The 57,671-nt window shown below is 40.1% G+C and carries 51 protein-coding genes and 4 tRNA genes (1 of these 55 running past the window's edge); 28 read left to right on the forward strand and 27 right to left on the reverse strand.

The window, feature by feature from the left end; all coding sequences use genetic code 11:
- Positions 1-123: 123 nt before the first annotated feature.
- Together ACM9H2_RS00005 and ACM9H2_RS00010 are read right to left on the reverse strand one after the other, a co-directional pair.
- Positions 124-197 (reverse strand) — tRNA-Phe (locus ACM9H2_RS00005).
- A gap of 257 nt (positions 198-454) precedes the next feature.
- Positions 455-1,714 (reverse strand): ATP-binding protein, encoded by a 1,260-nt coding sequence (locus tag ACM9H2_RS00010; RefSeq protein WP_415486919.1) that lies wholly within the window; start codon positions 1,712-1,714, stop codon positions 455-457.
- A gap of 99 nt (positions 1,715-1,813) precedes the next feature.
- On the opposite strand from ACM9H2_RS00010, the gene ACM9H2_RS00015 reads away from it, so the two are divergent.
- Together ACM9H2_RS00015 and ACM9H2_RS00020 are read left to right on the forward strand one after the other, a co-directional pair.
- A complete protein-coding gene (locus tag ACM9H2_RS00015) occupies positions 1,814-2,962 on the forward strand; it encodes a thiolase family protein (protein WP_415486921.1) in 1,149 nt (382 codons plus the stop codon).
- Positions 2,963-2,965: 3 nt separating this feature from the next.
- Complete coding sequence (locus tag ACM9H2_RS00020) at positions 2,966-4,633, forward strand: inositol monophosphatase family protein (protein WP_415486923.1); 1,668 nt, start codon at positions 2,966-2,968, stop codon at positions 4,631-4,633.
- Here ACM9H2_RS00020 and ACM9H2_RS00025 read toward each other — a convergent pair.
- Both ACM9H2_RS00025 and ACM9H2_RS00030 read right to left on the reverse strand, forming a co-directional pair.
- Positions 4,630-6,489 (reverse strand): cation:proton antiporter, encoded by a 1,860-nt coding sequence (locus ACM9H2_RS00025; RefSeq protein ID WP_415486925.1) that lies wholly within the window; start codon positions 6,487-6,489, stop codon positions 4,630-4,632. The two genes, ACM9H2_RS00020 and ACM9H2_RS00025, sit on opposite strands and share 4 nt — an antisense overlap.
- A gap of 43 nt (positions 6,490-6,532) precedes the next feature.
- Complete coding sequence (locus ACM9H2_RS00030; protein WP_415486927.1) at positions 6,533-8,440, reverse strand: AMP-dependent synthetase/ligase; 1,908 nt, start codon at positions 8,438-8,440, stop codon at positions 6,533-6,535.
- Positions 8,441-8,536: 96 nt separating this feature from the next.
- Here ACM9H2_RS00030 and ACM9H2_RS00035 point away from each other — a divergent pair, with 96 nt between their 5' ends.
- Positions 8,537-9,760 carry an MFS transporter gene (locus ACM9H2_RS00035; protein ID WP_415486929.1) on the forward strand — a complete coding sequence of 408 codons (1,224 nt, stop codon included), beginning with the start codon at positions 8,537-8,539 and terminating at the stop codon, positions 9,758-9,760.
- Between the two features lie 13 nt (positions 9,761-9,773).
- Here ACM9H2_RS00035 and ACM9H2_RS00040 read toward each other — a convergent pair whose 3' ends face one another.
- Positions 9,774-10,445, reverse strand: coding sequence for an MBL fold metallo-hydrolase (locus ACM9H2_RS00040; protein ID WP_415486931.1), 672 nt, complete (start codon positions 10,443-10,445; stop codon positions 9,774-9,776).
- Positions 10,446-10,543: 98 nt separating this feature from the next.
- On the opposite strand from ACM9H2_RS00040, the gene ACM9H2_RS00045 reads away from it, so the two are divergent.
- Positions 10,544-10,912: a cupin domain-containing protein gene (locus ACM9H2_RS00045; RefSeq protein WP_415486933.1), complete on the forward strand. Its 369-nt coding sequence runs from the start codon at positions 10,544-10,546 to the stop codon at positions 10,910-10,912.
- 53 nt (positions 10,913-10,965) lie between these two features.
- Positions 10,966-11,892, forward strand: a complete 927-nt coding sequence (locus ACM9H2_RS00050; protein WP_415486935.1) for a PLP-dependent cysteine synthase family protein — start codon at positions 10,966-10,968, stop codon at positions 11,890-11,892.
- Between the two features lie 20 nt (positions 11,893-11,912).
- Here the strand turns inward: ACM9H2_RS00050 and ACM9H2_RS00055 are convergent, their stop codons facing one another.
- From ACM9H2_RS00055 to ACM9H2_RS00065, 3 genes are read right to left on the reverse strand one after another with little or no spacing between them, the layout of a single operon-like run.
- Positions 11,913-12,323, reverse strand: coding sequence for a Zn-ribbon containing protein (locus ACM9H2_RS00055; RefSeq protein WP_415486937.1), 411 nt, complete (start codon positions 12,321-12,323; stop codon positions 11,913-11,915).
- Positions 12,323-12,703, reverse strand: a complete 381-nt coding sequence (locus ACM9H2_RS00060) for a DUF2073 domain-containing protein (RefSeq protein ID WP_415486939.1) — start codon at positions 12,701-12,703, stop codon at positions 12,323-12,325. The genes ACM9H2_RS00055 and ACM9H2_RS00060 overlap by 1 nt, the downstream gene beginning before the upstream one ends.
- Positions 12,704-12,708: 5 nt before the next feature.
- Positions 12,709-13,350, reverse strand: a complete 642-nt coding sequence (locus ACM9H2_RS00065; RefSeq protein WP_415487271.1) for an Era-like GTP-binding protein — start codon at positions 13,348-13,350, stop codon at positions 12,709-12,711.
- Between the two features lie 561 nt (positions 13,351-13,911).
- On the opposite strand from ACM9H2_RS00065, the gene ACM9H2_RS00070 reads away from it, so the two are divergent.
- Positions 13,912-15,345: a Cdc6/Cdc18 family protein gene (locus ACM9H2_RS00070; RefSeq protein ID WP_415486941.1), complete on the forward strand. Its 1,434-nt coding sequence runs from the start codon at positions 13,912-13,914 to the stop codon at positions 15,343-15,345.
- A 2-nt stretch (positions 15,346-15,347) separates the two neighbouring features.
- Here ACM9H2_RS00070 and ACM9H2_RS00075 read toward each other — a convergent pair whose 3' ends face one another.
- Entirely contained in the window at positions 15,348-15,932 is a 585-nt protein-coding gene (locus tag ACM9H2_RS00075) for a S26 family signal peptidase (protein ID WP_415486943.1), read from the reverse strand.
- Positions 15,933-16,034: 102 nt separating this feature from the next.
- On the opposite strand from ACM9H2_RS00075, the gene ACM9H2_RS00080 reads away from it, so the two are divergent.
- Positions 16,035-17,435, forward strand: coding sequence for a DNA-directed DNA polymerase II small subunit (locus tag ACM9H2_RS00080; protein WP_415486945.1), 1,401 nt, complete (start codon positions 16,035-16,037; stop codon positions 17,433-17,435).
- A gap of 79 nt (positions 17,436-17,514) precedes the next feature.
- Positions 17,515-18,705: an aspartate kinase gene (locus tag ACM9H2_RS00085; protein ID WP_415486947.1), complete on the forward strand. Its 1,191-nt coding sequence runs from the start codon at positions 17,515-17,517 to the stop codon at positions 18,703-18,705.
- A 1-nt stretch (position 18,706) separates the two neighbouring features.
- On the opposite strand, the gene ACM9H2_RS00090 is transcribed toward ACM9H2_RS00085, so the two are convergent.
- Positions 18,707-19,273 (reverse strand): IMP cyclohydrolase, encoded by a 567-nt coding sequence (locus ACM9H2_RS00090; RefSeq protein WP_415486949.1) that lies wholly within the window; start codon positions 19,271-19,273, stop codon positions 18,707-18,709.
- Positions 19,274-19,373: 100 nt separating this feature from the next.
- Here ACM9H2_RS00090 and ACM9H2_RS00095 point away from each other — a divergent pair.
- Positions 19,374-19,446, forward strand: a tRNA-Gln gene (locus ACM9H2_RS00095).
- A gap of 60 nt (positions 19,447-19,506) precedes the next feature.
- Positions 19,507-20,910: a dihydroorotase gene (locus ACM9H2_RS00100; protein WP_415486951.1), complete on the forward strand. Its 1,404-nt coding sequence runs from the start codon at positions 19,507-19,509 to the stop codon at positions 20,908-20,910.
- Between the two features lie 6 nt (positions 20,911-20,916).
- Here the strand turns inward: ACM9H2_RS00100 and ACM9H2_RS00105 are convergent, their stop codons facing one another.
- A complete protein-coding gene (locus tag ACM9H2_RS00105) occupies positions 20,917-21,828 on the reverse strand; it encodes an alpha/beta hydrolase (protein WP_415486953.1) in 912 nt (303 codons plus the stop codon).
- A 105-nt stretch (positions 21,829-21,933) separates the two neighbouring features.
- Between ACM9H2_RS00105 and ACM9H2_RS00110 the strand changes: the two genes are divergently transcribed.
- The gene (locus ACM9H2_RS00110) at positions 21,934-22,215 is read left to right on the forward strand and encodes a hypothetical protein (protein ID WP_415486955.1); all 282 of its coding nucleotides are present in this window, start codon (positions 21,934-21,936) and stop codon (positions 22,213-22,215) included.
- A gap of 8 nt (positions 22,216-22,223) precedes the next feature.
- Here the strand turns inward: ACM9H2_RS00110 and ACM9H2_RS00115 are convergent, their stop codons facing one another.
- Both ACM9H2_RS00115 and ACM9H2_RS00120 read right to left on the reverse strand, forming a co-directional pair.
- Positions 22,224-23,210 carry an LLM class flavin-dependent oxidoreductase gene (locus ACM9H2_RS00115; RefSeq protein WP_415486957.1) on the reverse strand — a complete coding sequence of 329 codons (987 nt, stop codon included), beginning with the start codon at positions 23,208-23,210 and terminating at the stop codon, positions 22,224-22,226.
- 55 nt (positions 23,211-23,265) lie between these two features.
- Entirely contained in the window at positions 23,266-24,582 is a 1,317-nt protein-coding gene (locus ACM9H2_RS00120; protein WP_415486959.1) for a hemolysin family protein, read from the reverse strand.
- Positions 24,583-24,695: 113 nt separating this feature from the next.
- Here ACM9H2_RS00120 and ACM9H2_RS00125 point away from each other — a divergent pair, with 113 nt between their 5' ends.
- Complete coding sequence (locus ACM9H2_RS00125) at positions 24,696-25,289, forward strand: L-threonylcarbamoyladenylate synthase (protein ID WP_415486961.1); 594 nt, start codon at positions 24,696-24,698, stop codon at positions 25,287-25,289.
- Positions 25,290-25,348: 59 nt separating this feature from the next.
- Positions 25,349-27,424: a heterodisulfide reductase-related iron-sulfur binding cluster gene (locus tag ACM9H2_RS00130; RefSeq protein WP_415486963.1), complete on the forward strand. Its 2,076-nt coding sequence runs from the start codon at positions 25,349-25,351 to the stop codon at positions 27,422-27,424.
- Here ACM9H2_RS00130 and ACM9H2_RS00135 read toward each other — a convergent pair.
- A complete protein-coding gene (locus ACM9H2_RS00135) occupies positions 27,411-27,941 on the reverse strand; it encodes a DedA family protein (protein WP_415486965.1) in 531 nt (176 codons plus the stop codon). The genes ACM9H2_RS00130 and ACM9H2_RS00135 overlap by 14 nt on opposite strands.
- A gap of 83 nt (positions 27,942-28,024) precedes the next feature.
- Here ACM9H2_RS00135 and ACM9H2_RS00140 point away from each other — a divergent pair, with 83 nt between their 5' ends.
- Genes ACM9H2_RS00140 through ACM9H2_RS00155 form a run of 4 tightly spaced genes read left to right on the forward strand, consistent with a single transcriptional unit; the run spans position 28,025 to position 32,244 of the window.
- On the forward strand, positions 28,025-28,936 hold the full coding sequence (locus ACM9H2_RS00140; protein ID WP_415486967.1) for a hypothetical protein: 912 nt from the start codon (positions 28,025-28,027) through the stop codon (positions 28,934-28,936).
- Positions 28,933-30,384, forward strand: a complete 1,452-nt coding sequence (locus tag ACM9H2_RS00145; RefSeq protein ID WP_415486969.1) for a DHHA1 domain-containing protein — start codon at positions 28,933-28,935, stop codon at positions 30,382-30,384. Before ACM9H2_RS00140 ends, ACM9H2_RS00145 begins: the two co-directional genes overlap by 4 nt.
- A 5-nt stretch (positions 30,385-30,389) precedes the next feature.
- The gene (locus tag ACM9H2_RS00150) at positions 30,390-30,710 is read left to right on the forward strand and encodes a DUF5783 family protein (RefSeq protein WP_415486971.1); all 321 of its coding nucleotides are present in this window, start codon (positions 30,390-30,392) and stop codon (positions 30,708-30,710) included.
- Positions 30,711-30,744: 34 nt separating this feature from the next.
- Complete coding sequence (locus ACM9H2_RS00155; protein WP_415486973.1) at positions 30,745-32,244, forward strand: sulfatase; 1,500 nt, start codon at positions 30,745-30,747, stop codon at positions 32,242-32,244.
- A 4-nt stretch (positions 32,245-32,248) separates the two neighbouring features.
- On the opposite strand, the gene ACM9H2_RS00160 is transcribed toward ACM9H2_RS00155, so the two are convergent.
- Positions 32,249-35,740 (reverse strand): DNA polymerase II large subunit, encoded by a 3,492-nt coding sequence (locus tag ACM9H2_RS00160; RefSeq protein WP_415486975.1) that lies wholly within the window; start codon positions 35,738-35,740, stop codon positions 32,249-32,251.
- An 88-nt stretch (positions 35,741-35,828) separates the two neighbouring features.
- On the opposite strand from ACM9H2_RS00160, the gene ACM9H2_RS00165 reads away from it, so the two are divergent.
- Positions 35,829-36,032, forward strand: coding sequence for a hypothetical protein (locus tag ACM9H2_RS00165; protein ID WP_415486977.1), 204 nt, complete (start codon positions 35,829-35,831; stop codon positions 36,030-36,032).
- Positions 36,033-36,051: 19 nt separating this feature from the next.
- On the opposite strand, the gene ACM9H2_RS00170 is transcribed toward ACM9H2_RS00165, so the two are convergent.
- The 3 genes from ACM9H2_RS00170 to hisA all read right to left on the reverse strand — a co-directional run bounded on the left by ACM9H2_RS00170 (position 36,052) and on the right by hisA (position 38,122).
- A complete protein-coding gene (locus ACM9H2_RS00170; protein WP_415486979.1) occupies positions 36,052-36,555 on the reverse strand; it encodes an amino acid-binding protein in 504 nt (167 codons plus the stop codon).
- Positions 36,556-36,595: 40 nt separating this feature from the next.
- Positions 36,596-37,288: an imidazoleglycerol-phosphate dehydratase HisB gene (hisB, locus tag ACM9H2_RS00175; RefSeq protein ID WP_415486981.1), complete on the reverse strand. Its 693-nt coding sequence runs from the start codon at positions 37,286-37,288 to the stop codon at positions 36,596-36,598.
- A 105-nt stretch (positions 37,289-37,393) separates the two neighbouring features.
- Positions 37,394-38,122 (reverse strand): 1-(5-phosphoribosyl)-5-[(5-phosphoribosylamino)methylideneamino]imidazole-4-carboxamide isomerase, encoded by a 729-nt coding sequence (gene hisA, locus ACM9H2_RS00180; RefSeq protein WP_415486983.1) that lies wholly within the window; start codon positions 38,120-38,122, stop codon positions 37,394-37,396.
- Between the two features lie 99 nt (positions 38,123-38,221).
- Here hisA and fer point away from each other — a divergent pair, with 99 nt between their 5' ends.
- The 3 genes from fer (at position 38,222) to prs (ending at position 40,448) form a co-directional block, all read left to right on the forward strand.
- Entirely contained in the window at positions 38,222-38,611 is a 390-nt protein-coding gene (gene fer / locus ACM9H2_RS00185; protein WP_415486985.1) for a ferredoxin Fer, read from the forward strand.
- Between the two features lie 82 nt (positions 38,612-38,693).
- Positions 38,694-39,065, forward strand: coding sequence for a phosphoribosyl-AMP cyclohydrolase (gene hisI / locus ACM9H2_RS00190; RefSeq protein WP_415486987.1), 372 nt, complete (start codon positions 38,694-38,696; stop codon positions 39,063-39,065).
- Positions 39,066-39,602: 537 nt separating this feature from the next.
- On the forward strand, positions 39,603-40,448 hold the full coding sequence (gene prs, locus ACM9H2_RS00195) for a ribose-phosphate diphosphokinase (RefSeq protein ID WP_415486989.1): 846 nt from the start codon (positions 39,603-39,605) through the stop codon (positions 40,446-40,448).
- On the opposite strand, the gene ileS is transcribed toward prs, so the two are convergent.
- Positions 40,435-43,605, reverse strand: coding sequence for an isoleucine--tRNA ligase (ileS, locus tag ACM9H2_RS00200; RefSeq protein WP_415486991.1), 3,171 nt, complete (start codon positions 43,603-43,605; stop codon positions 40,435-40,437). The genes prs and ileS overlap by 14 nt on opposite strands.
- Before the next feature lie 139 nt (positions 43,606-43,744).
- Between ileS and ACM9H2_RS00205 the strand changes: the two genes are divergently transcribed.
- Positions 43,745-44,164, forward strand: coding sequence for an HIT family protein (locus ACM9H2_RS00205; protein WP_415486993.1), 420 nt, complete (start codon positions 43,745-43,747; stop codon positions 44,162-44,164).
- A gap of 3 nt (positions 44,165-44,167) precedes the next feature.
- On the opposite strand, the gene ACM9H2_RS00210 is transcribed toward ACM9H2_RS00205, so the two are convergent.
- From ACM9H2_RS00210 to ACM9H2_RS00225, 4 genes are all read right to left on the reverse strand, one after another.
- Positions 44,168-46,279, reverse strand: coding sequence for a minichromosome maintenance protein MCM (locus ACM9H2_RS00210; protein WP_415486995.1), 2,112 nt, complete (start codon positions 46,277-46,279; stop codon positions 44,168-44,170).
- A gap of 120 nt (positions 46,280-46,399) precedes the next feature.
- A tRNA-Pro gene (locus ACM9H2_RS00215) sits at positions 46,400-46,472 on the reverse strand.
- 40 nt (positions 46,473-46,512) lie between these two features.
- Positions 46,513-47,235: a ribose-5-phosphate isomerase RpiA gene (gene rpiA, locus ACM9H2_RS00220; RefSeq protein ID WP_415486997.1), complete on the reverse strand. Its 723-nt coding sequence runs from the start codon at positions 47,233-47,235 to the stop codon at positions 46,513-46,515.
- A 3-nt stretch (positions 47,236-47,238) separates the two neighbouring features.
- Positions 47,239-48,384 carry an ORC1-type DNA replication protein gene (locus ACM9H2_RS00225; protein ID WP_415486999.1) on the reverse strand — a complete coding sequence of 382 codons (1,146 nt, stop codon included), beginning with the start codon at positions 48,382-48,384 and terminating at the stop codon, positions 47,239-47,241.
- Between the two features lie 160 nt (positions 48,385-48,544).
- Here ACM9H2_RS00225 and larE point away from each other — a divergent pair, with 160 nt between their 5' ends.
- On the forward strand, positions 48,545-49,369 hold the full coding sequence (gene larE, locus ACM9H2_RS00230; protein ID WP_415487001.1) for an ATP-dependent sacrificial sulfur transferase LarE: 825 nt from the start codon (positions 48,545-48,547) through the stop codon (positions 49,367-49,369).
- A gap of 57 nt (positions 49,370-49,426) precedes the next feature.
- Positions 49,427-49,501: transfer RNA gene (locus ACM9H2_RS00235), tRNA-Met, on the forward strand.
- Between the two features lie 12 nt (positions 49,502-49,513).
- Here the strand turns inward: ACM9H2_RS00235 and ACM9H2_RS00240 are convergent.
- Complete coding sequence (locus ACM9H2_RS00240; protein WP_415487003.1) at positions 49,514-50,452, reverse strand: twin-arginine translocase subunit TatC; 939 nt, start codon at positions 50,450-50,452, stop codon at positions 49,514-49,516.
- 116 nt (positions 50,453-50,568) lie between these two features.
- On the opposite strand from ACM9H2_RS00240, the gene tatC reads away from it, so the two are divergent.
- Both tatC and ACM9H2_RS00250 read left to right on the forward strand, forming a co-directional pair.
- Positions 50,569-52,746: a twin-arginine translocase subunit TatC gene (gene tatC / locus ACM9H2_RS00245; RefSeq protein ID WP_415487005.1), complete on the forward strand. Its 2,178-nt coding sequence runs from the start codon at positions 50,569-50,571 to the stop codon at positions 52,744-52,746.
- Positions 52,747-52,794: 48 nt separating this feature from the next.
- The gene (locus tag ACM9H2_RS00250) at positions 52,795-53,508 is read left to right on the forward strand and encodes a queuosine precursor transporter (RefSeq protein ID WP_415487007.1); all 714 of its coding nucleotides are present in this window, start codon (positions 52,795-52,797) and stop codon (positions 53,506-53,508) included.
- Here ACM9H2_RS00250 and ACM9H2_RS00255 read toward each other — a convergent pair.
- Positions 53,505-54,323, reverse strand: coding sequence for a 23S rRNA (uridine(2552)-2'-O)-methyltransferase (locus ACM9H2_RS00255; RefSeq protein ID WP_415487009.1), 819 nt, complete (start codon positions 54,321-54,323; stop codon positions 53,505-53,507). The genes ACM9H2_RS00250 and ACM9H2_RS00255 overlap by 4 nt on opposite strands.
- A gap of 149 nt (positions 54,324-54,472) precedes the next feature.
- Here ACM9H2_RS00255 and ACM9H2_RS00260 point away from each other — a divergent pair, with 149 nt between their 5' ends.
- Positions 54,473-55,216 (forward strand): DNA polymerase sliding clamp, encoded by a 744-nt coding sequence (locus ACM9H2_RS00260; RefSeq protein WP_415487011.1) that lies wholly within the window; start codon positions 54,473-54,475, stop codon positions 55,214-55,216.
- 8 nt (positions 55,217-55,224) lie between these two features.
- Here the strand turns inward: ACM9H2_RS00260 and ACM9H2_RS00265 are convergent, their stop codons facing one another.
- Both ACM9H2_RS00265 and ACM9H2_RS00270 read right to left on the reverse strand, forming a co-directional pair.
- Positions 55,225-56,532, reverse strand: coding sequence for an MFS transporter (locus ACM9H2_RS00265; RefSeq protein WP_415487013.1), 1,308 nt, complete (start codon positions 56,530-56,532; stop codon positions 55,225-55,227).
- Positions 56,529-57,071 carry a hypothetical protein gene (locus ACM9H2_RS00270; RefSeq protein ID WP_415487015.1) on the reverse strand — a complete coding sequence of 181 codons (543 nt, stop codon included), beginning with the start codon at positions 57,069-57,071 and terminating at the stop codon, positions 56,529-56,531. The genes ACM9H2_RS00265 and ACM9H2_RS00270 overlap by 4 nt, the downstream gene beginning before the upstream one ends.
- Positions 57,072-57,240: 169 nt before the next feature.
- On the opposite strand from ACM9H2_RS00270, the gene ACM9H2_RS00275 reads away from it, so the two are divergent.
- Positions 57,241-57,671, forward strand: partial view of a DNA primase regulatory subunit PriL gene (locus tag ACM9H2_RS00275; protein WP_415487017.1) — the beginning only. The gene runs 580 nt beyond the window's last position; the window shows 431 of its 1,011 coding nt (coding positions 1-431); the start codon lies at positions 57,241-57,243; its stop codon lies beyond the right edge, outside the window.

The raw sequence follows: 57,671 nt of genomic DNA on the forward strand, positions 1-57,671 counted from the left end.
CATTCAAGAGCCAGCAGCATTCCTGCCACTCTTTGAAGAACTCTTCTGAGTTCCGAGCGAAACCCGCTCATTTTTTTCTTTCCAAATAAGAGAGTAACAACTATTTTTATTGTTGATTAAAAATGCCGGTTCGCAGATTTGAACTACGGACGGCTCGATCTTCAGTCGAGTGCTCTCCCAGGCTGAGCTAAACCGGCTTAGTGTTGAATGGGTAGAGAGTAAGAAAAAGGATTTCGAACTTTAAAAAGAACCAAGTGAAGAGGGATTATTAAAAGAGTGGCATAATATGAAGGAGGATCATGACAAAACTCCACCAAACCACTCATGTGGACATGGCCCAATCTGTCCGGGGAGAGGAAGATTGCGTAGCCGTATCCAAATGAACTCAGATTGTCTGTAAATATATAGCTAGCTGTTATCGAAAGATTGTTGAGAAATAGAGATATTATAAGAGCTACTCAAGGGGCATGCTTTTAAGGATATCACGTTTTTCGATTGCAGTGACTGCTGCAACTAGGTCTTCTTGGTTTAGAACAGTTCTATCTTCACTCAAGGCTTCTAGTACGGCTTCTCGTAGGACGAGTCGGATATCACTACCAGAAAGTCCCTCTGTCAAATCTGCAAGAGTAGATGGCTCGAAATTTTCGATTGCCATGTATTTTGTTGTGACTTCAAATATTTTCTCTCGCATGTTGATGTCTGGGAGGGGGAAATGGACTATATCGTCGAACCGCCTCCAGGCCGCGGTGTCAAGTTGGTCAGGGTGATTTGTAGCCCCGATAAGAAGGACTTCGTCTCGAACGAGGCTTACTTCGTCTATACTTTTGAGTAATGTATTTACAGCACGTTTCAATGCCGCGTGTTCATCAGATCTTCGGGTTTTTGCGACCGAGTCGAACTCATCGACAAATAGAATGCAAGGAGACAGGCGTTTTGCGACTTCAAATGTTCGATCGATGTTTTTCGAAGTTTCACCTAAGTATTGGCTTGTCATCATGGAGAGTTTTACTTCTACAAAAGGTAAACTAAGAGAATGTGCTAAGGCACGGGCAACAGAAGTTTTTCCAGTCCCAGGAGGGCCTATGAATAATAATTTTCCAACCTCTCTGAGTCCAATTTCGGCCAAATAGTCACGATTTTTTATAGCTAAGCGTATTTTTTCAAGTTCGTCGGTTTGGTTGGTTGTCAATACCAGATCGGGAAGTTTCGTTTCTATTTCTTCTGGTGCCTTTATATCGACTAATTCTAGCATTTCTTGATCATCTTCAGTGAAATATTCAGATAGAAGGCTGTCTATCCAGAAACGGTCTGCTTGGATTGGCCTGTTTGAAGTATTAGAGTCCTCATAGGAAATACCTAGAGAATCATTTTCTTGAAAAATATATGCCAGTGTGGGGTTGGTGAGGATGAGATCGGGTGTGGTATTTTTTAAGAACCATTTTTCTGCGAGATCGAGTTGGGTTAAACACATTTCACCACTAAAATTATCTTTTTCGGTGAACATCAAATCACTAATAGAATCCCACGGAGACTCGACTCCTGTTGCTTTTTTTGCCATATTTTCAGTTACAGAGAGAGGGCGTTTTATTTCACCTTTTTTATCAAATGCTTTCCTGATTTGAGGAGGCAGGTCGTCAGGGGTCAGATTTGATAGTTCAGTGTAGTGTTTCGCTGTTAGTAATAGCTCAACGATGGCGATGGTACTGTCATTCATTCTCCAGGAAGTAGTATTCAAGGGCGCATAAGTACATCGAGATTGATGTAGTAAAAAGGAGAGATGTTTATGTTCAGAGGATCTGTTTAAACTATTGTAATGAGTACCAAAATCAAGCCAGTTATTGTTGCAGCTATGAGGACTCCGCAGGGGAAGAGAAATGGTATGTTTTCAAGTACAAGAGGGGAAAACCTGTCTATCGAGATCATAAATGAGGTTCTCCAAAAAACCGAGGTTGAACCGAAAGAAGTTGATGACCTTGTATGGGGATGTGCATTGCAACGGGGAGAGCAAGATAACAATATAGCTAGAATTATTGGGTTAATGTCTTCATTAGGGGAAAGTGTGCCTGCGACTACAATCAACAGATGGTGTGCGTCTTCTTTGCAAGCTATAATGACAGGTAGTGATACAATTAGTGCGGGACAAAGAGAATGTGTGATTGCAGGTGGGGTGGAACATATGACCCGAGTTCCAATGGATGAAGCTTCTTCATTTGCTAAAATACATCCAGAATTTATGCAAAAATACAATATATTTGAATTGCAGATGGGTATGACTGCAGAAGCTGTCGCGGGAGAATTTAACATTTCGAGAATGGATCAAGATTTGTATTCACTTAGAAGTCATGAAAAGGCAAATTCCGCGACGAAAAGTGGTAAATTTAAAGAAGAAATTGTTCCGATAGAAGTGGAAGGAGAAATAAAAGATGAAGATGAGGGAATTCGAGAAAATACATCTATAGAAAAACTTGAGAAATTGCAGCCAGTATTCAGAGGGGATGGGACGGTTACAGCAGGCAATTCATCTCAAATTTCAGATGGGGCGGCGGTAGTTATGATAACGAGTGATAGTTTTGCAAAAGAGCGGGGATTGGAAGTATTAGCAGCAATAAATAGTCATACTGTTGTGGGAGTAGATCCACGTCTGATGGGGGTGGGTCCCATCCCAGCCACACAAAAGTTATTGTCTCGTGTTGACAAGCAAATTGGAGATATCGATCTAGTTGAATTGAATGAGGCATTTGCATCCCAGTGTTTACACTGCCAACGTGAATTAAAAATACCAGAGGAAAAATTCAATGTGAATGGGGGGGCCATAGCAATTGGGCATCCATTGGGAGCGACTGGTGCTAGATTGCCAGTATCGCTGATTCACGAAATGAATAGAAGAGATGTAAAGAGGGGTTTGGCGACTATGTGTGTGGGGTTGGGACAAGGGGCTGCCATGATATTTGATAGAGATTAGATAATGGAAGGGAATAGACTCATTGCGGTGAAGAAAATAATTGTTGTTTCTAGACAGGGATGTGAGAATCAAGTTGAAAATATAAAACAATGGGCTTCTAAAGAGGGTATTGAGTTTTTGGCAGTTCAAACTGGAGAAAATATTGATGAGAATGGTGGCGAGTGGGAAGGGAGAACTATCGGGATTACTATTGGGGGAGATGGAACATTTCTAGAGGGGGTGAGAATATTTTCACCTAAAAAAATTCCATTTATTGGGGTGGGTTCGGGGACGTTGTCATTTCTAGCTTGCGTGGAGCCGGAAGAAATTTTTGATGCATTAGAAGAAATTTTCCAAGGAAAGTCAAATATTGATGAACTTCAAAGGGTTTCGGTCAGGGTTGATTCTTTTGAAGCAGAGGGTCTTAATGAAGTTGTCATAGGTCACGTCTGGCCAAAAAAACCAACTGAAAGGAAAATCAGCTCAATTGATGTGTTTGTAGGAGAAGAACATATAGGAAAATATGATGGCACAGGCATTGCGGTGACAACTCCCACGGGGTCTACAGGGCTTTCTCTGTCGGCAGGGGGGCCAATACATTATCCTATGTTAAATGAAACGATTCAGTTGACACCGCTGCACACACATAATATAGGAGTTCGCCCGTTAGTTTTTGGGGCAGGGACAGAGCTCAAAATAATACCAGATACTGAAGTTTATGTGTTGGTTGACGGAGGGAGGGTTACAAATTTACTTAAGACCAAAAAAGTGATCACCATTACTGGTTCAAAAATGCCAGCATATCTGATTAAGACATCTCAAAGTAGAGGATTTTTTGATAGGTTGGGAACGAATTTGGGATGGGGAATTAGAAGGGGAGGGGGGGAAATGGACCAAATAAATGGATATAGAGAAAAAACATTTGAAGAGGTTGCTTTAGAACTAGCTAGAAACGCTGCGGTGGGTGCAGGGGACGTTCTTAGAGAATTGCATCGGAAAGAAGAGATAGAGATATTTGAAAAGGCAAAAGAGGAGAAGGTGACAGAGGCAGATTATCTTTCTGAAAATATAATCACATCTTTAATTCGGAGTGAATTTCCAGATCATGATATCATATCGGAGGAAACTGTTTGGGAAGATAATAATTCAAAGTATAGGTGGGTAATAGATCCATTGGATGGGACGGGGAACTTCATACACAAAAATCCCAATTATTCTGTTTCTATCGCTTTGTTGGAAGAAAATGATCCGTTGATTGGGGTCATTTACATTCCAGAAATTGATCAGTTGTATTCTGCCGTGAGAGGGGAGAATGCAATGGTTAATGGAAATGTTATTAAAACGACGAACAGAGAGGAAATTCGAGAAAGTATGTTGATTACAGGTCACGATCCAAAAGGGGAATTGTTATCGAGTTTATACCCAGTGGTAAAGGGGGTGAGGAGATATGGTTCTGCTGCGATCAATCTGGCGTACTTGGCGTGCGGGAGTGCAGATATCGTGTGGGAATGGGATACAAATCCATGGGATGTTGCGGCAGGTATCTTGATGGTTAAGTGTGCAGGAGGGAGGGTTACTAAGAAAAATGGGGAAGAATATATATTAGATTTTAAAATTGACAACGTCAACGAACTGTTGGCTTCTAATGGTCAGCTTCATTCGAATGTTTTAGTGGAAATTAATAAAGACTAGTCGTGGGGGTGGAAAAGTTTTATTGCTGTTTTTACATCTTCTTTTCGTCCGAGAAGTGTGATGTGATCTCCACGTTCTAGGGTAAAGTCCCCATGGGGAATGATATCTTCACTGTCACGTCTGATGAGCGCTATGAGACAGCTAGAAGGTAGAGTAGAAGCAATGGAACTAACTGTTTTTCCGGTGAAGTGGGAAGATGTTAATATTATTTCTTGTACATCACCTGTGCGGCTTAGTTCAGTCATCCATGCGTTTAATGCGGGTCGCTCGATTATATTGTCTATTGCAAGTGCAGTGGCATGGGAAGATGAAACTGCTATTACACCCATATCTTCAAATTGGGGTACGTTATCAGGATTATTAACTCTAGAAAAGATTGTATCAATGCCAAATTCATTTTTGGCCAATTGAGATATCAGAAGGTTTGCTCCATCATCTCCTGTGGCCGCAATGAGTATTTTTGCATTGTTTGCTTTGGCTTTTTCTAGGGTCTTTATACGAGTCCCATCTCCAAGTACTGCGGAAAAGCCACCAGAAGATAGTGATTCGATCTGAGCTTCGTCTTGTTCTATAATCAAAATACTCTCTCCGCGGTCGGATAGGCGGGAAGAAAGGGAACGGCCTACTCTCCCACCTCCAATAATTATTACACGCATAGGTATCACATCTAAATATTCTGCTATATATCTAGAAAAGCCGGCTTCTAATGAAACTGTTGTGAAAATGACTAGAAACACGGTTCCAACGACTACACTTGCTTCACGAATGAGACCCAGGGATTGGAGATGTATAGCGAATAACATAGATATTGATGCGGGAATGATTCCACGGGGGGCCACCGCCATCATAAATATTTTTTCAGCCAGAGTGAATCGATTTCCAGTTATTGAAACATAAACAGATAGAGATCGGACAAAGACCATGATGAAGACCACAACCAATACTCCAGAAATGCCTAGGGAAAATAGAATTTGTAGATCGAGTAACGCTGCCAAGATTATAAAAATAAAAGAAAGAACTAACAAAGTTATATCGCCTTTAAACTCAGAAATTTCACGTTCGTAGGGGATTGAAGAATTTCCGATCATAATCCCCGCAGTGGCTGCTGCGACTATCCCAGATTCAGGAGTGATGTAATTTGAAATTGCAAACGAAGCGATTGCGACCATTAAAACCAATAATCGGGTTAGCTGAGGGGCATTTGAAGGAGGAATGAGAGATAATTTGAGGAAATTCAGTAAAGCAAATGCGGTTAAAATACCAACCAAGAGTCCGACCCCAAATTTAAGAACGAAAATTGGGAGAAGGTCGAAAATGGAACTTGTATTCATCAATATTGCTTCAAAAAAGACAATAGCCAAAATTGCAGCAGTAACATCGTTTATTATCCCTTCTGTTTCTAGGATTGTAGCAACCCGTTGTCGTACAGGTACCACTTTTAAAATTGGCATGATTACAGTTGGGCCAGTGGCGATCAACAGAGAACCAACAAGTAAAGAAACCATCCAGTTTACATTGAGTAAATAATGCACGAGTGCAGCAGTTCCAATTAATGAAACAGCCGCTCCGATCGTTAGAAGTCTTGCCGTCTCGGTGGGAATTTTAAGGAGTTTTTTTATTCGGATGTGGAATGCACCTTCAAAGATAATTATTGCCACAGATATCCCTACGATATCATTTAAAGCATTCCCAAAGGATAGTGGATTGAGGAGGCCAATTCCATAGGGTCCGAGTAGGACGCCGAAAGTTAATAGAAAAACTACACTAGGTATTGAAAATCTAGCCGCGATGAGTTGGGCTACCACTCCTGCAATGATTATAACTGAGAATATGGTAATTAGGTTTGACTCGATCATATTAAATTGGGAAGGTGAAAGTGTGGAAAATTGAAGTCACTATTCAAGAATACATACTTTTAATCTCTTTGGTATATTTATCCAGGATATTTCTCCGTTTCTTTTTGAGGGAGGGAGTTAGTAGATCATTTTCTTCTGTGAATTCCTCAGGAATGATACGGAATTGTTTGATTTGTTCGTGGGGTTCGAAATTTAAATTAAGCTCATCTATAATTTTGGAAAAATGATCGATTGTTTTTTGATGTGTGCATAAATCATTGATATTAAGAGAGGGTTCGTCTGCCCAAGATTCCAAAGCTGCGGCGTTTGGGACCAACAGTGCGCTAATGAATTTCTTTTCATCCCCAATGACGATGCTTTGTTCGACAAATTCATTTTGAGTGAGTGCATCTTCCAGTGGAGTTGGTGCGATGTTTTTCCCAGTTGAAAGGACCAATATTTCCTTGATACGTTCTAAAAATGTCACATACCCGTCGGGTTCTAGTAAAACCATATCTCCCGTTTTGAACCAATCGCCTTCGAAGGATTCTTTTGTTTCTTTGGGTTTATTCCAATATCCAGAAAAAACACTAGGGCCACGAACGAGAAGTTCCCCAACTTCACCTAAAGTTGAAAATTCAGAATCTTTTCCAGAGGTAGGGTCTATTTTAATTTCGAGATTTGATAAAGGAGGACCGACAGATCCTATACGTGGAGCGTCGGGGTGATTAACAGTGATTACAGGAGAAGTTTCAGATAGACCATATCCTTCCAAAACTAAAATACCGGCCCCATGGTATAGTGCGCATAAATCTTTAGAGAGTTTTCCCCCACCGCTTATTAAAAATTGGATATTCCCCCCAAGTGCGCTTTTAACTTTAGAATAGACAAGTCGATTGGCTATGGCATGTTTAATTGATAAAGCAGGGTTTAGATTGGTTGAATGTGCTTTTTGTTTGGCTATTTTAACCGCCCAATTGAAGATTCGTAATTTTGCAGAAGATGCGGATGCTTGGTCCCTCATTGCAACATACATTTTTTCATATACACGGGGGACACTGGATCCTGCGGTTGGGCGGACTTGAAGAAAATCCTCTTTGAGTGTGTCAGGACTTTCGGCATAGGCTATTGTTGCGCCACTTTGGAGCATTAGGAAATGCCCCGCCATTCGTTCCAAGATATGTGACAAAGGTAGGAAAGAGAGAATTCGAGTAGAACTATCAAGAGTGGGGGATCCGGGGTTGCTGCTACGAGGGCCAAACCGTAACTGAGAATAATCAACATTGGATTTTATATTCGAATGAGTCAACATGACTCCTTTTGGGACCCCCGTCGTGCCGGAAGTGTATACCAATGTTGCGAGGTCAGAGGGGGATTGTGCGTCGATCCAAGATTTATATTTAGAATCTTTGAAAGATTTCTTTCCAAGGGAATAGACATCCCCAAGGGTGAGAACTTTTTTGGGGTGTTTTGAAGAAAGAGCGTCGATACTGATGATGAATTTAAGAGATTTTGCGCTTTTTGTTTTTAATACTTTTTTTACTAAATCTTCATTTTCTGCTATGATCCCTATGGATTTTGAATCAGTGAGCAGATAGTCGATCATGGAGGGAGAGGAATTTGGATAAATAGTAACAGGGACCCCTCCTGCAGATAAAATGGATAGGTCTGATTGTGCCCACTCCATCCTAGTATTGGAAAATATTGCGACTTTACTTCCTTTTCTAAGGCCCAAATCACGTAACCCGGTCGCGATGTACTGGACAGTTGAATTTAAAGTGGAGTAGCTTAATGTGGCAAATTCATTGACTTTTGCAGGGGGGAAAGCGATTTTTGATAAACTTCGGTTATAAATACCACCTTTATACATTTGAGCAGGTAGGTCTTTATGTAATTTTGCGCTCTCCGCGAACATTTTTGATAGTGTCAAATCCCCAAGTAGAGTTCCTTGTCCGATGTCTTTCCAACTCATGAAGAAATGTTATGGTTCACGTAGCATGAGTCTTACCCTAGATTTAAAGGTAGGCGGTTTAAATTACACATAGGTTTAACGGTTAATAGCATAATAATGGGAATTTATACAAAAATGGGGAGGGTATTCGGAGGATATCGGGGGAAAATGTTGGTTATTGTTGCGATGGGGTGGGCGATAACACAGACGGGTAGATTCTTACTACCCCCTTTGTTGCCAATCATAATGGAAGAGGTAGAAATATCGGTGTTAATTGCAGGGGTGGTTTTAACAATTATGCAAGTGGTATATGCAATCGCACAGTACCCAAGTGGGAAGTTGTCGGATTGGAGTGGCAGACCAATTATTATAATTCCAGGAATGATTCTGATAGGGTTGAGTTTTTTCATTATTGCAGGGATAACAACTACATTTATGTTGGTGTTTGCAGTGGCATTGTTAGGACTAGGAAGGGCCATGTATAATGTTCCTTCAAGGGCTTTGATTTCAGATTTATATACAGGGAGGAGGGGAAGGGCCATGGGTATATTTACAGCGGGGAGTGATTTGGGAGGCATCTTTGCAGGGATACTTTCAATTATTTTGGCGATGGTATATTTGGTATTGGTAGAAGGCATACCCAATTGGAGAATTGTTATGGGTATTTGTGGGATTGCTAGTTTTGTGTTGGTAGGAACTTTCGTGGGGATAAATCGAGAAAAGTATAAATGGGATTGGAGAATTGCAAAAAAGGTGAAATCGTCGGTGAAAGATGATGTGAGGTATATAGTAGGTGAGAGAGATCAAAGGGAAACTATCTTGGCTTTTGCTTTGTTTATTTTCGTTGCCACTGCGATGGTGAATTTTCTTCCATTATATTTGATAGAAGGGAAAGATTTTGAGATAGAGATTGCGGGATCTATTTTTGGTTGGTTTTTTTTATTAGGGATGGTGGTTAAACCGATAATAGGGGCGTTATCAGACCGTGCCCCCAGGTATTTAATTTCAATAGGAGGGTTATTTGTAAGTGCAGGGGGGGTCGGTTTGTTAATCATTGTGGACTCAGTGGTAGGAGTAATGATTGCCATTGCCATTTTTGCAATAGGATATAAAGGACAATTTCCAGTTATTGATGCTATTTTGATGGATTCGGCGCCGGAAAGCTCGACGGGGAGTCACATAGGTGCGGCGAGGAGTATATTCTTCACATTAGGGGGGTTGGGCGCGGCGTACATGGGATTTGCAATACAAAATTATAGTTATACAGTGGGAATGGCAGGGTTGGGAGTGGGTTTATTACTTGCAGCTTTGTTATTAATTCGAAACTATCAGAATTCGTAGATATGAGAAGGAATTATTTGGGGAAAATGGGAGTTCCAATCTGATAAGAGGACGTGGGTTTTCCAGGGAAGTTGACGTATCGGTCTAATTTATCATAAGCATCCTCCAATACATTTGAACCATGGAAAAGGAGTGCTGAATTGAAATTATATTGTAGTATTTTCTCCAAAGTTTCTTCTGCTTGGTTTAAATTTACAGTATGGACAGCGGGTGGGAGGTGGAATTGGCCAGCTGGAAGCCCCCGTTGATCGGCTCCAGAGATTGCATCTCCGGGTATGAGGATTTTGGCTTTTTCATCTATTAAACCATAATTATCATTTTTATGACCGGGGAGATATATCGTCTGGAACCTACCAATCTGTTCCCCTTCTTGGTACCGGTAGTCGGGGGTGTGTTCGGAGGGGAAATCGGACTCCACAGGGACCCAAGTTTCTACATCATAAGTGTCGACTAACGCGTCGAAAGCGCCTACGTGGTCTCCATCCCCATGGGTGATGATTAACCTACCAGGTGTTAGGCCAGATTCTTCAATTCCTTTGAGCAATGCCTCGATAGTATCTCTTCGGGCACAATCAACTAAAGTTGGGACATCGTCATCGAATAGATATGCACGGTATCGGTTGTTTCCTTCAGCGACTAGACAGGTTATGTCATAAACACCTGGAAAAATTTCTTCAACAGACATACTATAGATATTAATGTCGAAGATAATGATAGTTATCCTTTAAATTAAATTTTTAAAAAATGTGTTTGTTTTAAGTTGATCGGGGGAATATTGCAAATATGGAAAAATATAAAATAGCGTCTATTGAGGAGATGGAGAAGGTAAAATCGAAATTTACTGAGGTTTTTAATTCAGGTTTGACAGAGGTATTGGAATTAAAAACTATGAGGGGGAAATTTTGGTTTGTCCCACCAGGAGAAGAGATAGTTTTCCACAAACATGGCGTCCAAGAAGAAATATATTATCAGATAAAAGGACCAGGTAAGATATTATTTGGAGAGAATAGAGAAGAGGTAGTTGAAGTGCCAGAGGGATCCATAGTTAGTGTCCCTCCAGAAACGTGGAGGCAAGTGATAAACGACACAGAAGAAGAACATATTTGGCTTATAATAGGTTCGCCCCCAATAGATAAAGATGGAATTCATTGATCAAATTTAGTGAGTGTGTAAAATTCTCTAAATTTTTTCTTTTATAATTAATTATGAATCAAAAAAATCTGTTAAATGTTATTGGGAATACCCCAATAATCAAACTGAATAAAATAGTTCCAGTAGATGCTGCGGAGGTTTGGGTTAAACTAGAGGGGTTGAATCCAACAGGATCTTATAAAGATCGACTTGCCATGTCAATTTTACAAAATGCACTCGAACGGGGGGATGTCCAAACAGGGCAGAGGGTAGTGGAATATACCGGAGGGAGTACAGGAACTTCATTAGCATTTGTTTCTGCAATTCTTGGTTTGGAATTTACCGCAGTATTTTCTAATGCTTTTGCAAAAGCAAAACAACAATCAATGGAAGCTTTTGGAGCGGAGGTAGTTGTGATAAACAGTCCAGGGGGTAAAATTACACCAGAATTAATTCAAAAAATGAAAAACAAAGCGTATGAGTTGGCCGAACAGCCAAATACTTTTTATGCGGATCAATTTAATTCTCCAGATATTAAAAACGGATATGAATCACTGGGAGTGGAAATAGCCAGTCAACTAGAAAATAAAGCAGATGTATTGTGTGCTGCCGTGGGGACAGGTGGTGCATTGATGGGAACATATTCGGGCATGGTTAGTTCGGGTATGGATCCGAAGTTAATTGCTTTAGAACCATTACAATCTCCTTTGTTAACCACAGGAGAGGGGGGGGCGCATAGGGTAGAGGGTATTGGGCTTGGATTTGAACCTCCATTTTTAGATAAAGAAAAAGTAGATGAGATGCGGGCAATAGATGAAGAAGACGCATTTGAGATGTGTAGATTATTAGCTAAAGAAGAAGGTATCCTGGGAGGAGGTTCTACTGGGTTAAATGTTTGTGCAGCAATTGAAATAGCTAAAGAAATTGGACCGGGTAAAAGGGTTGTAACTTTAAATTGTGATAATGGATTGAAATATCTGGGTGGGTATATTTATTCGTGAGGGGTATGGGAATAAAATAATTAGATATACCCAGGGACTTGGATCACATAATGCCCATCTTCTTGAATTGCAATAATACATTCATCTCGGTTGTATAGCTCCATTAAATTGAGTTCGTACTGGCCCGGTTCAAGAATTTTAATACTTTCAAATTGAGTACTCAACTCAACTTGGAGTTTTTCTATATATTCAGGGGAGGGGGGAGAAGGAGTAGGAGGTTCGTAATGATAATTTAAATTTAAATTTTGAGGAGAAGAAGGGGGAGAGTGGTCTGGGGGAGCTTCAATGATTGATGATTTATGGAAAAGTTCGGGGTCGGCCCCAATGGGAATGAATTGAAATTTCTTCCCCCCACAAACAGTGCAGCCAGCTAGCATTTTTTTGGAGCCATCAGAAAATAATTCCCCACAACTAGTACATTGGTGTGGCATTAGCTTTGAGATATGAAAGTTGTTATCAACTTTTCATCTTTATGAAGTGTTTCGATTCGGTTTGCAGGCCCGATGACAGTTAATTTGGAAGGTGTTCTTCTTCCCATTAACTTATTGATAAATGCAGACCCACTAGGGGTGGTGGGGAGGTGTGTTTCAATCTCAATTCCGGTGAATCCATCAGGATTAATTTCAGACATAGTTACCTCAATAAGTTTGGATTCTTCATCAGGTGAGAGGCCGGTTTCTAGTATAACAATTTTATCACTCCGAACACCATCTAAAATCATTCTAATTTTTTCCATCGTGGTTAGTTCATCCATTTTTTGGCTGCTAATTAGATCAATTTGTATTCCAGTTTTTTGTTTTAATTTTTGCATAGTTATCACCCGAAATAATCTGCTATTTTATCATACACTTCATCCATATTTTCCCCTTCTAATGCAGATAGTGGTACGGTTTTGTGTTGGGGAAAGGATTGTTCAATTAAAGTTGGATCTGACTTCTTCAGATCAATCTTATTAGCAAAAATTAGAACGGGTAGTTTCCTACTTTCTATAATGCCAATCAACATTGTGTTGACTTGAGTGAATGGATCTTGTGTGGAATCTAACACATAAATTACCCCATCAATATCTTCACGCAACCAATGCATAGCTTCTGCAACTCCTTCGGTGGCTTCGCGGGAACGGCGTATCGCGTCTTTCTTAGACATTCCAAAATCAAGAAATTCACGATAATCAATTTTGGTGGTCACACCGGGAGTGTCTACGATATCGATAGTGACAATTTTACCATTCCGTTCGATTTCTATATTCTCTTTTCTTCGAGCCCTACGGGTCTCGTGGGGAATTTTACTTTCTGCCCCAACAATATCACCAGTCCAGTCTCGTACTATACGATTTGCGAGTGTTGTTTTTCCTGCGTTTGGTGGACCATATATCCCAATACGTTTTGGTTTGGACCCAGAAAAAAGTTTATCCGTCGCTCGCGAAATGCTATCTCTAAGTTGTTTTAGTAAACCCATCATTTACATTGCCTCACAGATGAAACCAAATTATACTATATTTGGCATCTTCTCATCTATAACATAAATGCTATGTCTAATCACTTAAACTTATGTCAGACATATGTCAGCCACATACGTTGTGCACAACGGTACCCCTTCATTTCCGGTGGAATCAATTTTTTTGAAGTTTTTGTTGAGAATGGGAATAAATATATTTTATTTCATCTTTTTTTCGTTTGATTTTAAATGTTATTTTCATGTTTTTTTCGGTGAAATTTTTATCTTTTATAGAGATGAATCGTAATAAATATTTTCTTTTTAAAAATATAGATATAAAAAATAATTTAATAAATAATTCCAGTGGAAACGAAAGGGGGTGGGGGACCATTTCTACTGGAATTTTCAAAAACCATCTGTTATAAACAAACAACAAACCAAACGATATCTGTTGATTTTATATAATTTATATATTTTGTATATACATTTTTATTTTTTAATAAATATTTTTAAAAGAAACCTTTATTTCTATTGGAAATATATGAAGATATTACTGGAAATTTATAAAAACGAGGCAAAATCATGGACGACACTCCCAAAAACAATACCCAATATATTTCTAATCAAAATTCAAACCCCTCTATTACTGGTGGTTTGTTTGAAAATTTACTCAGTGTTGAACCAATTTTTAATAACAAAGAATTGTTAAGGCATTCTTTTACACCCGATACTCTACCCCACCGCGATTCCCAAATTCAAACTTTAGCTAGCATCCTTGTAGCAGCACTCCGTGGAGATACTCCTTCAAATATCCTTATTTATGGGAAAACAGGAACTGGGAAAACAGCAAGTGTTAATTTTGTCACCCGTGAGTTGGAACAAACTTCTACTCATTATGATATCCCTTGTGACGTTAAATTCATCAACTGTGAAGTTGTTGATACAAAATACCGAATTTTGGCAGAACTAGCTAATACTTTTATTGATAAAAATATAGAATATATACTTAAACAAATCTCCAAACTCGAGGTGTCTTTAACTAATTCTCCAAACACATTCCCCACCAACGACCAACAACTACAATTGGAGGAAATCTCCAAACTTAAAGACGATCTTAAGTCCTTCACAAAAGTACCCATGACCGGATGGCCAACCGACACTGTATATTCCACCTTAGTCAAAGCGGTCGATTACCGAGAGCGCGTCGTTGTTATCATCCTCGATGAAATAGATAAACTTGTAGAAAAAAGTGGGGACGATATCCTTTATAATCTTTCCCGAATGAACTCCGATTTAGATCGATCTCGTGTGTCGATCAAAGGAATTTCCAACGATCTCACTTTTACAGACTACCTAGACCCCCGTGTTAAATCCTCATTAGGCGAGGAGGAGATAATCTTCCCTCCTTATGATGCACATCAATTAAATGATATACTCCAAAATCGTGCAACAATCGCATTTAAAGAAGGTGTTTTGGCCCCTGGTGTAATCCGTATGTGCTCCGGATTCGCCGCACGAGAACATGGAGATGCACGACGCGCACTGGATTTACTACGTACTGCTGGTGAGCTTGCAGAGCGCTCGGGTGGTAGTGAAGTAACCACCGATTATGTAGAAGCGGCACAGGAAAAAATAGAACTCGACCGGGTTATCGAAGTCATTCGAACTTTACCAGATCAATCTAAATTTGTACTTTTTACAATTCTAGTTTTAACCACAAAGGATGTTTCTCATATCACCACGGGGGAAGTATATAATTTATATCGCCAACTTTGTAAAAACCAAGAATTAGATGTCCTAACCCATCGGAGGGTCACCGATCTAATTTCAGAATTGGATATGTTAGGGATTGTAAATGCAATAGTTGTGAGCAAAGGTAGGTATGGGCGAACCAAACAAATCACTCTATCCGTTCCCCAAGCCCATGTTGAAAAAGAATTACTATCCAACCAACGCAACCAACGTCTATTCGCCGGTTTGGAGGATATCTCTATTATTTTCCAAAGTCAATTTTAAATTTAAATAAAATTCCCCACCACCCCGTTAAAAATTAATTTTATATACCCTATCCATGGTATTCGAATTTCAGCAGTCCCCTTTATCCACGAAGATTTAACAGGCCCACTAATCCCTTGAGCTTGGTCATACCTTTCATTACCATCTCCTTTTGTAATATAACCATCATGGGGTGCAGGGCAATTAAACATCGCCCCACAATTTTTCCCCACCACCCAATTTGGGTTCCCCCGTTCATACCAATCTTCCCCCTCTTCTACCCAAAATTCAGCCCTATGTATAACCGCGAGACCCGGGTCTCCATTCGCATTAAAAATAATAACATCTCCCTTGTCTCCAAATTTATAATATTCTCCCACCTCTTTTTTTGTTACAATATCTCCTGTTCGTTCACTCCCCATAACAAAAACTAAATCCCCCTGATGTAGGTTTGGCTCCATACTCTCACTCTCTATAGCCACCAATGGTGGCCAACCCCCACTAATCCCAAATAAAATCCCCCCTATTAAAAAAATGAAAAATAAATCTTTTAAAATCAATCTACCAACCCCTCCTTGTTTAAACAAATCTATTATGTTTCTAATCATATACTCAATTCAATTTTCTACTCTATTATACTTCTAACTACCTCTACATCAACCTTTCCGGGCCGCTACGTTTTTATCTTCCCCCCCGTTCTTTCCCTCCACGTGCCACCAAACGAACTCTCTAAAATTGCCCAAAAATTGGTAAAACATGGGTACAACGCCGAACCTGAGGTGGTGCAATTTATCAATACAACCCCCGACCCAACTTCTACAATTAAATTCTTAATTTCTCACATCCCCAAAGGGATTTTCACCCTCGAAATGTCTCATATATCTGATATTTATGGAAATTCTTCCCCCCCTTCCCCCTCTATCTCTATCTCAAATGATATGACTGGAAATAGCACCGGCTCTGGGACATATGACGATTTCGTCTCCATTTTTCAAGACAGACTATCTAAACTTTCGTCCATCCTCTCCAATAGAATAAATCCATACCCTCTCGATTCTATCAAAAAAAATTCTGGTGAAGTCCGTGTTGTAGGGATGGTTTCCGACATCCAAAAAACAAATTCCAATCATGTCATCCTCGAGCTCGAAGATATCACTGGAACATTTTCAATATTAGTACATAATACTAGTGAAATTTTCCATCTAACTGATGAGATACTTTTAGATGAAGTTATAGGTGTCAAGGGAAAGCTCTCCTCTGATTCTGAAATTTTATTTGCAGAGATGATTTATTTCCCCGATGTCCCTTCAAATTTCCGACCCCCTCATGCTAATAGACCCGTCCAGGCGGCATTGTTGAGTGATATACATGTTGGGTCTAAACATTTCACATCTGAAATCTGGTCCGATTTTACAAATTGGCTCAAAACGCCCGAAGCAGAACTCATCGAATATCTCTTAATAGCGGGAGATTTGGTTGAAGGTGTTGGGGTCTACCCCGGGCAAGACATAGACCTTGCGATTATTAATATATACGAACAATACGAGGCCTTTATTGAATGTTTAAAGGATATCCCTGGTGATATCTCTATTATTATGATTCCTGGAAATCACGACGCGGTTAGATTGGCAGAGCCACAACCAGCGTTCGATTCCGAAATTAGAAATTTACTTTCTTCTTCCAATACACACCTCACCTCCAATCCCTCCACTGTGGTGGTAGACGGTGTTCCTATCCTGATGTACCATGGGGTGTCTTTAGATGAAATAATCGCAGAAACACCTTCCGCCCAGGTTAGCTACGAAGCTCCTCAAAATGCTATGATCCAACTACTTAAAAAACGCCACTTAGCCCCTCAATTTGGATCAAGAACTAGAATTTCACCCGAGCAGAAAGATTATCTGGTCATTGATCAAATCCCTTCCATTTTCCATTCAGGCCATGTCCATAAATTTGGGTATGGGAAATACCACAATGTGTTGGCCATTAATTCCGGCTGCTGGCAATCCCAAACCGATTTCCAAAAACGAGCTAACATCACCCCCGATGTTGGGTATGCTCCCATTTTGGATTTGGATACTTTGAATTTAACCATTCGAAAATTTTCTTAATTTATCTTCATTATTCTTTCCCAATCTTTGGGAAACACCGAATGATTCAAGTCCCCTCAACTTCCCTGATGGTTATATAGTGCGCGTAGTTGTAAAATTTGGAGGAACTAGTGTAGCCACCGGGGACCGCATCGAACGAGCAGCAACTTCTATAGAAAAACTAGTCAAAGACGGACACGAAGCAGTCGTAGTTGTAAGTGCAATGGGCTCTACCACGGATGATTTATTTGATCAAATCACGTTTGAAGCAGACCCCCAAGACCAAGCAGAAATAGTCAGTATGGGGGAAAGAACCTCTGTGAGGATGTTAAAAGCTGCACTAACATCTAAAGGTCTCAATTCCATCTTTTTAGAGCCCCAACACCCCCAGTGGCCGATCATCCTCGATGAAAATGGAACCGTTTCTGTAACTGAAACTACATCCCGATCTGCCAAATTAGGAAACATACTCCACGACACGGTACCTGTAGTCACTGGATTCTTAGCTGAGGACACTTCTGGAAATGTAACAACTCTCGGGCGTGGAGGCAGCGACACGACCGCTGTCATGCTCGGCAATTATCTGCACGCAGATGAAGTTGTAATCGTCACCGACGTTTCTGGTGTGATGACAGGAGACCCAAACGCCGTTGAAGGCGCTATGAATGTTGGAAAAATAAGTGTAGACGAACTACGCAGTCTATCTTTCCGTGGAGCCGAAGTCATAGCACCTTCTGCACTTTCTTATAAAACTGAGGAATTTGGACTTAGGGTCCTCCATTACCAACACGACGGACTTCTAACTGGTGGGACTGACGTCACTGGGAAATTTCAAAATTTGATAGATATGCGCGAACGTGCCGTAACGGGAGTCACTGTTGCTGGAAGGGCTGTAAGAAACACACCCCACATCTTAAGAGATCTATCTGTTATTCTAGGAGATTCTAGTGTTAACATCCAAGCTGTGTCTAGTGGACTTGATAGTATCACTTTTTACGTTGATAATGTGGACGGGAAAGCCGTCGAATCCACTCTACACACCGCTGTGATCGATATACCAACTCTTTCTAGTGTAACCGCCGAATCTCCTATCGCAGTAATTAGAATTTCCGGCGGTGTTGTAACTGACCAAACCACTGTGTTGAGAGATCTTATGCTCACTCTATCAGAGCACAAGATACATCTAAATGATCTCATCACAAGTGCCACTTCTATAGGCGTTTTTGTTAATTGGAATCAACGTAAAGACGCATTACGTGTGGTCCAACAATTGTTTGATAAAGCTGATTAAATTATTTATTATCCAAACTAAATTCTACAAATTCCCCCTTTACCACTCCAAATGCACATATTGAATGCTCAAACCCCATCTCATACATTCGATCAATAACCTCCCTCCCCGATTGTGGTTTGAAATTAAATACCTCTGGGCTATTTTTTTCATAAGTTGAAACAAACATAGGATCTATCACTTTTTGTACTTCAATTCCATCCTTCCTGATGATCCCGATGAACGATTCTTTCCCCACAATCCCTGCAATCCTTGGGGTGTCGTATTCATCCTTCTCATATCCTGACACAACTAACCCTTCTGTCAATGCATCTTTTGAATTTCTTTTCAACACGAGCTGCTCCACTATTTGGTCTACGTGGTCTCCATTTCCAATCACAACACAGTCTCCCTCCACCCTAGCACAATTATATGCAACATATGGATTTTCTGTCTCTTGAGCCTCTGGTTTAAGTTCAATACTCAAGCATTCTTGCCTTTCCACCACACACCGATCTGGGAAAGAACGTGAACAAACACAATATCCTCCAAAATTTTCACCAACAACAATAAAACGCCCTACATACATATTTTACAATCAACTATATTGCTGCATGTATGTATCGATCCGCTTGCACACAATCAACAAAAAACTTTTAACATGAATCAGATCCAACCCATTTTTGAATAGTCCCATGGGGTAGTGGCCAATCCTGTCGCGTTCTGGGCGCGACGACCCCGGTTCGAATCCGGGTGGGACTACATCTTTATCTTTACCCTTGCATCGGCAGCTTAATAGATCGCCCCTTGAATTATAATCACATGTCCGTAGATTTAGTTATTAAAAACGGAACAATTCACACTTCTAGTAATAGTTATGCGGCAGATATAGCTATTAAAGATGGAATAATTGTCCACATTGGGACTTCTGCAACTACTCCCTCCGCAACCGAAACAATAGATGCCACTGGGAAAGAAATTCTACCAGGGTTGGTCAATCAACATGTCCATTTCAGAGAACCTGGGCAAACACATAAAGAGGATTTCGAAAAAGGGTCCCAAGCGGCAGCAGCAGGTGGCTACACCATGTATATGGACATGCCAAATTGCACACCTATAACAAACACACTCGAACGTTACCAAGATAAAGTTGCTCTTGCATCTGAAAAATCTTTAATTGACCATAATAGCTGGGCAGGGGCAACAGATCCCGATGAAGTTGTTAAGATTTACAATAATACTGGAAATATAGGCTTTAAGATATTCATGCATCGCCACCCCGAAGTAGAATATCCATATGTCCCAGAACTAGCTGTTTACGAAACCAACCGGCTATATAATATTTTTGACGCCATCGCAAAAATGGATAAGAATATCCCGATATCTATCCACCCATCCGATGTACCGTTGGCAGATGAGCTTTTTTACCGTCTCAAAGCCATGGGGGCTGACGATTATTCGGCATTGCGTGAAGGAAAGGACGGCATGAACATGACACTAGGGTGTTTTGAAGCCGCATTCCTCGCCCACATAACTGGATTAAAACATCTAAATATTCTCCATTTAGGTTTCAATGAAATAACACCAAAACCCCACCTAGATTTTGAAAACCGTGTCACACTAGTCGATCTTGTAAGAAAACTTAAAAGCTGGGGCTGGGACTTACACGGAGAAGCAGAAGCATCCACATTCCTCCAACGAGATTCCAACATTAATTGGAAACGAAGATGGTATACACCAGATCATGAAAAACTCTGGAAAGCCCTGGACGACGAAGTTTTTGATTTAATGTTAATCGAACATGCTCCACAGTTAGAAGAGGAAGCAAACAAACCGGATGTCTGGGATGCTGCTTCTGGACTTTTAGGGGCGCAGGACTTTTTACCGCTTATTCTAACAGAGGTCAACAACGGTAGATTGACGATAAACAAATTGGTAAAAATGACCTCTGAAAACCCTGCAAAATTTCTGGGAATATATCCTAAAAAAGGAGCAATACAAGTAGGCTCTGACGCAGATATAACTCTAGTAGATTTAAACAGAAAATCTGTTATAGACGAATCCAAAACCTTTGCCAAAGCTGGATGGTCTAGCTTTGATGGTTATGATGTAATCGGCGTCCCAACACAAACTATAGTTCGAGGAACTGTTGTTTACGACGAAGGTGAAATAACCGCCGATCCTGGATACGGAAAATATGTAGATAAAAACGAGTATTTCCATTGATTCATTTTATGACTCTTCAATAATTTTTAATCCTTCATATTTCAAATGTTCTTCAAACCATTCCACTATTTGCGGTCCAACTGACTCAATATATTTTCCATAAGCTGCGTAATGCGAAGTCCCTCTCTGAATTATGATTTTTTTAGGAGATGAGGCCTTTTCATACAGTCGAATAGTTTGACGTTCGGGTGTTGTGTCGTCATTTTCAACACAAATAAATAAAACCCCTCCTTCTATTTGTCCAACAACATCTTCTGGGCAATATTCTATTATGGCTTCTGCACAAGATAACGGCAATTCTTGTGGTATCTTTGTGTCCACATCACTTTTCACACTTGTCGTCATTCTTTCAGGCGTTGGGATCTGTAGCCCCTCCAATCCCCTAGATGGTATCATTTTACTTTTCCCAGTAAGGGCACGCTGTTTACGATCCTCTTCCAGTGCATCAAGCAAACCAAGCCATTCATATTCTCTGCGCATACCCCTTACCCATTCCGCCCCATCTGCAACAGCATTGTTGGCTACCATACATTGTACTCGTTTATCCCGTGCAGCAGCAACAACCGCATTCCCGCCACCCGTACCACCTGAGCCAAATAAACCAATCCGGTTATTGTCCACTTCATCCCTAGTTTCAATATAACTAACCGCATTTCGTATATCTGCTATCTGACGCTCTGGATATAGGACTGAATCCCCTTCACTATCTCCAAACCCTCTATAATCAAAAACCAATACCACAAAACCAGCATCTATCAATAAATCATGATATTGTTTGTATAATTTGCCACCTTTTAATCCCAAAAAACCTGGTCCCTGAACGATCCCTGGGGCGGGTCCATCCATTTTATCTGGTAATCTAAGTATACCTGCAATCTTTTCCCCCTCGCTATAGAACGTAACATTTTCTTCTATCATTCTTAATTATTATAACCACCGTCGATTGTTAAAACAATCGCTATTTCTCTGTGTATATACTAGCAACAATCTAGCTTTTGTCCATCCCCATTCAATAGACCGTGTATGCCTACTAGAAATATAGCAGTCGTTGTACACATTAAAAGTAATTTTGAAAGCTGGGAAAAATTAATGTTGTCTAGTCTTGATAATCAAGACGCGGTCAATTCTGGAAAACAAATCTACGCAAAAGTAAACGATAAAAAAGCGATTCTAATACGATATGATATGGATATGGAAGAAATGGCCGCACGTGCTGGAAATACAGATTTTGAAAAACTAATTGAAAACGACGTTGAGCGTCACGAATTCTACACCTTAGAAGAACTGAAACCCCCTTCCAATTAATCTCTTACTTACCTCGGGCAGTTAGGGAGTATATCTTGCCCTAGTAAGTCCAAACAATAGTCCCAATCATCAAATCTCATCCGTAGGTCGAACACAAGATGATTAAGCCCACTTTGAACAAATTTCTCTACACCCTCTACTATGTCTTCCGGCGTACCTGCTAATAATACTCCATCAAGATCTTCAACTTTAGTAAATTTCCCACCTTCTGGTTTGACCCATTTATCTCTTTTATTAGATGAATCTAGAAGTCCTTGAACATTTGCAGAATCAAGTGCTTTCTGTCGGTCCTCATCTGGACTTGTAATCGGAATCGCACCCACCGTTGGCCGTGGTCTTCCATGTTCTTTTGCTTCTCTTTCGAGCTTTTTAATGGCTTTTACAAAAGTTGGCATATTAATCCTACCTGGGAGCCACCCATCACAGAATTCGGCCGCCCAAGAAACAGCTAACGGCGTCGAACCCCCATACCATATGGGAATGTCACTAACTGGCCGAGGCCGAACCCATACATCCTCAAATGAAAATACATCTCCATCATGACTAAAGACATCTTCAGTCCATGCAGCTCTCAATATGTCTACATTTTCCCGCACAACCCCTGTTCTATTCTCATAACCCTCTGGAAAACCAATGGCGTCGAATTCATGTTTAAAGTTTCCTGCACCAAGGCCGCAAATTGCCCTACCATTTGACATCCAATCTAAACTCGCAAATTGATGTGCAAGATGTAGAGGGTGCCTTAGCGGTATCACTACACCAGTTCCAAGTTCAATCTTTTTTGTAACAGTTGCCAATCCAGCTAATACGGCAAATGTATCCACGTGTGTCTTGTCTGCACCTTCCATGCCATGTGGCTGAAATATCAAATGGTCTCTAATCCATACAGAGTCAAGCCCATACTTCTCCGCTTTTATCGTCCCCTCGACTAATTTTTCTACCGATGCATGTTCACCAAAATTAGGAAGTAATATCCCATATTTTTGTTTCTCCATATTATTACATCTCCCACAACTGTAATTAATTTGTTGAAGTTCCCCGTTTGGGGTATTATTCTTCTTCTGGAAGCGTTATTAACACCTTTAAAATGCGCGTGTTGTTGACCTCCTTTACTGCAATGTTAATATCCTCATATATGATGGATTCATTCTCCTCTACTATCCTTCCCGCCTGATCTAAAATAAATCCCGCAATTGTTTCAAACTCATTTCCTTCTGGAAGCTCAATCCCCAACACAGAATTTATTTCATCTATATTGACATCTCCTCTTACTGCGATAACATTCGAAGATATGTGCTCTATTGGGACCTGTTCTTCACTTTCAAGAATTTCCCCAACAATTTCTTCGAGTATGTCTTCCAATGTGATTAAACCCTCTGCGGTGCCAAACTCATCCACCACGATTACCATCCCCAACCTCTGATTCTGCATTTCTTCCAATAATTCATCAATCTTTTTAGACTCGGGTACATGCATTGTAGGTTCTAAAATGCTTTTCAATGATGTTTCAGCCCCCTTTGATTTACTTTCTCGCAGCAAATTTCCTATTGTAACTACCCCTAGTATTTTGTCCAAATTATCACTATAAACTGGAAGGCACATATGGCCAGATCCCACACAAATATTTATTGCATCTGATACACTCGATCCCACAGAAACGGCGTCGATATCTAATCTGGGAGTCATAATCTCTTTAGCTATTGTTGTATCAAGATCAAATATACCTTGTAACATTTCAAGCTCTTCTTCTTCTATCACACCTTCCACTTTCCCTACTTCTAATATATCTTGAATTTCATCTCGAGTAACATAGGGGCTCTGTATAACTGCATCTGAATCTTCTTTTGTGATTATTTGAGCCAATCTGATAAAAATAAACACAACGGGGGCAAACACCGATTCAAAAACATCTACCACACGAGCAATCTTAACTGACCACGATTCTGGATTTTTTATGGCGTATGATTTGGGAATTATTTCTCCAAAAACCAATACCAGTATTGTGATGGTAAATGTGGCCAATGCAATTGCAATTCCCTCTGTAAAATAAAGTGCCAAAACACTCGTAGTTACAGAAGCCATTGCAATATTTACTATATTATTTCCTACAAGTAGTGTTACCAACAAATTTTGCGGACGTTCTCGGAGCCCTATCACTACTTTTGCGTTTGGAACATCTTCCGTTGCCATCGCATCAATCCGATGTTTTGAAAGAGAAAACATGGCTATTTCTGCAGAAGAGAAAAACGCAGACAGTCCTAGTAAAACCAGTATCAAAATTATAAATACTATTATCGCCAGCGAATTTGCAGGGACTATCTCCCTCGCACTTTCCAATATTGACAGCCCATAAATCCAAGCGGACATTCGATTCCATCCCATTTACACTTTAAGATCTCTTAAAAGTTCCTTTGATCCCCTCTAATCTGTAAAATTAAATATATTCAAATCACATATCCTTGTAATCAACAACAATTAAGATGAATCATATACAAAATGCTGCAATATCAATAAACTCTGGACATTTGATAGTCTACCCCACCGAAACCACCTATGCACTAGGTGCAAACCCACTGAATCCCCTGGCAATCGAAAAATTATTTCTCGCTAAAAAAAGAGACCAGAAAAATCCCCTCTCGATAGCATTTCCCACTCTCACAGATGCATCTTCTTATGTACACCTCTCTGCCAAAACCAAATCTTTCGCACATCAATTTCTCCCCGGGCCTGTAACCATTTTATGTAAGCCAACCAACTCACAACTCAAACCCATAACTAAAAGTGGAAAGGTAGGCATCCGGATACCTGACCATCCCCTCGCATTAGATTTATTAGAAAAATCAAATCCCATAACCGCAACAAGTGCCAATATTAGTGGAAAACCCGGAGCATGCAGTATATCTGAGATAGACTCCGAATTATTATCTTCCATTTCCGCTATAATAGATGGAAAACAAACACCTGGTGGCAAAAGCACCGTGGTGGACATAGACGAGTCAACCATCATCCGAAAAGGGTCTCAATATGGGGAAATAAAAGCATGGCTAGGAAATTATCCATCAACTTCTTTCTGAATAAAACTTAACTTTTAATAACTATAAGTCCAATCAACTATATCCAATAGTGATACTTTATGACATCTACCCTCCCTCTTGAAAATGCAATTACAAGACCTATTTTTTGGGAGATAGGATCTGTTGGGAAGCTTTTATTTTATTATCTAGCCCTTGTTGGATCAATCATATTCATCCACGGCATCCGTTTGCGTTTGAATCGCTATACTTCCGGGAGCGAAGATCCTACCAACCGATTGGATAATCTTCCTCATAGAATATTTTATTCACTCAAATTTATTGCACGAAACACAGGCCAATTTGACAGAGATGTTTACGCAGGAATTATGCATACTCTAATTCTTTGGGGGTTTCTAACGCTGACAATAGGGACTACCATCCTTGCCATAGATATCGACCTATACCGCAAACTAACAAAAAAATCATTTTTCGTTGGCGATTTTTACCTAGTTTACTCCTTCGTCATGGATGCGCTGGGTTTTCTTTTGGTAATTGGGATTGTGATGGTTATCTATCGTCGTTATTTTGTGAGAACGGACAGATTACACGGGAAACACACCAGCCTCGAAGACGATTTGTTTATTTTTTCTTTACTTTATCTTTCAGTCGGTGGGTATCTCCTAGAAGGCATACGCATTTTGGGCCAGGAATTTCCACCTTTTGAGAAAGTTAGTTTTGTGGGCTGGTTTATTGCACTATCACTTTCAAAAATTGGGATATCACCCTTGGCATCTCAATCTATATACCCCATATTTTGGTGGGCCCACGTATTCATTGGCGGACTGTTCACAGTATTGATTCCCTATGCAAAACCATTCCACATGTTCTCTAGCTTAGCCAACGTAATAGCACGGGATGAACTATCTGGAATCCGCCTACCTAGGATTCCTGAAAATGCAGCACCTTCTGACATAGGACCTACTAACATCGAAGATTTTTCTTGGAAGCAATTACTCGATCACGACGCATGCACAAAATGCGGAAGATGCTCATCCGTTTGTCCAGCAACAGCATCTGGGAGAGACTTGGACCCTAGAGATGTAATTCTAGATCTAAAACGATATAAAGACGAACTAGATCTGGGGATAACTGAAAAACGTCCCATCATCGCCGACGGAGGGAGCGTTGTATCGATAAATTCTATGGAATCTTGTATGTCTTGCTTAGCTTGTGTAGACGCATGCCCTGTTGGAATCGAACATGTGACTCAATTTACAGAAATGAACCGAAGACTCGTTGAATCTGGCCAAATCAATGAAAACCTACAATCCATCATGACTGATATATTCACTCATGGAAATTCATTCGGCGCATCTGAGAGGAAACGACCAGAATGGGTCGAAGATCTCCCCTTCTCAATACCCGATGCACGCGATTCAAAAGTGCAATACCTATGGTATGTTGGAGATTTACCTAGTTATGATCCACGTAATCAAAAAATAGCCAAATCCCTCGCACATATATTCCACGAAACAGGGGTTTCTTATGGGATCTTATACGAATCTGAGAGAAATGATGGGAATGACATCAGAAGAATTGGCGAAGAAGGATTATATGAAATGTTGGCAGAAACCAACATCGAACTATTCAATCAATGCGACTTTGAAACCATAGTCTGCACAGACCCCCACTCTTACAATACAATAAAAAATGAATATCCACAATTTGGATTTAGTGCAAACGTCCGCCACTATACTGGAGTTTTGGAAGAGTTAGTTAATTCTGGTACACTAGTGATCCCCAACTCTCTAAATTATTCTGTCACCTATCACGACCCTTGCCATCTTGGTAGGTATAATCACGAATACGAAGCCCCACGTCAACTCATTGAAAAAACTGGTTGTACTCTATATGAGATGCCACGAAATAGGCGAAGCTCATTTTGTTGTGGTGGTGGTGGTGGAGGAATTTGGATGGATTTCCCCGATACAAAAAAACCATCAGAAGAACGTCTAAGAGAGGCATTAGAAGATACAAAAAAAGCCGTAGAGAAATTTGTTGTATCTTGCCCCCAGTGCATGACGATGTATGAAGATGGTAGGAAAACGGGTGGATTCGAAAATCAACTTGAAATAATAGACGTAGCAGAATTAGTAGCAGAAGCAATCATAACTAACAATCTCACCAAAGCGTAACCAACTTAAGCGCGACCACCGCGAGAATTGTTTCAAAAACTAGCGTTCCTAATGCAGACAAAACTATGAATTTTTTATCCCCCATCTTTGCTAGTCCTGCAGGAACTGTCAACATACCTCTTGTAAAAAACATAGTATTCGAGATTGGTATTACTATTGCACCCCATTGATAAAACCACCCATCAAACCTTTCCAAATGGGATTCTTTAACCCGAAACCATTTCTTCTTTAATAATCTCTCTCTCCCTATCCTCTTTGCAACTAGAAAAAGTGAATACTGTCCTATGGTCGCTCCAAAAACAGCAATGCAAATAACCAATGCATATTCTGCTGGAGAACTCGCCAAAAAAACAACCGCTATAGGGACTAGACTTTCTGAAGGTGCAAAATACAGTAACATGGCACCCTCTAGTATAAAAACCAAGAATAAAGCCAAATATCCATATTGTGATAAAAATTCTTGCACAAAAATAGTAGAAGTTGAAACTATTGCCAAAACTATCTTTATTTTAGCCATCCTCCTTCAAAGAGATTCCGGCAAAATCATCTCTTCTTTCAACATCGAATGGTGTTTAATCGTTGGAATCCCCATTAATCAATATGAAAAAGAGGAAGGTAATCACTCTTGCAATTGAAGATTCATTTTCCTCTATCCAACGAGTAGATGATATCAAAACAAAACTCGAATCCCGTAATTATACTGTAGAACTACAAAAAATCAAAAAACCTGATACAAGCACTTCTAAAAATTTCACCGACCACATAAAAAAACAAGAGAAATTTATTAAACACTTAAATCAAAAAGTGTTGGAATCTGAAGTCGACGGAGCAGTCTACTCTTTAACCCACTTTCCGACTAATTCTCCTTCGGAATTGATTTTATCAAGTATAACCCGACAAGATGTCATCCGAGACGTATTGCTCACTTCTGATGGAAGTTCTCTAACAAATTTACCCAACGAAACTATTGTTGGATTATCCAACCACAGAAACGCCAAACAACTCAACTCAATTCGCCCAGAACTCAAACAAGAATTTTTGCTTGAAGAACCACTCTCTCAATTTGAAAATTGGTTTTCAAACGACCAAAAAAACAAAGCACTTCTATTACCCTTTGAAGACTTCAACACTGAAAAATTTTCAAACCACACAAAAACATTTTTCGTCCCTCTAAAATATTTCGTCCCGGCACCCTGCCAAGGCACTTTGTCGATAGCATCTCTCGATGACACCAAATTAAGTACAACTCTATACAACTTATTAGATAACCCCCGTTCACGTGTCGAGGCAATAACCGAAAGAGTAATTTTATCTCATATAAACTCAGAATTGGTGCCTTCTGCTGGCATCCACGCAACGGTAAAGGGAGAAACTGTACACGCAATGGTTCAATTATTCAGTGATTCTCCTGATAAAAATATCAATACACACCGTGATCTGCCAATTAGGACTTATTTAGAGTCCGCAACCGAGTTCGCCATCGATTTGAACACAATGGTGAACGAACCTTGACCGATTCATCATTCACCCAATTAAAAAATAGGGCAACACAATGTGCCAAATATATTCTAGACTCTAGCTCTATCCTTTGTATTTCTCATATAGATGCTGATGGTTTAACTAGTGCAGCAATAGCAACTCAAGCCATCAAACGAGCGGGAATTCCAATTTCAACTGCATTCTCTAAGAGATTAGGCGAACCAGAATTACAACAATTGGAAAAAACTAACTATGACACAATTCTTTTCACAGATTTTGGAAGTGGACAATTAGAACAAATAATAGAATACGGGGAAAAAGGAAACTTTACACCTGTTATTTGCGATCACCACCAACTCTCAGTCACACCTTCTGATTCTCCACCACTGCCAAACGATTTTGACTTTCATTTGAATCCACTTTTATTTGGAATTGATGGGGCATCTGAACTATCTGGTGCTGGGACCTGTTATTTACTTGCAAGAGCTTTAGAATCAGCAGGGATCGATAATAGGGACTTAGCAGCACTTGCTATCATCGGCGCAATCGGGGATATGCAAGCAAGGGTAGAAGGATTGATTGGTCCAAATAAACAGATAGCACAAGAGGGTTCAGACAAAGGCGTATTGAATATAAAACTTGGTTTGGCTTTTTATGGAAAACAAACTAGACCTCTACCAAAATTACTAGAATATTCTTCTGAATTTGGAATTCCTGGTATCTCTAATGACTCTTCCGGAGCTATCCGTTTCTTAAAAAATTTAAACATCGATCTACGTGTAAATGGCAAGTGGAAAGCTTGGGCTGAACTTTCCCATTCTGAACAAAAGACAATACTTAATGGTTTAGTTAGACATTCAATTTCCCGTGGAATCTCTCCTGATAAAATAAATTCTTTCGTTTCTCCTATTTATGAATTAGAAAATGAAATTATAGGAACTGAACTCCGAGAGGCAAATGAATTTTCTACAATTTTAAATGCAACAGCAAGGTACGGGAGACCCGACGTCGGTTTGTCCATATGCCTCGGAGACCGCGATAAATCATTATCAAGAGCAAAAAATTTGCTAGCTATACATAGAAGAAATCTAGCTGAAGGAATTAGCTTGGTTAATAGACTTGGTGTCCAAATGGAAGAAAACTTTCAATGGTTCCACGCAGAAGACAAAATCCGAGACACAATAGTGGGTATTGTTGCGGGAATGGTTTTGGGAATGGATGGAACTGACCCAACAAAACCCATTTTTGCCTTTTCGAAAACCGAAGAAGGAGATTTAAAAGTGTCATCTAGAGGAAATTTATCCTTAGTAAAACAAGGATTGAATTTATCTGAAATAATGAGATTATCTGCACAATACGTTGGAGGAGAAGGTGGCGGACATGACATAGCAGCTGGAGCAACTATTCCTTTAAAAACAGAAAAATTATTCCTTGAACAAATCAAAACCATACTCGAAGCTCAACTCTCAACCCAAGGTTAAAAAACATGTCCGAATTCGATCCATCATCATTTGAAAATAAATATGTCAATTACCTCTTAGAACTAGAAACCGCTTATAAAAACGCATTTTCTACTATGTTAGAAAAATTTGACTCCAAAGTTATCCACGCAATAGATCAAGGAGTTCTAGTCGAAAGTGAACCTATCTATGAAAATGGAGAGTTTCAAATAATCTTACCCGAGAATCCTGGAGCATTAATGGGGTCTGTTTTAATTGACAACGAAACTTTGAATCAAATCCTAGAAGAATACAAAATTGAATTAACAAAGGAATTAAAATTTATCTTTGGAATGGATTCACAATGAGGGACTTTAATTTTTATAAATGGGGTGTTCTACTATGGTAGCAAAAAACCAGAATATACTTCTTATCGTGATGGATACTGTGCGAAGAGACCGTCTCTCAATTTATGGATATGATAAAGAGGTGTGCCCGTCTCTGGAGAAATTATCTAAAGAAGCTCTGGTTCTGGAACACGCAATCTCCCCTGCTCCTTGGACACTCCCTGTACACGCTTCTTTATTCACAGGCCTATATCCTAGTGAACACGGAGCAAGTCAAGAACGACCATATCTCCCAAAAGATTCTATCACTCTAGCTACCTCCCTATCTAAAAGTGGATATTCGACCGCTTGTTATTCTTCAAACGCATGGATAACACCTTATACTGGTTTGACATCTGGATTTGAAGATATAGATAGTTTCTTTGAAATCATCCCACAACCTTTGCTGTCCCCCTTAGTATCCTCATTTTATGCTTGGTTTTGGAGACAAATAACTTCAAAACCCTACCTCAACTCTTTCGCAACCAAATTAGTTGAAATGGGAAATGAAATCCATGAATATCTTTCAATTAAAAGTAAATTATCCGATTCAAAAACCCCAGCTGTCATCGATAAAACTATTAATTTCATAGATTCACATGACAAATATTTTGTATTTATTAATTTAATGGATGCCCATCTTCCTTATAACCCTCCTAAACACTGTAGAGACAAATTTGCTCCAACAGCCGATCCAAATTCTGTGTGCCAAAACTCTAAAGAATATAATTCTGGATCTCGAGACATTTCTAAAAATGAATGGGACCACATCCGTCAATTATATGACGCTGAGATTTATCATCTAGATTCTCAACTGGGTAGGTTGTTTGACTGGATGAAGGCAAACGAAAAATGGGATGATACATTGATAATAGTTTGTGCAGACCATGGGGAATTGCATGGAGAACATAATCTATATGGGCACGAGTTTTGCATTTACGACCAACTTGTCCACGTCCCGCTATTAATTAAACATGATAATCTCTATAAAAACATCCAAAACTACCAAATAGAATTAATTGATTTATACCATACCATTATAGACGCTTCTGGAGGGTTTGTCGCGAAGAACGGAACACCACTTAACGAAACAAGATCTCTTTTATCTCCAACGTATCGAAGTTTTGAAGGATCAGAATTCGCCTTCATCGAATATTCAAAACCAATTGTTGAGTTACAACAACTAGAATCAAAAGCAAAAAAATCTCACATAACACTCGATGAAAATTCTCGTTTCTACTCTAGAATGAGGGGCATACGAACTAAAGAAACAAAATATATAAAAAACGAAACAATCATAGATGAATTTTATCAACTTGATGAAGATCCCGGCGAATTAACTAACCAAATTCATTCTAAATATCCCACTATTGACGCCCTCCAAAACTCTTTATCTTCATTTGAGATAACTACCGGTGCAAATTGGGATTCTATTGCCGACCCAACCAGTGACACCACTTCTGATATGGATGAACAAGTACGAGATAGGTTGCGAGATCTCGGATATTTAGATTAATTCCTTATCTAATTTCCCCTTCTATTTCCACGGGAGCCGAAGCAAAATAACTTAGATCACTTTGTTTATTCTTATCATTTTCAAAAATACTCTTCAACGATTTTTCAATAATATTCAACCGTTGCTTCGTATATTCTCTGCATTCAAATTCCTCTGCCATAAACATCGCCGCTTTAAGATATTTCGAAATAGATTTTTGATGAACTGTTAAATGAACCTCGCCTCCACACTGTCTACAACTTCTTGATAGTGGCATTCTTCTATACTTTATACTACATGCTGGACAACGAGTTTCTTGTCGCGAAAACGCACGAAGGTTTCCCAAAAGATCTGGAAGAAAATGATACTCGATAATCCGTTCTGCAACATCTGTCTCATCAACCGCTCTAATTTTTCTTGCTAGATTTAATTGGGCATCTAATTTATCCAACATAGGACCTAGGGTTTTGTAAGCTGATAACCTCGGACCTGATGCTATGTTGGAAGTGTCGTGCGTGTGTAAAAGATCTGCGTATAATTTTCCTTTTTCAATTTCATCCCTGGCGAGTTTCACACTCACAGTGTTCGGGTGTTCCAAATCCATCGTCGCTTCGTAGAACTCAAGTGGGTATTTGTCAACACTATCGAGATTTTGAGCTTCATCATCAATTTCAGTTGGATTGAGCACCGCAGACATAACTAGAGGTGCGTCCATTTTTCCCCCTCTTTTATCAGGTAAATAACTTCTACTGAAGTTCAATAAACCATCTAGAAGAAGCATCACACAATCCTCATCACCGTCACAATTTCTCCTTTTTGCCGCATGGAAATATGGATGGGCATATCCCACTGATGCATTTGTGAATCCCAATATCCTTCCAACAACTGCAGCACTAGTATGCGGCGCTAGTCCCAACACCAGTCTCCCGATTAAATCATCAGCCTCTCGAATCTTATAAAATGGATCCAATCCATAATATTTTACCAATAAATCATCAATGAAATTCGCAGTACGTTTCAAATGCTCCGCTGCACCTTGGGATAATATAAGATCCTGAACACGTATTGGAACCAGCTGCTTCTCATCTTTTAATGGTTCTCCTTTTATATCCAATTCATATCCCAATTCTTGTAATTTTGAAATTGAAATGCCCAATTCCGAAGCACGAAAACTAGAAACTGGGAGGTCTGTCATGTCATACCGTATAGTCCCATCTTTAAATGTGGAAACATTGTGTTTTGCTCTAAGAATTCCTTTCTCTATTGGCTCTGGTGTTTTATTCTTAGAAGTAAGTGCCTTTACACCTTTCAGAATCTCAAATGCACTTTCCCTTTCATTTACCATTTCTAATGCATCCTTGTAGATCTCTTCCAACCCAATCCTATCAAAAAATTCAGGTCGCGATTTCGACCCACACTTGGGGCATGGCACGTCCACACCACCTTGATTTTGAAGATATCTCGATTTACATTTTCCACAAAGATATACCGGATAAGCTTTCTCACCACACTGCTGACACGAAAACCGATGAGTTTCTACATTACAACTAGTGCACATCCTCTTTCCAATTTCAGTTTTTATCAACCCTTTCTTAGCATACACCCGCTCGAATGATTTTGATGCGTGGGATACATTTCTCCTGTCTCCCCCCGATTCTCCCAATGGGAAAAGAGAGTGAACTGAGGGACTCATTTCACGTGACTCCGATTTTTCGGGCCTTCCCATTCTCCCACCCATTCGCGTTGGTGCTCGCTCTCTAATACTGAATGGAGATACTTCATTAACAACTTTCATAGCATTTGGCCAAGATGAAGCCCCCGAAGTCATCGATTCCCACAATTTAGTTAGGTCTTCAGAAAGCCCCAACGATATAATAAATGGGAGCGGATCTTTGATCTCAATCTCCTCCAAAACTTTATGTTCTATTAACAAAGACTCGAGAATTTTTTTAACACTTGAACTAAATTCCACAAATAAAACACCATCTGATATATACCCTTTTGAAACCCTATCACTAATTTCTTCAAATTGCATCGGAGTGATGTCGTGCCATAAATATGTATATTTTGGGTGCAGCGGGATTTTTAATTCTTTTGACCACTTGATCACTTGAGTGGCATCTGGATCTTCAAATTTAATATCTCCAGTGTCCAACAAAGATTGCATATCAATCCCTTCTTTTTCACCATCCAAAACCCACCACTCTACCACATACGACGAAGGTAGCAAATTACGATTATTCTCTACAAACTCTCCAAAACCAATTAAACACTCTCCCAAATCAATGATACTGTCTATTTCTCTTTTGATATCTACAACCTCTTCGACGGTTTTCACACGGAGAACTTCCCCTGTGTTTAGTCTCACAGTTGGGCCTTCTATAGTATCCACTGGGACAACCCCTGCAGCTTTACCTGGATATTCTGTTTTCAACTGAGTCCCCGGAGCAAGAAAGTCGTCAAGTATGTGCATAGTGACTGGATGTATTCCTATAGTTGACAAACCTGTATTTCTAGCCCGTCCATATCTAAGTCTAAACCCACCCGGCCGAGAAGGATGTGAAAAAACAGGCCTTCCTGCAATTAGATCCCGTAAATATTTATCCTCCGGTTTAGCACGTTTGGGACCCTCTATTTCCTCTATTATTTCTTCTATTTCTTCCGTTGCATTCACTTCTGAAAATTTCCCTTCGATAAGATCATTTAACCACGGCCATTCAATCCCATTTAATTGCGAAGTGTATCTCTCGATTTTTGGAGCCTTCAGAGCAATCCCTTCTGCAAGAACAAGACACATACCACCTCTCGATTTGTTAGTTTTCACCCGCCCCAAATCTCTATAACCTGATACTTCCATTTTCCCAGTTGGCTCCCCGTCCAACATTATCGGACAATTACGAGCAATAAATTTCGTTTCTTCAGCTGATGGGAGATATTGCAAACTTGTTTCTCTAGCATATAATTCAACTTCCTCTGCATAGCGCTCAATTTCTTCTTCTAACGGTTTGTAACTTGAAATACCTAGTATCGTCCGGACATAATCTGCAACTAACACTGACAACGCCTGTGCAGTCCCACCTGCAGACCGTATCGGACCTGCATAAAAAACACGAACAAATTCAGTTCCATCAGAATTGCCACAAAGCTCAACTCTATCTATCCCCTCCAACGGCGCTGCAACTACACCTTCTGTCAATAACGCTACAGCAGTTCTAATAGCCCCTTCGATTATCCCTTCATGTGTGTCATAATCCCCAACCTTTCCCTCTGCAAAATCTTTGGCTAACTCTAGTGCTATTTCTTCTCTCCCCATATTTTCTTCGAGTTCTCTAATCCGCTCTGAGAGGCCATTTATCCCAAGTAAATTTTCTATTCTCCCCGCCATATCTTTCGCAATTGGTATTTCAACCTCAGAACTAGGGTCCTGGCCTAACTTTCTCGCTGTTTTGGCAACAAGTAAACATTCCTCCACTTGACTCTCTATTTGTTTAAAATACGAGTCATATTCTGGACGCATCAACTATCTATAAGGTATGGGTATGAGATACAATCTTCGGAGATATTTTCGTAGTAAGGCATATGTGCATTGCCACCAATTGTCTCCTATGTTCAAATCCGAACCTTGTGATGGATGTTCTCGATCAATATCTGATGCCCTCGCTCGCACTGTTAGATTAATAGTCGACCAAAGAGATGTAGATTCTCAACAACTGTGCCCTGATTGTTTCGCGTCTTGGATTCGCCGTTATGAATCTGAAATGCAGCTTTCCCATCAAATCGTTAGTACAGATGACATAATTGTTGATTAAAATTCTATTTTTATTCTATCTATTCTATTCCTATTTTTCTAACAAAATCTAGTGATATCAACTCATTGACCAATTCACCTGGCAATTGCTCATCAGTGATTATGTATAATTTTGGTTCATCTGTAAATTCTGGATCTTCACTTATTGTTTGACGTATTGATATATTTTGTTTGGCTATCAATGATGTAACAGTCGAAACAATGCCAGGATTGGCGGCGTCATTGACCTCCACTGTCAACACAAATAGTTTTAACACAGGAGCCAAATCCCGAAGGCTAGGTATGGACGAAATATTTTGAAAAATTGGTTTCAATTCCACATCTTGAAGTATGGTATTTGTAGTTGAATCCACCACTCTCCTATCAATTCCCAATTCCCCTGCAATTTGTGTGTGTGGAATTTCAATCGACCCCGATACCACCCGCCCCGTATCGTTGACAGAAAACCCCCTAGTTAACAAAAGTCGAATAACTTCTTGCTGACTAGGGCTCCCTTTAAATTTCCGCATAATCACATCAAACATTTTACCGTACCTATACCCCCCTGAGCCTTAGCAGTATGGGCTAAAGTCCCCCTTTCGTACTTGGTGTCCCTTCCCTCCTCCCCTCTATTCGACTCGCATCATCAATGGCCCTACCAACTGCTTTGAATAAAGCTTCAATTTCGTGATGCGCATTTGTGCCCTTTACGGCACAGTGTAATGTGATTCCTGAATTCATAGCAAAACTTCTAAAAAAATGGGGCGCCATGCCACTTGTGAAATTCCCAATTTGCTCTTCACTAAACATACCCTCAAATGAGAAATATGGTCTCCCACTAATATCAAGAATAGCCGAAGCTATTGACTCATCCATGGGGATATTCCTTTCAGCAAAACGATTTATACCGGCTTTATCCCCCCACGCATCACAAAATGCTTTGCCTAATACTATCCCAACATCTTCTATAGTGTGGTGGCCATCTACTTCTATGTCCCCTACTGCTTGTACCTTCAAATCAAACAAACCATGTGTGGCAAACGATTCTAGTACGTGATCAAAAAAACCTATCCCTGTGTTTATATTTGACTTACCACTGCCATCTATATTCAATTCAAGCTCGATGGCAGTCTCATTAGTCTCTCTTCTTATCTCTGCTTTTCTAGCTCTGGACCCTCCTTCTTCATCATAAGAACCAACTCTACCTTTACACCACCTTCTATGGGTCCCAATACCCCTCTCTGAAAAACTTTCATTACAATATTCACACGTTGGCATGTCGCTACACTTAGTTACTATCTTACATAAACATTTCTTTTTATGGGGACACTATATGCGGATTATATATTTTAAAAAATGTATTATGGGGACACTATATGCGGATTATAGACCCCCGATCCACTCTGTTATCTCTTCAAACGATATTGATCCTTCATATAATGCACTCCCAACCACTGCTGCAGATGCCCCCGACCGATAAAATATTTCCAAATCCTTCAAAGAAGCCACTCCCCCACTAGCAACAATCGGTATCTCCACAGATCTGGCCATTTCTTCAATCACTTCCCCTCGCACTCCCTCTAACTTTCCTTCAACATCCACATCTGTAAATAAAATGCCAGCTGCACCAACTTCCTCATACATTTTAGCCGCTTTTACTGGGTCCAAGTTGGTCCTTTTCTCCCAACCCTCCACCACGATTTCTCTACCCTTCGAGTCTAGACTAACCATGATACATTTCGGATGTTTATCACTCAATACTTCCACCAATGTTGGATTTTCTATCGCGGCGGTTCCCAAAATAACTCTCTCTGCTCCCATTTCCAATAATTCCGTTACTCTTTCTTCCGTTCTAATTCCACCCCCTACTTGTACAGATATGTCAACCTTTTCCAGAATTCTCTCTATCGTTGATTTATTTTTAATTTCCCCTTCAAATGCACCATCAATATCTACTATATGTACCGTTTTTGCACCCATTTCTTCCCATTGCAAGGCACACTCTATAGGATCTCCATAATATTTTTCCGTCCCTCTTAGTCCTCCCACGAGTTGCACAGTCTTCCCATTTTGAATATCTATCGCCGGGATCACTTCAAACAGTGGGTTCATGCGTTTCGGTTCGTCTTACTCTACGTAAAGTCACCGTTTTATATCTCACCAAAATCAGAACAGCAAGATCTAACAATACCCGCGTAAAATAACTACTCGATGCCAATAGTCGAATATCTAAATTATGATGCAATAATGGACAATGAATGGGACTTGGACGACGACGATCTATTCGAAAAAGCCGCCAATGCTGGACTCTCCGTTGAAGACCATGGTTCTCTCGACGTTAACGAAGGAGAATATATACTTGAAGCTGCAGAAGTTGAAGGATTTGATTGGCCATTTTCTTGCCGAGCAGGCGCTTGTGCCAATTGCGCTGCTATATTAAAATCTGGTGAGATTAATATGGACATGCAACAAATTCTTTCGGACGACGAAGTAGAAGAACTCAACGTTCGTCTCACATGCATTGGGTCTCCCGAATCCGAAGAAATAAAGATAGTTTTCAACGCTAAACATTTGGATTATCTCCAAAACCGAGTAATTTAATTTTACTCCCGAACTTCAAAAGCCATTTTCTTGCTATTATTTAAGGGAAATATCTTTCTACACACTGCGCGTCCAATTATTTGTGTCTAACTCTTTCGAAATATCATTTGGAGCTGATGGTCTAGTCCCTGTTATCGCCCAAAACATAGAAACAAACGAAGTTCTCATGCTCGCTTATGCCGATTCAGCCGCACTATCTTTAACCCGTGAAACTGGATTGGCACATTATTTTTCACGCAGTCGGAATAAAATTTGGAAAAAAGGTGAAACTAGTGGGAATATTCAACATGTCGATGAAATACGTGTGGATTGTGATGGAGATGCAGTTTTGTATATCGTTTCACAAACCAACAATGCATGCCATACTGGTGAAATGTCTTGTTTCCATAACCAAATCGAAGATGTCACTTCTGACAATTCTTCCACTTCAAAATTCTCTATAAAACCTATTTAATGTCTATGTTGAGCCTTTCTAACATTAAACAACAATTTACCCTTCCCCTCCTCCCGATAAATCTGACCATACTCGCTTCTGGACTACATTTCTATTGGGGCGCCCCCCGAGTTTTATTATATTATCAATCTGGTGTTTTCTCAGATTGGAGGCCCTATGCTCTTGCTCTCTCTGCAGTTACAATTTGGGCAGTTCTATTCATCTTCCGTACTAATGCTTTTTCGAATCGGATTTCTTTTTTCTGCCTCAGCATGATGTCTATTCATATTGTAGGATACTGTATGTGGCATCTTCTTGGACATCCTATATTTGACCCTATTACTGGAAGTTTATTATTTCATTCTCATCCAAATACCACATTTCTAACCATTATCGAACATCTCAGACACGATCAATTCGCTCTCACGGCTATTATCTTTGAATTAAGCTCTGTGATATTATTCCTATATCTAATTTTCAAATCAACTCTTTCAAAATAATAATTTATTGAAACTTATGTTCACGCGTTTTTAAATATCCACGAAAAAAAGTAGTTATATGATCATTAGTGGTTCTGCATCTATCTCTCTTGCATCCTCTTTGTCTTCTCATTCCAAAATACCTCTTGGAAAAACCACCCATCAAAATTTCCCCGATGGAGAATTCATGGTACAGACAAATTTCAAAGGTGACCATGGAATTATAATTGCAGCAACACGTTCTGCTTCAGACCATTTGGAACTTCTACAACTTCAAGATGCAATTCGAGAAGCTGGAGCAACAAAAATAACCACAATTTTGCCGTACATGGGGTATGCCCGACAAGACACGGTTTTCGAACCAGGGCAGCCATTATCAGCACGTGCAATGGCACGATCGATAGGAACTGGAACCGACCGAGTCATCATAGTAAATCCTCACAAAAACACAGTGTGTGATTATTTTGGTGTACCTGCAATCGCCCTTGATGCTTCCCCAGTTTTGGCACAAACTCTACCAACCAATTTAGAAAATCCTCTTTTCCTCGCTCCCGATGCCGGGGCAATTTCACTAGCAAAATCTGTTCGAGATGCTTATGGAACGGGCGATACTGATTATTTCGAAAAAGATCGTATATCTAGTACTGAGGTCCAGATATCTCCTAGCACCGTGGATGTGGCTGGAAGAGATGTAATCTGCGTAGATGATATCATCTCCACCGGAACAACCACTAGTAAATCTGCCCGAATTTTACACGACCGTGGAGCAAAAACCATATTTGTCACCTGCATTCATGCACTCTTGGTCGAAGATGCACGAAAAATGTTATCTGATTCTGGGGTCGGTGCTATCTATACCACTGATACTATTGTAACCCCCGAAACCAAAGTTTCAATCGCCCCTTTGCTTGCTAAACTATTGTAGCTAATTTTATCTCTATGGGGATTCCTTCAACGATCCACTCTTTCATTCCTTCTTCTTTCTTATTTGTTATTTCAGTCGCTCTGACTTCTTGTTTTATTAATTCTTCATGCAACATTATTAATCTTAAAACCCTTTCATCTAAAACTGAAACCACAACTGAAATTTCTTGATCGACCACCAATCCTTGTTCTTTCCTCATCTCTTGTATCCGCCTAATTACCTCCCTGGTGTATCCTTCTGACTCTATCTCTTCAGTCAGAGTTGTATCTATGTAAATGACTCCAAACTCACACGTGGATTTGGAAACATTTTCAGGAAATATCTCTTCAAACTCAACCATTTCCTTGGCAATTGAAATTTCTTTGTTCAAATTCTTGCTCAACAATTTAGATAATTCTTCTATGTCTGGAGATTCTAACTCAATTTCATTTAGAACATCGATTATTTCTGCCGTTGATTTCCCATAAGTTGGACCAATAATATCCATACGTCCCCTTACCGAATATTTTACATCAAAATCCTGCTCCCCTGGTCTTATCAACTTAATTTCTTGCGCATTGACCCTCTCTGACAATAATACTTTATATTTTTCCACAATTTTGCCAATTTTATCATTTTTTGCTCCTATCTCAACTCCACAAACTGGCCAACGTAGCTTTCTACCTGAAATTTGGCGTGCATGGGCTATCGATTCTTCTAGGACTCTTACCATTTCAATTTCATCTTCTAATTTTTTATCTTGAAGTTGCAAATCGACAACTGGAAAATCACACATATGCACTGTTAGATTTTCACTTTTTTTCGTTAGATTTTGATAGATATCCTCTGCTATGAACGGCGCAAACGGCGCAAGTAATATTATGGCTTCTAACAACACGTGGTGAAGTGTTACATATGCAGCAGTCTTGCTATCTGTATCTGTATCTGTCCACATCCTTTCCCGAACGATTTTAATATAATATCTGGATATATCTTCTACGATAAGGTTCAGTATTGCATCTACAGATTGATCTTGTCTGTATGATTCCCACCCCACCTTTGCGATTTGTTTCACCGTCTGCAAACGAGAAAGAATCCATTTGTCTATAGTTTCCAAAGCTACTTCTTCCAAAGTGAAATCCAGCGGATCAAATCTATCAATTTCCATATATGGAATTGGAAACCGAAATACATTCCATAAAATGTTCAACCTACGATTCATCTCTTCTATTTCTTCCCACGAAAATCGCATATCTTCTCCCTGTGGATTCACTGATAATAAAAACAGACGCATTGGGTCTGCTCCATACTTTTCTATAGCTTCTCTTGGGGAAACGATATTGCCTAGTGATTTGGACATTTTTCTCCCATCCTCCGCCAAAGCCCAACCATGCATGAGTACATTTTCATAAGGCGATTTTCCCATCGAAGCACTAGACATACCTAGCTGAGACCAGAACCACCCTCTAGTTTGATCATGTGCTTCCATAATTAGATTCGCTGGCCAAACAGTTTCAAATTCTTCTTTTTTTGATGGATACCCCACCGTTGCCCATGTTGCAACCGATGAATCAATCCACACGTCGAATACATCTGGAATTCTTGTATATTTTTTACCATTTTTAGTAATAGTAAGCTTGTCTACAGTTGGTTTGTGCAAATCTACACTGTTTGGATCAATTTTTTGATCCACTAACTTAGCTAGCTCTCCCCTTGTACCCACCACAATCATATCTTTAGATTCTTCTTCCAAACTAGCCCCTTCTGGAGTCCAAATCGGAATGGGTATCCCCCAATATCTTTGACGTGATACATTCCAGTCAGGTGCCTCTTTGACGAACTCATAAAATCGATTGTCCCTGGCCCATTCTGGATACCAACTTGACTTGGTTATATTTTCAATAAGTTCTTCTTTTATTTCTGTTATTTTGATGAACCATTGATCCGTAACAATCTGAATTATGTTAGTATTACAACGCCAACACTTACCATAATCATGAGTGTATTTCTCTTCTGCAAGTAACAATCCTGAATTCTTCAAGTCCTCAATAATTTCTTCGTTTGTATCTTTAACAAATTTTCCCTCATATTTTCCTGCATCTATCGTATATATCCCATCCGTACCAACTGGACAAAACAATTCCAAACCTCTCTCTTTCCCCGCACGAAAATCATCCTCCCCGTGACCTGGGGCAGAGTGAACCAAACCCGTTCTGTCTACCTCCACAAAATCCGCCGAGTAAACCCTCAGTGATCTATCTCCCTTTACATGATTGGGAACTTCCTGGCGCAGCGGGTGTTTATACTTCCATTCTATCATATCTTCCCCCTTCAATTCTTGCTCTATCTCCCAACTATCATATTTGCCCTTCCCAACTACGGCATCCACGAGCGATTTTTCTATCCAAAGTTTTTCTTCCACACCCTCTTTCACAGCCACAACCTTTTGATATGTAAACTCTTCATTTACAGCTACAAACGTGTTTGCTGGAAGGGTCCATGGGGTGGTGGTCCAAATAACTAGAAACTCTTCTTTGTCTTCTAATTCAAATTTAACATAAATAGAAGGATCTTCCACTTGGTGATACTCAATTTCATTTTTTGCAATAGAAGTTTCACATCTTGGACATTGACTTATAGATCTTTTTCCTCGCTCAACCAGTCCTCTTTTATGCGCTTGAGAAAATCCCCACCATGCAGCTTCCATGTACTCTGAGGTAACTGTTTTATATGCATTTTCCCAATCCATCCACACACCAAATGAAATAAAATCATTTTGCAATCCCTCCCGTTGGAAATCTGCAAATTCTTTACATTCCTCAATAAATTTTTCAATACCAAATGCTTCTATATCTTTTTTATTTTTAAATCCTAGTTTTTCCTCTACTTTCGTCTCAATGGGGAGTCCGTGCATGTCAAAACCCGGACGATCATATACTTGATATCCCTTCATGCGATTGTATCGAAGATATCCATCTTTCAATGTTTTATTCCAAGCTGTGCCCATATGGGCAGCCCCCGATGTGTATGGGGGCCCATCTACAAAGAAAAATGGTTTCCCTTTCGCACGATGTTCTTTCGTTTTGACGTACGCATCACTTTGCTTCCAATACTCTTTCACACGTTCCTCTAATACTTGGGCTTCATATCTCCCACCAACTTGTACATCTTTTTCCATAGTTAGTTCCTCTCCCCCTGTAACTAAAGATTAATTGTTTGTGTTATCTTCTCCCCCCTGATCTAATTTAGATTCGTGATTTTACATATCCCAACCCAATTAGCGAGTATTTTTTCATGTGATAGGACTAACCAATCTTATGGAATCTTGTATTTTCTGTGCTATCGTTGAAGGCGACATCCCCAGTTATTCTCTCTATGAAGATGAGACAACCCTGGCATTTCTTGATATCAATCCAATATCTACTGGCCACACTCTTGTAATTCCTAAATATCACTCTTCAAAAATCAATCAACTTCCCATTATGTTTGCAAATTCCTTGATGAACACAATCCACACTTTGACCGGGCCAATTGAGGAAGCTGTTGGTGCCAATGCTACCACAATAGCTTTTAATAACGGTATTGCAGCGGGCCAAGAAGTTCCACATGTCCATTGTCATATTATCCCCCGTTTTGAACAAGACGGTGGTAAATCCGTCCATTCCCTAGTTAAGGAGTCATCCTCCACATCCACCGATTTCTCTGATATATTGATGTCCATCAAAAATTTGCTCTAGTTTTTATCGACCTTTTAGCAACTTGTAATGGCCAGCAGACGGTTGATATATCTCTCCATTTTCTGACATTTTCTTAATCATGTGCTCCGTTTGAGTTTCGTCAATTCCTTTTTCTTTTGCACTTTCAATAATATCTAAAATGGGAGCGCCATCCTTCGGATGTTGCTCTGTCAATTTTTCTATTATTGATCTAATGGCCTTCACACGATCAAATTGGTTCCTCGATTTTCCCATCTCAATTACTGTGGCATCAAAAATCCCAGTTTCAGGATCGATACCCACTTTTTCGAGGCTAGCACGGACGAGGTCAATAACCCTTTTTGCATCTCCTTTCTCAACAACATCCGAAAGACGAACTCTTGCACTCGCTTCCGCCAATCTGACCAATGCCTCCAATTTACGGGCAGTAACTGGAATTGGGCCTCCTACCTCCCTTACCGAACGAAGTCCCACATAAAAATCCTTGATTTCTTTCTGTGCTTCTTCACTCATAACGGGGAAACAATTCCTCTTTGCATATGCAATATACTTTCTAAATAAATCAGGTTCTATCTCGGGTTTGACCTCCTCAACCACTTGACCCATTTCGACTGAATTTTCTCCCCTATTCATTGCATATTTTTCTCTTGTCCCACGCTCTCCTATGTAATTAGTTTTAATTATATGCTCGGCAATCTTCTTGTCTAATTCTTCATTTGTCTCATCTAGAATTCTGAATATTAGATCAAACCGGGATATTAACGCAGGCTCGAGATTGATTTGATCCCCAATCGATTCGTAAGAATCATACTGTCCGTATTTTGGGTTCGCCGCCCCCAAAAGTGAACATCTACTCTTTAATGTAGCATTAATCCCTGCCTTTGCTATGCTTACAGTTTGCTGTTCAAGCGCCTCATGCATCGCGGATCGGTCTTCTACTCGCATTTTATCAATCTCATCTACTGCAGCTATTCCTTTATCTGCTAATACCAGCGCTCCGGCTTCAAGCGACCATTGTTGTCCTCCTCCAAAATCATCTTTAACCGCCGCTGCGGTTAGACCTGCACTTGAACTTCCCTTTCCAGAGGTGTAGACCGAACGTGGTGCTATATGTCGAATATATTGTAATAATTGCGATTTACCTGTACCTGGATCTCCGACCAATAATATGTGCACGTTCCCTCGAATTCTTGTACTATCTGGAAGATGCTTCGTCACTCCTGAAAACAACTGCAGCGCAATTGCCAATTTTTCTTCTCCATATCCGTATATCGATGGAGCAACAGACCCTATCATTTGATCATATACATCTTCTTTTTTTGAGAGTTCAAGAATGGCTTCTTCGTCTTCTTCTGATATCTCTATATTTTCAAATTCTAAATCCTCTGAGACAATGGAAATACCTTCCATGTATACATCAAAAACTCTCAATTTTTCACTGCCTTTTTTCCTCTGTTCAAGTCTCAATGTCCCTGTCGCCACAACCCGATCTCCTGGGCTGACCAAACCACTTATATCATCTTCTATGTGAATTTCTATACTCTGTGGTTGTTCTCCCCCTCTCAACCCCTCTGGGGATTCTTGTATGAGCAACGTTTGTGTATCTGAGAACGTTGATCTATCAAACTTAATCTCAAATGGGCCCTGGCGTTCACATCCACCGCATACAAATGGTTCTTGGTATCCTCTAACCTGCGGTACATTTGTCACAGTTGCACAACGTTGGCATTCAAATGCAGCTACATCCACTTTTGGACGGACATTAGTAGATTTTCGTATTAGTCCTTGAACCGATACGAGAGTATTCACATCTTTAGACCTAATCCCTCGTATTTCTGTTAATTCTTGTAAGTTGTAAATTCTAATATGGGCGCTCTCTAGCATGTCATCCGTTCGATACCGCAAATCCCCCACATTTACCAACGCCTGTTTTGCAGCTTCTGTCACATGATCTGGATGTGCGATGAAGTCATCCGCCATATTCGGATCAAATCTATACAGTTCGCCCCAATCTATGTTAAACGATCTTTGTTTTTTTGGATAGTTTTCAAGTAAAACCCCAACCTCTTCTTCACAATACGCATCTATGAACTCTTCAAAACGCTCGACTAGTTGTTGATTTATCGCTTGAGACATACCCTATACTTAACAATTCTAAACTTATCTGACATAAGTACCCTTGGCAAGCGTGCGGACTGGAAGTGAAGGGGGTCCTAATTTCCATTGGAATCAACGATGAGAGATGAAGAATTCTGATGGGACCACCCGGATTTGAACCGGGGTCGCAGCGTCCCAAACGCTGAAGTATACCAGGCTAACCCATGGTCCCGCCTACCCACATTTTCCCGTGAACACCGTAAAGTTTCCGCTTATTCTTTTTTAATTTCTACACTAGATCCTCTCCCAATATGGATCTCGTTTGCCATATTGACGAAGAGACCATGATCTACCACTCCTGGAATATTTGAAATTTCTTTACTTAATTCTAATGGGGATTTTATATCTCCAAAATCACAGTCAAGAAGAATATTTCCATTTTCAGTCGAAACTGGGCCATCCTTCCTAATCGAATATCGCAGCTCGGGCGTTCCACCCATTTTTTTAATCCTAGATGAGACAACAGTCCTTGAAGAGAATATCACTTCAACTGGAACTGTTTTATTTAAAACCTCTGATACCTTGGTGGAATCTACCGCAACTATGAATTGCTCCGCAGCAGAAGCCACAATTTTCTCTCTTGTGTGTGCGGCCCCCCCTCCTTTAACCAAATCAAAACCAGAAACTTGATCTGCTCCATCGATAGCGATGTCAACGCGATCTACTTCTGACAATCTTAGTAGTGGGATTCCAACTGTTTCTGCCAATTGACTAGATTGAAAGGATGTTGATACCCCTTGAATATCTAATCCTTGTTCTACAGCTTTACCAAGTGTTTGTATGGCATACAGCGCCGTGCTACCTGTTCCAAGACCTACAATATCCCCTTCTGAGACTAGAGAAGCCGCACTCTCTCCTGCTAATCTTTTTTCTTCTTCCGATCCACTAGTTGCTTTGGTAAAAATATCTCTAGTTGGATCATAGGTATATCTCATGTCTTATAATTTCACGGAATACCTGTCAAGATAAACCTCTACCGCGTCAGGTTTATACAAAAGTTCTATTTCTCTAGACCTTCCCCTCCCTTCTATTGGCTTATACGCAGCTGTTATTATTCCAACTTCCTCGAGCTTGTTTACTATCTCTGAGTATCTAGTATAGCCCAATCCCGTCTGTTCATGAAACACATCATAGACGTCACCAGCCCTTTCACCCGAGTAATCCACTAAAACATGAAGTAGCCCTCTTTCTGAATCTGTTAGATTCTGAATACTCCTCGATAGATGCACGTATTTTGCAGATTCATACGCTTTGTCTATATCTTCAATAATAATCTCTCTTGCTGCACGCATCTCCGCATTAAGACCCGCACGCCTTAATAAATCTATTCCCACTCTTAAATCCCCCTTTTCTGCGGTCAGTGTTGCAGCGTAGTTCAACACATCTTCTGAAACAACGCCTTCATAAAATCCTCTCTTAACTCTGACCCCGAGAATATCTAGGATTTCTGAAAAACCATACGGGGGGAAATAAACTTCTTCAGGACGAAATACACTTTGAACACGAGAATCGAGTCTAGATATTGCCTCTAAAGCAGGGTCAGAAGATATAATTATCACTCCAATACGAGCACCTTGTTGTACCTCATGCGCACGCAACAATGAATATAATGTGTCCGATGCTTCCTTTTCATAAAACAAATAATTTACATCATCCAGTGCCACTATCAGCGTCTCATCATCTTCCACTATGCGCTCTGTAACTTGCCTAAATAACTTCTTAAATGAAATCCCACTAGACGGCGGCTCGTACGAAAAAACTGATTCAAACAATCGTGAAAAAACAGAATAACGCGTAGAATCAACTTGACAATTAATTTGCACCGTTTTTATTTTTGGATAAAGTTCTAATTCATCAAATAAAACTTTAACAGCTGTTGTTTTACCTGTGCCAGGTGGACCCTGAGCATATACACTCAACGGCCGCGATTTTCTAATCGCTGGACGCAATGCGAATGTAAAAGTATTCATCTGGTTTTCTCGATGAACAAACTTTTCTGGCATATGGTCTACTTCAAATATCTGCTCGTCTCTAAAAACCGATTCATCCCAAGACAACATATCTCTTGAAGCGCTGTCTTTCATCACTTTCACTTCACTCTTGTGGCTATTTAACCTTTGCATCTATTTGCAAACTTTCCCTCCGAATCCACCATCATACCATTCCAATTTCACCTCTATTCCGATCCCCCTTGGCAGAAATGCATGGCAATGAATTTTTACATCATCCCTCTGATTTAATACTATGCAGACAAAGCTGATTGAAAAAAAGATTAATTCAATTCAAGCAGCATTAATTCCCAAAACCCGTGTTTTAGTTTCTTTTTCTGGTGGTGTGGATTCTAGCGTAGTCGCCGCAATTGCTCACGAGGCACTGGGGAAAAACGCAATAGCATGCACTGCAAAAAGCGAAACTCTACCCGAATCCGAACTTTTAGATTCTATTAGCATTGCCGAAGAAATAGGAATCCGACATGAGATAGTCAATTTCTCAGAACTTGACAATCCTGATTTTGTCGTAAATGATACCTTCAGATGTTATCATTGTCAACACATGCGATTTGAAAAAATGTATGAATTTGCTAGGAAAATGGACATAACCACAGTGTGCGACGGGACTAATGCTTCAGATCTAAACGCGACACACAGGCCCGGACTTCGTGCAATAAAAGAACTCCAAGTTTTCTCCCCCCTTCTTGAATTCAATGTGACAAAAGAAGGCGTTCGTGATATAGCTCGTTTTTATAATTTATCAGTGGCAGAAAAACCAGCAATGGCATGTCTGTCTTCCCGAATTCCAACTGGAATCCCAGTCACATCTGAACGATTAGCACGTATAGAACAAGCAGAATCTATTATACTCAATATAGGATTTTCACAAGTCCGCGTCAGAGATCACGACGGAATCGCCCGAATCGAAGTTGGGCAACACGAACTCGACCGTCTAAAAGATCCAATTTTAACAAAAAAAATTGAAGAGTCTCTACTAACTATAGGATTCAATCAGGTCATCATCGACCCATCTGGATATAGGACTGGGGGGGCAAACTTACTCTCTACAAAAAAATAATACCCATCAACGTTCAGTAGAAACCTTTTTTTTCCAACCGTATAGTTTCTAAGGTGCAGCGCGATAGGATAGCCAGGATATTCCGCCGGGCTCATAACCCGGAGATCGGTGATTCAAATTCACCTCGCGCTATGCGTATTAGATTTATTCTTTTCCAGCCCACTTTGCTATTAAAAGCGTTCCTTCAAATAATCCTACCATTGTCAGAGTTACAATCAAAGGGGCCATTCCCGTTGGATCTGGGCTGAAAATAAAAGAAAGTCCCAAGAACCCTCCCCAAAATAAAATTCTTCTTTTTACTAACCATTTCCTAGTCACAATTCTCATCAACAAAGCAAGCATCACGAAAATGGGTATTTGGAATACAATCGCTAGGTATCCCATCAAAACCAATATGAGGTTAAACGTCTGCCCTAACCCAAACCCAATTGTTGCTATACTTTCAGAATAGTATAAAAAATATGTAAAAATAACGGGCAAGATGATGAAATATGCAAAACTAACACCAACTAGTGCCAGTACCAAACTCGTTGGTATGGCAGCCAAATAATACCGGCGCTCATGCTCGTAGAGCCCCGGACGCATGAAGACATACGTTTGCCATACTCCAATGGGCAATGCAATTATTAGCCCAACTAAGCTGGCCACTTTAAATTCTGTGAATTTAAGTTCCAATATTCCGTACAACCTAGGTCTTGTAACATCACTTACTGGAAGTATTGAGTCCCATAGAAAGTTAATCGCCACATCTGCAAAAGGAAATGTAATGACGCTGACCAATCCTGCAACCCCTACTACTACTGCCAATCTTTTTATTAATTCTCCTATGTGATCTACTATCGGCAACTCCCTGTCATCTTTCGGTCCTTTTTTTCCACCGATGAAATCTCCCTGTGCACTATCTTTTTCCACTATCTCTTGAACCGTTTCTTTAATTTTTCCGGCAAGGTTTTCACTAATCCCTGAAACTGAAGCAAGATCACTTTTTTCTGCAACTTGAAGCGCCTCAATAGTACCAAAACCAGCCTCATCAAGTGATTGGGCTTTAATTTCTCCAACACCGGGTATATCTATTAATTTCATTTCATTAAAGGAACTTTTCCATCCACACGACCCTTAAGTGAGGTAACTGGTATAGATCTTTTTGTAGAGATGCATACCGATAAGGTTCTCCTCGAGAAAGAAAATATCACAATAAGATGAGTGTCAGCGACTTCTTAAATCCTGATGCACGCAAAACATTCGATAAAGGCAGAAAAACAGCATCAGACATGCTGACCGCAGCAAGATCGAAACTACGCCATGTGTTCCTCGTTTTCGTCGTTGTTCTATTGGCCACTATCTATGCCATGCGTTTATGGATCTGGCCTAGTTTAAAACAAGATTTACTCTCCCGTGGCGCCGATGTTATTGTACTAACACCTTTTGATGTTATCTTGCTGCAAGCCAAAATTGGTATCCTTGTCGGTATCATATTCTGTATACCCTTTTTCTTGTATTACTCCCGGGACGCACTCAAAGAGCGTGGAATCTATCCTAAAACGGACATACCTATTTGGAAATTAATTGGGATGGGGCTACTCTCTACATTCCTCTTTTTTGGAGGCATTGCATATTCTTATAGAATTTTTTTCCCATTAATGTTTGATTTTTTGGCCTATAATGCAGTCAGTGCAGGCCTCTCTCCAACATATTCCATTGTGGAATGGACACAATTCATTTTCGTTCTCGGTTTCGCGTTCGGCCTCGCAGCACAGTTACCCTTAGTTATGACAACATTATCCTATACAGAACTTGTTCCATACGAAACGTTCAGAGATAAGTGGAAATACGCAGTTTTAGGAATGTTTGCATTCGGAGCTATATTTTCTCCACCCGATCCATTTACTCAAATTTTATGGGCTGCACCTCTAGTTGTTTTATATGGATTTAGTTTGTACTTATCCAAGATAGCCGTCTCATTTCGTAGGGGAAAAGACAGTATTGATATACTCAAAACCGCGCGTAAAAAATCTACAATCATTATAGCCACAATAACCATGACCAGTGCTGCTGGCTATTGGATATCTACTATTGGAGTAACTCAAATTCTAACTTTGGTGGGCTCACTCCAAAATTATATTACTAGCACACCTCCCAATCTTCTCAATCAATCTTGGCAAATAACTATAGTCCCACCTGTTGTATTCGCACTATCAATCGGTCTTGTCTCTGGACTCTTAGTACTACTATATCACTCTATACCTGAATTAGAGCCTAGAGTTGTCTTCGGTGACCCTACTGCAATCGATCTAGAATCTCTCGATGTTGAAGGTCTCCAAATGGCCCCTCCTGAAGCCCTCATCCAATTGACAGAAGAAAAAGGACTTGCCATGGCCTCCCGCGCAATTGAAGCAGGGGATGCGGAAAGGGCCCAAGCCATCTTACGAGCAGTCGACTCTGCCAATCAAATGCGTGCTGTAGATATGTTATATCATTTTGATGAAGAAGAATGGAACCGAATGCAAAAAGAAAGATTAGAACAAAAAAGAAAAAGAAAGTTCGAAGGATCTTTCAAACGAGCAACCGCTGGGATTGTAAGTTCGGTCTCAGAAAAAGAAGTTGGAGAAGAAGACATAGGTGGATATGCCTACGACATCGCATTCTTATTTGATACCTTACGATCTAAAACTTTCAGAATTTTTGGAGTATTCATAACCGTCTTGGTAAGTGTTTTTACATTCCTCTATACGGGGGGAATCGGACAGTTGAAAAACGATTTTATTCGGCGTCTCCCTGATATAGTCCGCCCAGAAGAAGTTAGTATAATAACTCTCCACCCCGTAGAAGCACTCATTTTTGAAATTAAAATCGCGACCCTATTGGGTCTTGTCGCAACGTTACCCTGCATCCTCTATTACCTGTGGCCCGCCCTCAAAAAACGCGGTATAATCAAAGGCGATCGAAACGTAGCATTCAGTTGGGCTGGGGCCATATCTATAGGGCTTCTTTTTGGCAGCGCGTTGGGGTATCTTTACGTGGCCCCCGCTTTCGTTTCATATTTCGTATATGATGGAATCCGAGCAAACATGCTTGTAACTTATCGGGTATCTAATTTCTTTTGGCTTATTTTCTTTTGCACCATCGGAATTGGACTTTGGATAGATATTATTGTAACAATGATAATGTTCCATCGAGCAAGAATAGTTTCCTACACCACCATGTACAAAAATTGGCGTGCCGTGACGGTTGGAACTCTAGTCCTTTCCGCCGTATTTACTCCTCCTAGTGTCATAACAATGGTTCTAGTCACATTTCCTATTATGATCGCGTATGGAATTGGGCTATCTGTATTATGGATATATGATAAAATAAAACCATTTGAAGTTCCTACATAACTGTCCAATATCCCTTTATTTTAATACTCAAACCACTCTAAAAATAATATGACCACCCAAAATTCAACTACACTCTCTTCAAAAATTCTCAACGAAGAAACCATCCGAATAGGGTTGATAGCTCTATTTATAACTGGTCTTTTAACAGCACAACTTACAGCGGTAAAAATCCTAGAATTATCCCCTCTGAATCTCGGAATATCAGTCATGGTTCCCGCAGGAGTACTAGCTTATGCAATCACGTTTTTCGCATCTGATTGTTACGCCGAATTATATGGGAAAAAAGCAGCAAGGACAGTCGTTTCTATAGCATTTACAATGAATATTGTAATGCTTGTTCTTATTTGGATATCTATTAATGCCCCTGGGTCTGAAGCAGGGATTTCTCCTGAACTATTTGCCACTGTATTGGGGCCTTCTGCAAATGTAGTCATAGCCAGTTTAACTGCATATTTGATTAGCCAAAACCTGGACATTTTGATATTCGATACCATCCGTGAGAAGACCAATGGTAACAAACTTTGGTTGAGAAATATAGGCTCCACCACAGTTAGCCAACTTGTAGATACTATTCTATTTATCACTTTGACATTTTCAATTCTCCCCTCTATTGTTGGAATCGGAATTGGGCTGCCCTTATTTGTTATCGTACAACTCATATTGGGTCAATACATAGTCAAACTCTTAATCGCCCTCGCAGATACTCCTTTGATTTATGCTTTCTTTTCCTACTTAAAAAAAGAAAATTTGATGCATAGTTAATCCCTTCTTTTCACTTCACTAACGCAACTTCCAAATCCAAATTTTAGTCTCACTTCCTCTATTTTTATCTTCCACAATTCTCCCACTTTAGACCCCGGAACAAAGACATTATACCCATCTATATTTGCCATTCCATCTCCTCTTTTTCCAACCCCTACTATTTCAACCACTATCTCTTCTCCCACTTTAATCGGGGCTGTCAATTTTCCTTTACAAATTATATACACCTCTGCAGATTCTTTCCGGGATGCACGTGGGTTGAAAACTTTAACCGTTTCAAACTCTTGATTAAGATCTCGCAGAAATTTCTCAATGTCTGTTCCATAGAATGCCTTAACAACAAAATTTCCCCCATGACAAAGAATTTCCAAAGCACACCCAAGGGCTTCTCGCCCTAGATAAATAGATCTAGCTTGATCCAACGAATATTCCCCTGTTATATTCGGTGCCAAATCAGATAACACAACATCTATCGGGCCACCATTTCCCAATTTTTTGTCGCCTTTTTTCTTCTTTTTTCCTTCAACAATTGATTTAATTTTTTCCTTTGTTTTTTCCTTCGTTATGTCTCCTCTTATTGTGATTACTTCTTCTAACGGTTCTATTTTTTGCAGATCAACACCAATCACCACCCCCGATTTAGATAGTTCTCTCGCAACTTGTAACCAACCACCTGGGGCAGCACCTATATCCACAACAGAATCATCTTTTTTGATAATCTTGTGGACTTCATTTATCTGTTTAAGTTTATACGATGCCCGCGACCGATACCCCTCGACTTTTGCCTTGTTGTAGTAGAAATCTTTTCGGGGCATTACATATTAACTAGACAACTCATGTTGATACAATCTTCGCTCAAAAATCATCACATAGTGATCTCTAAAAACCATCTCAAATCACCTTATAATCTCCCCCCAGCGGAACAGATGTCTTTTTATCCCGCCTATTCGTACCGAGTTCAATAATGTTCAGCGCTACTATCGAAGCAAAAATTCTACAAGAAGCAATCAGCTCTGCAAAAGTACTGGTGGATGAATGTAAACTACGTCTCGACAGTGATGGTTTTCGAATTAGGGCGGTCGATCCAGCGAATGTAGGCATGGTCGATCTTGAACTTTCCACATCAGCATTCGTATCATATGAGTCCGATGGGGTAGTATTGGGTATAAATTTATCCCGATTATCTGATATCACAAACATAGCTCGATCCGATGAAACTATTGATCTAGAATTCGACGAAGAGGTCCAAAAATTGACCATTCAGGCAGGTGGATTGCAATATACACTATCTCTAATCGATCCCTCATCTATACGAAAAGAACCCGACCTACCCGATCTAGATCTCCCCGCAAAAGTTGTGATAGAAGGTAGGAACTTAGACCAAGGAATCAAAGCCGCAGACATGGTTTCTGACCACATAGCCCTAGGCGTAGATCCCGAGTCTCAAACTTTCTATATACGCGCAAAAGGAGACACAGATAATGTCCAATTAGAACTAAAACAAGACGAAGTGATTAGTCTCCAACCCTCGTTAGCACATTCTTTATTTTCCCTCGATTATTTCAAGGACATGAACAAAGCAATACCCAAATCCACTCCTGTCACGCTATCCATGGGGGAAGAATATCCCATCCAAATTAATTTTCCAATCGCAGATGGAAATGGCCAAGTAACTTATTTACTTGCCCCTAGAATCCAGAGTGACTAGATTTTCTATTAACCATTTACTTTCCCCGCCTGTTTGTACGGCAATCTAGCGAGAAGTATAACCAATGGGATAAACGCGATTGCCCCCACAACAAATGGAGACCAAATTGCTATGGTGTATAATACAGCCATGAACGGTGGACCCATTGTTCTTCCAAGACTTCCTGCACTTTGAAAAATCCCAAATGATACTCCCTGTGTATCTTCTCTAGCAGCTAGTGAAATCAACGTCGACAACGACACGCTAAAACAGGCATTTGAAACAGCAAGTATTCCTAAAACCACGAGAAGACTAACCACCCCCGGATCTATCACATTTCCATTTAATATTATTGGACAAAAAGGCATCAGAATCATCGAAACCATCAATCCAACAGACGAGCCAATCGCGACATTCCTTGGGGAATATTTCTTAATGAGGCTCGGACCAAACATCCCATGAGAAATTGCACTAATCACCCCGATATATGTGAGAATCATCCCTGCGGTAGCTGCCCCATATCCGTATACGTCGGCGATAAACGGTATGAACATCACTGTAATCCCTGAAAAAGCGATAGCGCCCACCAATGAAACAATGACCACTCCTCTAATTGAATAGTTCTTCAGGGGTTCTAGTAGCTCTGCAAAATTACTCTCCCGCCTCTCTACTCCCTCAGATAGATTCGATTCTGGAAGATAAAAAATACATAGGACCATACCCAAAAAACTCAACAAACCAGCACCAAAACTCGGCAACGAATAGATAGTTATTGGAATTATTGCTGGAAGTATGGAATCGACAATTCCAATTATATATTCTGTAGCTAAGATCCCTCCAATAGCTGGTCCTATTATGAACCCCACTGCGAACGCGGCACCAATATATCCTAGATATCGTGGCCTCTCTTCTTCCGTAGTAACATCCGCGATATACGCATTCGCTGTAGAAATATTTCCTCCCATCGCCCCTGCAAACATACGGGCTAAAAACAATAACACTAGCCCCCCTATTATGCTATATGACCCAATCTCTTCTGCAATTCCAAAGAAAAACCATGCCACAGAACTTCCCAATAAAGAAATCACCAAAATAGGACGTCTGCCCCATACATCTGATAACTTACCTAAAAACGGAGATGACACAAATTGCATTAACGAATACGATGCTGCCAACAAACCAATTGCAATATCACTAACACCAAAACTCCTAACATAAAATGGTAAGACTGGTATGATTATCCCAAACCCAATTAGATCTAATAATATGACAAAAAATACTATTGATAGCGCTCTCTTTGGATTGGAAATTCCATTTCTATTTTCTGGAAGTTTCATTCCATCCTCTCAATTACCCTCTTTGCAGCTTGCGCCTTTTCCATCCACCCATATCCTCCCTCATATACATGTTTTTTATTATCTATCACATCTTTGGGGGCTGATTCTCCAAACCCTCCCCTTTCCCAACTGCCACTCCGAACAAGCCATTGGGTAACCTTTTCTTGTGTTTCCTCCCATGAAAATCCAACCATTTTGTGCCACGCCAACATAGCAAAAAGAGCGTTATCGTGACACCCTGGATAACTCCCTTTTTCATATATGGTCCTCATGGGTTCTGATACCGGTTCTGATATTCTGTCTGCCCTTTCTGCAGGAGTTAACAGTCTAATTTTTCCCAATTCTCCTTGCTCAACACGTTGTTCTCTTGTTAAAATGAACATTATTGCAGAGTGAAGATTCTTCCATTCTGATTGAATTTCGCTCGCCATTTCTTTCTGCGTACTCGGATCAACCAAAATTAAAGAAATAATATCAATATATGCTTTTTCGATCTCATCTCTGGAACATAATTCAAATTTACATTCTGGAGCATGCATACTACTTCTAGTTCGGCATCCCGGGCAGGGATATGCAAAAAGCATAGGTACACTATTATACCTTTACCTAGGCTTTAGGTACATCGATACACAGAGACTCTAAAAAACATAGGAATCCCCAAACGTCACCGGATAAGTTTATCCTGGATGCAGTTCGAGAGCCTAGTGAATGGAAATTCTACATGCAAAATATCCGTTTTTATCCTCTGCAAAAGAGAGCGTAGCGGATTCGGGGTTTGATTTAATCTCTACCATCCAAACCAACAAACCAACCGTAAACCGCGCCCTGGAACGTATTTTGTGTGCAATTGAAGAAGGCTCAATAGGCCCAGAACATAGAAACACAACAGTAGAACTTTTGTCATATCCCCTCGCGCGCATTCTAGTTTCTCTAGTAAACGAACCCGGTCTAACACACAGGTATTCTTGGGCAGAATCACAAACTGCTATGTCTCACTTCAAAAACGATATAGAAGATGACACTAAACTGAAAAGCATCAGTCCCGCCCGCCTATCTCTAAAAACACTCCTCGACGAATTACAAGTCACAAAAAATATAGTCCAACATGGTGATACATTTTCGATTTCAGTTGAGACCTA

The sequence above is a fragment of the Candidatus Hikarchaeum yamanae genome (assembly GCF_009889665.1).
Taxonomy (GTDB): Archaea; Halobacteriota; Halobacteria; order Halobacteriales; family Hikarchaeaceae; genus Hikarchaeum; species Hikarchaeum yamanae.

Bases quoted from the DNA above. Each gene is read 5' to 3' on its own strand.
- ACM9H2_RS00010 (WP_415486919.1), bottom strand. From the start codon at position 1,714: ATGAATGACAGTACCATCGCCATCGTTGAGCTATTACTAACAGCGAAA.
- ACM9H2_RS00015 (WP_415486921.1), top strand. From the start codon at position 1,814: ATGAGTACCAAAATCAAGCCAGTTATTGTTGCAGCTATGAGGACTCCG.
- ACM9H2_RS00020 (WP_415486923.1), top strand. From the start codon at position 2,966: ATGGAAGGGAATAGACTCATTGCGGTGAAGAAAATAATTGTTGTTTCT.
- ACM9H2_RS00025 (WP_415486925.1), bottom strand. From the start codon at position 6,489: ATGATCGAGTCAAACCTAATTACCATATTCTCAGTTATAATCATTGCA.
- ACM9H2_RS00030 (WP_415486927.1), bottom strand. From the start codon at position 8,440: ATGAGTTGGAAAGACATCGGACAAGGAACTCTACTTGGGGATTTGACA.
- ACM9H2_RS00035 (WP_415486929.1), top strand. From the start codon at position 8,537: ATGGGAATTTATACAAAAATGGGGAGGGTATTCGGAGGATATCGGGGG.
- ACM9H2_RS00040 (WP_415486931.1), bottom strand. From the start codon at position 10,445: ATGTCTGTTGAAGAAATTTTTCCAGGTGTTTATGACATAACCTGTCTA.
- ACM9H2_RS00045 (WP_415486933.1), top strand. From the start codon at position 10,544: ATGGAAAAATATAAAATAGCGTCTATTGAGGAGATGGAGAAGGTAAAA.
- ACM9H2_RS00050 (WP_415486935.1), top strand. From the start codon at position 10,966: ATGAATCAAAAAAATCTGTTAAATGTTATTGGGAATACCCCAATAATC.
- ACM9H2_RS00055 (WP_415486937.1), bottom strand. From the start codon at position 12,323: ATGCCACACCAATGTACTAGTTGTGGGGAATTATTTTCTGATGGCTCC.
- ACM9H2_RS00060 (WP_415486939.1), bottom strand. From the start codon at position 12,703: ATGCAAAAATTAAAACAAAAAACTGGAATACAAATTGATCTAATTAGC.
- ACM9H2_RS00065 (WP_415487271.1), bottom strand. From the start codon at position 13,350: ATGGGTTTACTAAAACAACTTAGAGATAGCATTTCGCGAGCGACGGAT.
- ACM9H2_RS00070 (WP_415486941.1), top strand. From the start codon at position 13,912: ATGGACGACACTCCCAAAAACAATACCCAATATATTTCTAATCAAAAT.
- ACM9H2_RS00075 (WP_415486943.1), bottom strand. From the start codon at position 15,932: ATGATTAGAAACATAATAGATTTGTTTAAACAAGGAGGGGTTGGTAGA.
- ACM9H2_RS00090 (WP_415486949.1), bottom strand. From the start codon at position 19,273: ATGTATGTAGGGCGTTTTATTGTTGTTGGTGAAAATTTTGGAGGATAT.
- ACM9H2_RS00100 (WP_415486951.1), top strand. From the start codon at position 19,507: ATGTCCGTAGATTTAGTTATTAAAAACGGAACAATTCACACTTCTAGT.
- ACM9H2_RS00105 (WP_415486953.1), bottom strand. From the start codon at position 21,828: ATGATAGAAGAAAATGTTACGTTCTATAGCGAGGGGGAAAAGATTGCA.
- ACM9H2_RS00110 (WP_415486955.1), top strand. From the start codon at position 21,934: ATGCCTACTAGAAATATAGCAGTCGTTGTACACATTAAAAGTAATTTT.
- ACM9H2_RS00115 (WP_415486957.1), bottom strand. From the start codon at position 23,210: ATGGAGAAACAAAAATATGGGATATTACTTCCTAATTTTGGTGAACAT.
- ACM9H2_RS00120 (WP_415486959.1), bottom strand. From the start codon at position 24,582: ATGTCCGCTTGGATTTATGGGCTGTCAATATTGGAAAGTGCGAGGGAG.
- ACM9H2_RS00125 (WP_415486961.1), top strand. From the start codon at position 24,696: ATGAATCATATACAAAATGCTGCAATATCAATAAACTCTGGACATTTG.
- ACM9H2_RS00130 (WP_415486963.1), top strand. From the start codon at position 25,349: ATGACATCTACCCTCCCTCTTGAAAATGCAATTACAAGACCTATTTTT.
- ACM9H2_RS00135 (WP_415486965.1), bottom strand. From the start codon at position 27,941: ATGGCTAAAATAAAGATAGTTTTGGCAATAGTTTCAACTTCTACTATT.
- ACM9H2_RS00140 (WP_415486967.1), top strand. From the start codon at position 28,025: ATGAAAAAGAGGAAGGTAATCACTCTTGCAATTGAAGATTCATTTTCC.
- ACM9H2_RS00150 (WP_415486971.1), top strand. From the start codon at position 30,390: ATGTCCGAATTCGATCCATCATCATTTGAAAATAAATATGTCAATTAC.
- ACM9H2_RS00155 (WP_415486973.1), top strand. From the start codon at position 30,745: ATGGTAGCAAAAAACCAGAATATACTTCTTATCGTGATGGATACTGTG.
- ACM9H2_RS00160 (WP_415486975.1), bottom strand. From the start codon at position 35,740: ATGCGTCCAGAATATGACTCGTATTTTAAACAAATAGAGAGTCAAGTG.
- ACM9H2_RS00165 (WP_415486977.1), top strand. From the start codon at position 35,829: ATGTTCAAATCCGAACCTTGTGATGGATGTTCTCGATCAATATCTGAT.
- ACM9H2_RS00170 (WP_415486979.1), bottom strand. From the start codon at position 36,555: ATGTTTGATGTGATTATGCGGAAATTTAAAGGGAGCCCTAGTCAGCAA.
- hisB (WP_415486981.1), bottom strand. From the start codon at position 37,288: ATGCCAACGTGTGAATATTGTAATGAAAGTTTTTCAGAGAGGGGTATT.
- hisA (WP_415486983.1), bottom strand. From the start codon at position 38,122: ATGAACCCACTGTTTGAAGTGATCCCGGCGATAGATATTCAAAATGGG.
- fer (WP_415486985.1), top strand. From the start codon at position 38,222: ATGCCAATAGTCGAATATCTAAATTATGATGCAATAATGGACAATGAA.
- prs (WP_415486989.1), top strand. From the start codon at position 39,603: ATGATCATTAGTGGTTCTGCATCTATCTCTCTTGCATCCTCTTTGTCT.
- ileS (WP_415486991.1), bottom strand. From the start codon at position 43,605: ATGGAAAAAGATGTACAAGTTGGTGGGAGATATGAAGCCCAAGTATTA.
- ACM9H2_RS00205 (WP_415486993.1), top strand. From the start codon at position 43,745: ATGGAATCTTGTATTTTCTGTGCTATCGTTGAAGGCGACATCCCCAGT.
- ACM9H2_RS00210 (WP_415486995.1), bottom strand. From the start codon at position 46,279: ATGTCTCAAGCGATAAATCAACAACTAGTCGAGCGTTTTGAAGAGTTC.
- rpiA (WP_415486997.1), bottom strand. From the start codon at position 47,235: ATGAGATATACCTATGATCCAACTAGAGATATTTTTACCAAAGCAACT.
- ACM9H2_RS00225 (WP_415486999.1), bottom strand. From the start codon at position 48,384: ATGAAAGACAGCGCTTCAAGAGATATGTTGTCTTGGGATGAATCGGTT.
- larE (WP_415487001.1), top strand. From the start codon at position 48,545: ATGCAGACAAAGCTGATTGAAAAAAAGATTAATTCAATTCAAGCAGCA.
- ACM9H2_RS00240 (WP_415487003.1), bottom strand. From the start codon at position 50,452: ATGAAATTAATAGATATACCCGGTGTTGGAGAAATTAAAGCCCAATCA.
- tatC (WP_415487005.1), top strand. From the start codon at position 50,569: ATGAGTGTCAGCGACTTCTTAAATCCTGATGCACGCAAAACATTCGAT.
- ACM9H2_RS00250 (WP_415487007.1), top strand. From the start codon at position 52,795: ATGACCACCCAAAATTCAACTACACTCTCTTCAAAAATTCTCAACGAA.
- ACM9H2_RS00255 (WP_415487009.1), bottom strand. From the start codon at position 54,323: ATGCCCCGAAAAGATTTCTACTACAACAAGGCAAAAGTCGAGGGGTAT.
- ACM9H2_RS00260 (WP_415487011.1), top strand. From the start codon at position 54,473: ATGTTCAGCGCTACTATCGAAGCAAAAATTCTACAAGAAGCAATCAGC.
- ACM9H2_RS00265 (WP_415487013.1), bottom strand. From the start codon at position 56,532: ATGAAACTTCCAGAAAATAGAAATGGAATTTCCAATCCAAAGAGAGCG.
- ACM9H2_RS00270 (WP_415487015.1), bottom strand. From the start codon at position 57,071: ATGCATGCTCCAGAATGTAAATTTGAATTATGTTCCAGAGATGAGATC.